We start from the raw sequence: 43,150 nt of genomic DNA on the forward strand, positions 1-43,150 counted from the left end.
TTAAACATACTTATTTCGCCTGCTTTATTAAATTTTAAAAGCGAATACCAAAGGCCGAATGCTGCCGCTGAAAGGAATATAGAATAAATAAACAGTCCCCAGCCAAGTGGTGTAAATGTCATCGCATTTTCACTCAATTGCGGAACTCCAATTATCAAAAGGGCCGATGCACCGATCGTTAGCTGCCAGCCCGTTATGGCGAAGGGGTGAATGCCTACCGCCAGTTCTTTAGCCAGGATTGTAGCTACAGCACCTGTAAGTGCAGACAAAATCATGTATCCCTCACCGGTTAATTGAAAGCTCAACTGGAATTCCTGCCCCCAGTTTGCGACAACCACCCCAGCAAAGCCTGCAATCAGACCAATTGTTTTTTTCCAATTCATTCGATCATTACTATAGAAGAAATGGGCCAGCAGCACGGTGAAAAATGTGCCACTTGATACAAGGATCGCACCTTGCATACCTGACACCTTTCCAAGACCATTATAAAAAAAGTAATATTGCAAGGCTGTTTGCAGCAAACCAAGCAAGGTTAGGAACATCAGCTGTCTGCGTGTAACAACTAACCATTTACGATTCGTAATAAACAGACCAACCAACAGAATCAGCCCTGCCAGTAGAAAACGCATGCCTGCAAATACAATTTTAGCAATGTCATCATCCGGCGCCATCTGTAATTCTTCATAACTTACTTTTAATACCGGAAAAGCACTGCCCCATAATATGGAACAAAATATAGCAATAAAAACTACAACCCATTTCTTTTGAAAAATACTATTCACGCAATGTCATCTCCTAAGCTGTGTAAAGCAAAAGTATTTCTACATTAGAATACACCTAGTAATAAGGTGTATTCTATTCATTAATTTCTATATATTCATTTCCCAGGATTAGAAATACGCTCGACGTCCATGTAAAAGCCCGATCTCTCAAACCTTCCCCTGTTAAGGCATTAAAGTTTTCCGCCATTCCATTATTCGTAGCCATTTCACAATACTTATGCGCAAGCTCTTGAGCAAATTTCTTTTCGCCCGAGGATTTAAGACCATCAATAATTAACATAGTCGACGGTGCCCATATAGGACCCCTCCAGTACCCATCATCTAAATAATACGGACTGCTAACACTTTCCGTTGCAAGTCCATGTTTCGTCAGGAATCTATCTTTATCTTTAAGTCCTGCAATAAGCGCTGAACGAATGTGATCTGGCAACCGTTTTCCGAGAATGATTGGCATAAATAATAATAAACTATCCCCAGAAGTGACCTCTTCCCCCAAGTGTTTAGCTATAAAGCGATCTCCTACCCAAAAATAACTTATCATGTCATCTAGTAATTTATCAGCTAATTGCTCCCATTTTCTTTTCTCTTCTTCTAATTCTAACAAGGAAGCAAGTTCAGATAGTGTTTCCATTTGTAGGATTAAAAAGGCGCATAGGTCTGGACTCTCTACTGGGATTCCTTCATGAAAAACAGTACTATTATCCCAGCCACTGTCATTTCCATGATGGTATTCAGGAATGCTATTATTATCACTATCCCGATGCTTGATATACCATGTTGTCCATCTAGAAAGAGGAAGGTATATTTCTTTTAATTTGTCCGTTGAAAACTTATCGGTATGTTTTAACATCCAGGACAATGCCCAGCCATGAATTGGAGGTTTACTACAATTCCAATAGGCAAACTCATTATTCATAAAGTCTGGAATAAGCCCGCTTGGGTCTTGAACATCAAAGAAAATCATAAATTGATCCCATGCAAGTTCCGGATTTTCCTGGACTAAAGCCATTGCATTAAAACAATGATCCCAGCTCCAAATATTGGTCATCCAATTCTTCGACATGTACATGGCCTGTCTTGTTAGGTAACCTTCTTTTTTCACAACACAGGACCACGTTATATATGACGCAAGCTGTTTCCCGGACTCGTATACACTGGGAACTGTCAAGGTATTTGCAAGCCAATATTCGTACTCCTTTTTCACCTTTTCTATAGCCGCATCAAAAGTAACATCATATTCTCTTGGAGTATAGCTAGTCATAAACTCCTCTATTACACCGTCCATTCGACATGTTTTATCATCCGGTATAAAATCTGCAACTACCTGAGAGCAGCCATTTACTTCCCAGGGTGCATCTAATACTAATTCTCCTGTTAACGGCGTTAACATAAATCTTATTTTCTTAGAGAAAACATTCACTTGCCAACTTTTCTCTTTATGAAAAAAAGCATTGTCATATGCTTCAGTTACAAGCGACATTCTTAAACCGGCATTCTCCCCATAAACGCGTACATAATCAGATTCAGGATAAGCAAAACTAACATAGCCTTCTTCTGCCTGAAAACGGAGACAGGTAGCATCCGCAATTGTTTTGAATGGTACCGTCTTTCCATTTTGAATGACATCTAATTTAAATAAAGCCCCATTGCCTTCATCCCCACCCCTAATATTACGTAGGTATATTCCTTCGGTAATATTTTGATCACCTGTTAAATACGAAATACTAAGGTATGAACCAAAACGGCTAAATGGAATATGTTTAAGATCAAAGTTCATTTACATCTTCTCCTGCTATTTATTGTATAAGATAGAATACTAACTCGTCTCAGAAATCTAATTTCTATTTAACAGAACCAGATATCCCTTCGATAAAATAACGTTGCATTAAAATAAAAACAATTACTACCGGTAGCAATGATATCGTCGCACCTGCTGCCATACCAGTCCAGTCAGTCTGGTATTTTCCAACAAATGAAAGCATTCCAACCGCCAACGTCCTTAATTCCGGATTATTCAACGTCAATACGAGTGGGATTAAAAAAGAACTCCACGTCCATATAAATTGCATGATTACTGCAGTAGCAATAACAGGTTTGGCAGATGGAAGTATAATCTTATAGAAAGTTCTTAGAAATCCACTTCCATCTATAGATGCTGATTCCTCTATTTCTTTTGGTATTCGTGAGAAGAATGCAGCAAACAAGAGAATAAAAAGCACATGTGCTCCACTTGACTCAGCTAAGATAACACCGTAAAGCGTATTGGATAACCCCAAGTATTTCATTAGTTCATATAGAGGAATTATCGTATATCCAGTTGGTATAAACATAAGAGCACCTATACAAACGATAACAGCTTTTCTTCCAGGAAAGTCCACACGCCCAAGAGCATATCCAGTTAAACAACTCAATGTAACGACTATTAAGACAGTACCTAGCGTGATGAGAACTGAGTTAATAAAGTAGGTGGAAAAGTTCGCCACATCCCATGCCCTAGCATAGTTCTCCCAGTTTAACTTTTCTGGAATCGGATTAACCCCAGAAGTCAAAAAGGATGAATTCGTTTTTAGTGAAGAGGATATCATCCAGATAAATGGATAGATCCACATTAAACCGAAAACAATTAAAAACAAATGAATAAAAATTCTTCCTGTTTTTGTATTCATCCTTACTTCACCCCCATGTTCAGGTTGTTTTTGTTTTTATTTTTATTTACCTTCAACACTACCCAACCTAGCAATAGACTTATGATGAATACAGTCACTCCCAATACAACTCCGACAGTAGAAGCATAACCGACTTGGGAAGGACCTTCAGCTGCAAATGCGAACCTGTAAATATACAGCTCCAGTGTTTCTGTTGAATAATACGGACCACCATTTGTCAGTGTTTTCACCAAATCAAACACCCTCATGCTGCTTACAGTCGTTAATAAAAGGATAGTAGCTCCTATTGGCGCAAGTAATGGCAAGGTGACATATCGCAATGTTTGCCAATAACCTGCTCCATCTATTTTAGCTGCTTCATACAATTCTTTCGGAATCATTTGTAACCCGGTCAGCCAATAGATCATGATAATACCTATTTCTTTCCATGACCCCACAATAATTAAAACCAACATGGCGGTTACAGGATTTATCAGCCATGGAACTGCCTGATCTATCAATCCAATCCCTTGCAACACTTGGTTTACAAGACCTTGGTTTCCAAAAATATTCTTCATAATAATACCTACAATTGCGGTAGTGGTTACCACTGGAAGGAAGTAAACTGTTCGGTAAAAGCTTCTTCCTTTGAGCCTCGGATCATTAAGTATTAATGCCAGAATTAAAGCAAACGTTATTGATATAGTAGTAAATCCAGCAGTGTAAATAAATGTATTTTTAAAGGCATTCCAGAATTTCTCTTCTGTAAAAACTTTTAAATAATTATTAAATCCAACAAAGTTACTTAGAGGGCCTATACCTGACCAGTCATAAAAGGAATACACATAACTCATTATAATGGGATACAGTGACAGTCCAAAGAACACAACTACTTGTGGCAAAATAAATAGATATGCCCACATATAACGTTGTCTGGTTTGTTTATTCACTTTCTGTTTTGTTGTAGTCTTCAAAATCATCTCTCCCTCTAGCGAACAATACATCTATGTATTTAATAGGGCTAACTACTTTTTTACACATCATCTTTAAAGTAGTTAGCCAAACTAAGACTCAATACCTTATTATTTTATTACCTATCTAACTCTTCGTAATCTTCACTTGTATATGGTTCGTACGGTGTCCAATTAGGAAACTGGAAATCTTCCCTACTCACATTTTCATTATTTTCAATCGCTTCGCTGAATACCTCATTATAATCATCACTGAATTTTTGAAGGGTACCTTCTAAATCATCAATCTGGCCAGTTAAATATCCCATTAAAATAGCTCCAATATCCGTGTCTGGTGCGTTCTTTTGTAATTCTAAACGAACATCTTGTGTGTCCGGATTTAATACGACCGGGTTTGGTACAGGTATTGACATATCTAAAAATATATCTGAAATATCATTGACTTCTTCAAAAGGAAGTTCTACATCTATTTCCGCTGCATCTTTAGCAATTAGAGGTTCCCCATCTTTTAGTATCTCAGCATACATATTTTCTTGTAAAAACTCCAGGAAGATTTTCACTTCGTCAAAATGTTCTGTGTTTTGTGATACATAAAGGCCATCATTGCTTACTAGACGAAATTCACCATACTGTTGCCCGTCTGGATTTTTGGTAGGCAGTTTAACTACTCCCCAGTCGTTAAAACCATCTTCATGCAACAACTGACCTGTCCAGTTTCCATCAAGTAAGAATGTAGCCTGACCCGCAATAAATAATTCTCTTGCAACTGTTGAATCAGTTTCTAATGAAGATGGGGATAAGCTGTTATTTTCTAAAAGATCCTTCATATACTTCATTGTTTCTATATAACCTTCTGTAGCATATTTATAATCTCCGTTTTCATAATCATATCCACTCTCCGGAGATAATTCGGTGGACATTAATTGAGTAACAGCCCTTACTAACCAGCCTGATTGCCCTCCAAAAATCAACCCATAGGAGGATCCATTAGACAGTTCATAAATCTCTGTACTAATCTCTTTCATATCAGCCCAAGTTTCTGGAACTCTTTCAATCCCTAAGTCTGCTAAAACATTTTTATTGTAGAACATATAATACGTACCACCTTTATATACCGGAAATAAATATACATCTCCATTTACAGAGGCATTACCTTCATCAAAAACCCCTTCTGTATATTCAGCTCGAACTTCTTTAGGAAATACATCATTCAATTCTCGTACTAAATTTAATTCTACTAATTCATTAATTGTAAAAGAATCTGTACTGAAAATATCTGGTAGATTGTCATCAGAGATAGCCGCTTGATATTCAGCTTCACTGGACTCCACATTCACGTTATTTAAATCTACTTTGATTCTGGGATTTTCTTTTTCAAATTCGTCTATTAATATAGGTAAATAGGTCCTTCCAGCTGCAACGTTATTCCAGTATCTGATTGTAATTTCGTCAGAATCGCCACTACCACTAGACTTTGAATCCCCACTTTGACAACCAGTAAGTATTATTCCAATTAGTATAGAAAAACCAAGTAATAACCACAATTTCTTTTTCATTAATAATTCCTCCTCATATGGGTTTTTGTAATTTTTAATTCATATTCCTCAAATTGATCCTGTTCAATAACACGATTAACTGAACTATTGTCCGGTAATTTTGACTTTTACGATGCACGTTACTGATGAAATATTTTGCCTATAATGCCACTGGCATAAAGTCTAGCTACAAGAAATGATGAGTTGAAAATATGTGTAAGAATTCTTTCTAGACTCTTCGGAGTAGACCTTATTCTTTTACAGAACCACCTAGAATTCCGGATATAAAATGTCTTTGGAAGAATAGGAAGAAAACTAACACTGGAACAACGGATAATGTTGTACCTAGCATTAATTGTCCATAGTCTATTCTGGCCAAACCAACCAAACTGGATAATGCTACTGGTAATGTAAACATTTCTTTCGAGTTTAATGTGATTAGTGGCCACAGCAAACTATTCCATTGAGACATAAAAAGAAATATAGATACAGCTGCCACCGCCGGTTTCATCGTTGGAAATACAATCGAAAAGAAAATTCTAAACTCCCCCGCGCCATCAATCCGGGCAGATTCAATAATGGATAGTGGTATGGATAACATATTTTGCCTCATTAAATAGATTGCAAAGGGAGAAGCAAGTGTTGGTAAGATAATAGCTTGATATGTATTTAACCAATCCATCCACACAATAATTTCAAACAGAGGTATAAGCATCACCTGAAAAGGAATCATTAAGGAGCATAATATAATGAAAAAGACAGCACCCTTTCCTTTGAAATCAAACTTTGCAAAAGCATACCCAGCCATAGAACAAATAACTACACTGATAACTGTATAGGTCACGGAGATGAATAAAGAATTCCACATAACTTTCAAAAAGTTGAGTGATTCATTTAAGTTCTTGGCGTTTTCCAGTAAATTGTTTCCAGGCAAAAAGTTAGGTGGGACACTAAATATTTTTCCGGAGGTTAGGGTTGACCCAATAGCCATCCAATAAAACGGCAAGATCGATAAGATTACCCCTATTGATAAGAGTATATAAATAATCGTTTTATTTAAATAAACATTTTTATTCTCCATATTAAGAGTCACCTACTACCTTCATCTGGATCCAGGAAATAATAGCTATTATTACTACTAATACATACGCCAATGCTGAAGCATATCCAAAATCAAAATATTTAAATCCCGTTTCATAGAGATATAGTGTAATAGTCATTGTTGCATTATTTGGACCGCCCCCAGTCAAAATATATGCTTCATCAAATAATTGTAATGTACCAATTGTCGACATTACGACAGTAAAAATGAATACGGGCTTCAATTGTGGAATGGTAATTGAAAAAAATTGCCTTGCTTTTCCTGCCCCATCAATTCCAGCAGCTTCATAGAGGTCCTTCGGTATCGTCTGTAAGCCAGCTAAAAAAATAACCATATTGTAGCCAGTCCATCTCCAAGTCATAACGACAATTACCGAGACCTTTGCCCAAAAGGGATCATTCAACCAATCTATTGGATCAAGCCCAACTAAAGATAATAGATAGTTTACTATTCCATAGTTTCCATCCAGAATCACCATAAAAATAAGAGATGCAGCGACAAGTGCTGTAATGGCAGGAAGAAAAAAGGCAACTCTAAAAAATCCATTAAATCGTATGAACGATGAATTTAGTCCTACTGCAATAAGTATAGCTATACTAAGCATAATTGGCACTTGAACAATAAGGATCTGAAATGTATTTCCCAATGACTTGTAAAATATCGGGTCCCTGAATAGACGGGCATAATTATCAAATCCTACAAAGTATTTTTCTGCGCCACTCATGCTCTGAAAGCTTAATATAAAAGAAGAAATTACTGGATATAAAGTGAAAACTATTAGTAGAACGATAGATGGAGCCAAGAAGAAATATGGCGCCGTTCTTGGGTTTATTAATTTCCGATTACTTAATTGCCCGGTAATTTTTTTCTTCATGCTGTATCACCTCTTTGGGAGTAAAGAGAAACAGGAAGAAGGTGTGTTCTCTTTTCCCCTTCCCTGTTTAGAATCCATTTCTCTTAGCTCTTCATTTCTTCCTAAAACAGGTATTATTTTAATTCATTATTCAATTGTCCTTGAGCGTCGGACAAGGCTTTATCTGCGGTCTTACCTTCATTTAAAATGGCCGACTGTGTATTAGCTATTACTTTTGATACCTGGGCAAAATCCTTCGTTAAATTAATTTCTGGAACATCTTCAACTATATCAGCAAAATTTTTAAAGATTGGCTGATCATTAAAATAGAAACTATTTTGTGTAAGAACTTCTGTATCGTACGTACTCTTTAATGAAGGGAACAAGCCGTAGTTTTCAAAACCAAAAAGTTGAGTTTCCTCATCAGTAGTAAAAAATTCAGTAAATGCATACGCGGCATCTTTATTTTCTGTATAAGCAGATATTGCTATGGAGGATCCTCCTACGTTAGCATAACGGCTGCTTCCTTCTTTAAATTCTGGTAAATAGAACATATCCCATTTACCTTCAAGTTCTGGGGCCTGATCCATAATCGTCCCTGTATACCAAACACCATATGGAACAGTAGCTACATCCCCATTAACTGTTGCAGTCACAATACCGTCCCAGCCACTATTATTAAGGATGATGTCGCTCTCATGGAACTTATTGATCATTTCCATCGATCGGATGGCCTCTTCAGAAGTAATAGCCAGATTATCTTCCTGATCAAAATAAGATAAACCCTGTTGCTGCATCATCATTTGAAATACTCCATCATAGTTTGAAATATCAACAGGAAGCATTTTTGCTCCAGTTTTTTCTTTGATCTTTATTCCTGCTTCCAGATAGTCATCCCATATTTTTATATCATCTACGTTAACTCCTGCTTCTTCAAACAAATCGACACGATAGAATACTCCAGCAGGTCCTATATCCCAAGGTGCGGCTATAATATGATCATCATGTGTGACATTTTGCATTTTAGCATCGTTAAATAAATCACTATGCTCGTCATAACCCATTTCTGATAAATCTAAAAAACCATCTGGAAATTGGCTGACATAGCCCGGTATTCTTTCATCTTCCATAAGAATGACATCAGGCATCCCCGATCCTTTTGATACAAGTCCAACGGTTAACTTTTCATATAGGTCATCGCTTCCAAAATCCTCAACTGTAACCTCCACATCAGGGTACTTCTCATTAAAGAATTCTACAGATGCTTTAAATGTATCTGCAGCAACATCCCAGCCCCATACTGTAATTTCACCTGAAACGTCACCTGATTCACTAATTTCGTCATTCCCAGTTGCTTTGTTTGAGCAACCCGCCAGAATAATTCCTAAAATCAACATCAATAATATAAGTCGCTTCATTCTCTTCCCTCCCTTGGAAAATCTTTTTATTGAAAATTTTAATAGCTTGTAGTGTATCAACTAGTCACTTCTGATCTTTTTGTTTTTTTCAAATACGCTCTCCACGTAATTGCCCATTTCTCCGGGTCTTCAAAGCGATCATGTTCAACTACGGGGTGGATCGAGCTATTATATGGTGCGTTTTTAACTTTTTCAGGATCTGTATAAGCTTCGTTGACAATATGGGTTAAGGATGCAATATATTCATCCAAGTCTGCTTTCGAGTACGATTCTGTAGGTTCGAGTGTAAACGGCTGTGGTACCACAAATGGATGATGACTGGTCCAATACTGATGAGCAAAATCTGCCATTCTCCGAGATATGTCATCTGTTGTTATTCCAGTATCCTCCGTTAACTGTTCCCAGCTGTAACGTACTTGTTCAAGCCGCTTCCCTTTAATATAAGGTGCGCTTGCGCCCTTAATTTTTAATATTTGATGGTATAAATAGTTATTGTTAAGAACAGCCGTTTCTGCTACATCTTTTAATCCGTCTGCTCCAAGTGCACGAATCCAGGCATATGCCCTAAGAATATTTTGTGGTACACCATGATAAGAACGGACTTTTCCAATACTGTGGTCCAGATCGTCATTTAATTTATAGCGGTTCCCATCTTTTTCAACGATTGGCCCCGGTAGAAATGACTTCAATCTTTCCGTTACCCCTAAAGCTCCTGCAGCCGGTCCACCAGACGCATGTGGAGTAGAGAAAGTCTTATGAAGATTAAAGAAACACATATCAAATCCTGCCTCTTTAGCTCTTGTAATACCTAATAGTCCGTTGGCATTTGCTTGGTCATAATAACAAATACCTCCAGCCTCTCGGACAATTTTCGTAAATTCTTTAATTCTTGAATTATAGATCCCGGTATCCTCTGGGTTTGCTACCACAAATCCAGCTGTTTTATCAGAGACAACCTCTTTTAATTTCTCAATATCCGGAAAGCCATCTGCATCCGGATACAACGTAATCACTTTATACCCTTTTACAGCTGCAGTTGCCGCCTGGGCTGGATGTGAGAAGATAGTAGTGATAATTTCGTCACGTTGATCTGCTTCTCCGTTCGCTTCATGGTAGGCTCTCACAATAGAAGCCATTGCAAAAAGCGCTTGCGTACCTGAGCCCGGCTGGAATGAAAAGTTATCCATTCCAGAAATCTCACGCATATATAAATCAAGGTTGTGGGTTACTTCAAGCATACCCTGCACCGTTTCTTCGTCCTGTTTTGGATGAAGTGCTGTCATTTTATGTGAAGATGCGAATACTTCATTAATTTTTGGCGAGTATTTCATAGTACATGTACCTTGCCCTACCTCCACATTGAATGCTGCACCCAAGGTTTCTTGAGACAGACGCAGATAATGCCGTAGCACACGATTCTGTGTAATCTCAGGAAGTTCCGGTTTACTCTTACGTTTCAAAGCATTCGGAATCACCGATACACCGTCACCAATTGATTCAACTACCTCTTGTTCAGCAGTGGGAGGGATTATTCCGCGCTCCCCTTCTTGATGAAGTTCAAAGATAATTGGTTCATCCCATTTTGCCTGATGGAAATTTCGTACTTTATGATCTCTGTTAATTGCTTTCACTCTGCTCCCTCTTTTCTATAGGTTATTTAAAAGATCTAACAGCTTGAACCAGCTGATCAATATCTTCCTTCAAATGAATTTCAGTTACACAATAAAGTGCGCATTGGCCTAATTCCGGGAATTCCTCAGACAGGTCAATTCCACCGAAGATACCTTTTTCCCGCAATTTTTTATTAATTTCTTTTACAGTTAAAGCCGTTTCGTTAAAATCAACAACGAACTCTTTAAAGTTAACACCCTTGAAATGCGATGCAGTTATACCTTCAATCTTATCTAATTCATGAACGGCATACTGAGAACGCTGCATGATCGTTTGTCCAAGTTCTTTCATTCCCTCAGGACCCATTAATGCTAGATATACACCAGCAGTAATCGCCCACATGGATGTTTGTGTACCGACTGATTCTTTTCCTTTTTCCCGTTGTGCCATGGAAGTACGTCCATAAAGAACGTCACCAAATCCATACTCCCCTTCTTTGATCGTAGGCGCTACACCAAACAATCTGGAAGGAAACTCTTCGACATATTTAACTTCATCTCTTGTAGCTATGAACCCTGACAGCCCACCACCATAATTCATATGAATTCCAAGTGGCTGCAGTTCTCCACATACAATATCCGCACCATATCGGCTTGGTGGCTCCATTACTCCTAATGAGCTTGGATCCACGCCTACAATAGTAATGGCATTATGTTCTTTCGCGAGATCACCAATCTCTTTACATGCAGTCTCTATGAAGCCCAGGTAACTCGGGTTTTCAAAATAAACTGCTGCAGTTTTTTCTGATAGTTTTTTCTTTAAATCATCTAAGTCCATCTCTCCAGACTCTGGATTATAATCAACTAATGTAATTTTAATATGTGGCGAACAATAGTTCTTGATAATTTTCAATCTGTCTGGTGAAATAGTTTTAGGTATCAACACCTCGTAGCGATCAGTCATACGAGAAGCCATTCGAATAGATGTAGCTGCAGCCTGTGCCCAGTCAAATGTAGGTACATTGACAACATCCATGTCAACCAGCTCAGCTACTAAACTCTGATACTCAAAAAGCACTTGAAATCTGCCATGGTCCTCATACTCATCACCAGCATACGCGGTAAGGAATTCCGCTCTTGAGTTAACTTCATCACACACAGCAGGTACATAATGTTCCCAGCAGCCTCCACCTAAGAAGCTAATAACATCTTTTGTGCTGACATTTTTGCTTAATGTCTTTTCCAGGTTTCTGCTTAGTTCATACTCGGACAAAGCATCTGGTATATTCAGTTTTTTGTTATACTTTAAATCGTCAGGAATTCCTGCAAATAACTCTTCCACACTATTTGCACCAATAATTCGTAACATTTCATCCCTTACTTCAGGTACAGTATTTGGAATGTATGGATGTGCAATCGTTGATTTTACGTCTGCCATTTCACTCTCTCCTTTATGTATTTGATTCATTAAAACCTTTAAGCCAATCCTCCACCATCAACAACTAAAGTCGTTCCGGAAACCCAGGCAGATAAATCGCTGGCTAAATATAATACACCTTTTGCGATATCGTCCGGTGTCCCGATCCTACGTAGTGGGCGGTCAATTCCAGAGGATACCAAGAATTCCTTCTCATCTAATTTTAATTGCTCTGCTTCTCCTCTTAAGAGCGGCGTATCAGTGTCCCCTGGGCAGATACAATTCACACGGATATTATCTCCTCCATGATCAATTGCCATTGCTTTGGTAACATTGACAACACCAGCTTTAGCTGCACAATAAGAAACAGCATTATCTCCTCCCTTTAAGCCCCATCCTGATCCTGTATTGATTATGCTGCCTCCACCATTCTTAGCCATGAGAGGGATCGCATATTTTGAAAGCAAGAAAACACTTTTTAATGAGACATTCATTACTAAATCCCAATCGGCTTCACTATGATCTACCGTGTTCTTTCTACGAATAACTCCAGCATTATTAAACAAAATATCAACCTTATGGTAATCGCTTTCAATTTTCTCGATAACCGTTTGGCAATTTTCACTTGAAGTTACATCACAAGTGAAAAAAGTTGCTTTCCCACCGTTTTCACCTATTATCTTTGCCTGTTTCATGCCTTCTTCTGAGTTAATGTCCAGCATAATAACCTGACATCCCGATTCAGCTAATAGTTTGGAAGATGCCAGTCCAATTCCAGACGCAGCACCTGTGATAACCGCAACCTTGTCTTTTACACCAATTAATTCTTCATAGTTCATTTGTGTCATCCTTTCCGTTTATGCTAAAAATAACTTAGTTAATTTAATTAATTAATAAGATTTTAACTTATATTATCACGATGTAAAAATCGTGTCAATATTATTTTTATTTATTTTCTAATAATTTTAAACTTTTATTTTCCGCTATAAAAAGAATACATAAGCAAGTGGTTTACCCTGAATTCCCCTTGTATAACCACTAAATTAACACTATTTTCCACTTATGTAATTTGACTAATTATTTCTTTGTTCAACCATTTCCTTAAGTACAGCTGTTACATTTTTTTAAAATAGCAATTGATTACTGTAATTATTTATTGTAGACTATTGATATTAATTAAATTAATTAACTTACTTTATTTTAGTAGATACATTAACTACTTGTAAACAGCAGGGGGTACCTATGACAATTCCTAACTTAACACAATCATTTAAATCCACTTTCCAAACAAACGAAACACCGGCTACCTTTTTCGCTCCCGGACGCATCAACTTAATTGGTGAACATACTGACTATAATGGCGGTCACGTTTTCCCTGCTGCCATTTCATTTGGCACCTATGCACTCGGGTTAAAGCGAAATGATCAGAAAATACGATTTTACTCATTGAATTTTCCAGAGGTCGGAATAATTGAATGTGATCTTACGGATCTTTCCTATCAAGCAAAGCATGATTGGGCGAACTACCCGAAAGGCATGATTCAAATGCTCATGGAGGATGGCCATTCGATAACTAAAGGGATGGATATTTTATTTTATGGAAACATTCCAAATGGTGCTGGTCTCTCCTCCTCTGCCTCCATAGAAATGGCCACTGGAGTGCTAATGGAAAATATGTTCAACTTGAATATTGACCGAATTTCCATGGTGAAATTGGGTCAGCAGGTCGAAAATAAGTACCTCGGGGTTAACAGTGGAATTATGGATCAATTTGCGATTGGCATGGGAAAGAAAGATCATGCCATTCTATTAAACTGTCAGACATTGGAATATGACTATGCTCCAATCCAGCTCGCCGATCACGTTATTATCATTATAAATACGAATAAACAGCGGACATTGGCGGGATCTAGGTATAATGAAAGACGTGCCCAGTGTGAGCAGGCACTTGCTGATTTACAGACTGAACTGTCTATTACCAGTCTAGGAGAGTTATCCAATGATGAATTTGAAAGCCATAAGCATTTGATAAAAGATGAAATAAATCAAAAACGTGCGAAACATGCCGTTTATGAAAATACACGTACATTAAAAGCCATGGAAAAATTACGCCAAGGTAACCTGAAGGCATTTGGTGAGCTAATGAACGAATCCCATCTTTCACTAAAGCAGGATTATGAGGTTACTGGCATGGAACTGGACACGGTTGTAAAAGCTGCCTGGGATCAAAAAGGTGTGTTGGGGGCCCGCATGACTGGCGCTGGTTTTGGCGGATGTGCTATTGCTATTGTTGAAAAAGACAAAGTGGATGCTTTTAAGGAAAACGTAAATCGCATCTATCACGAAACAGTCGGGTATGATGCAACGTTTTATACTGCAGCAATTGGTGGCGGTGCACAAAAAATGATGGAAGAGGTGCTGTAGATGAGTGTTTTAGTTCTGGGTGGCGCGGGTTATATCGGATCCCACGCTGTTTATCAGTTAATCGATCAAGGAGAACAGGTCGTCGTTGTAGATAGTTTGGAGACAGGTCACATAGGTGCTGTGCATCCGAATTCCACATTTTATGAGGGCGATATTCGAGATCTTGATTTTTTGCGTAAGGTTTTTAAAAAAGAATCTATTGATGCCGTTATTCATTTTGCCGCAAATTCGCTGGTAGGCGAATCCATGGAAAATCCATTGAAGTATTTTGATAACAACGTGTATGGCACACAGGTACTGTTGAAGGCAATGGTTGAGCATGACGTGAAGCATATTGTATTTTCCTCCACTGCAGCAACATATGGCGAACCAGAAGCAGTCCCGATCACGGAGGAAATGCCAACCATTCCAACGAATGCATATGGCGAAACCAAACTGACGATGGAAAAACTAATGAAGTGGACAGAGCAGGCGCATAATATTAACTATGCCTCCTTGCGTTATTTCAATGTCGCTGGTGCAAGAGAATCCGGTGAAACTGGTGAGGATCACCGACCAGAAACACATCTTGTACCGATCATTTTACAGACCGCGCTTGGCCAGCGCCCGCATATTACTATTTTCGGAGAAGATTATGACACGGAGGATGGTACGTGCATTCGCGATTATGTTCATGTGGAAGACCTTATTTCTGCACATCTTCTTGCATTGGATTATTTAAAAGCTGGTGGGAAAAGCGATGTTTTCAACCTTGGAAGCAATCAGGGTTTTTCCGTAAAAGAAATGATCGATACAGCTCGCACGGTAACTGGAAAAGAAATTCCGGCAGTCGGTGGACCGCGTCGTGCTGGTGATCCAAGCGTTTTGATTGCCAGCTCGAAAAAGGCAAAACATGTCTTAGGCTGGCAGCCATCACGAACGTCAATTACTAAAATCATGCAGGATGCCTGGGATTGGCATGTATCACATCCACATGGATATTCAGAAGGAGTTGAACATAGATGATCTATCACTACCTGACTGGACTTATCCAAAAAGCTGTCGAAGTAGAACTTATAGAACCTTCAGATACTATTTATGTACGCAATCAGGTAATGAATCTGTTGAACTTGGAATCTTTTCCGGAGAACGTTGAAGCACTGGAGGATGACTCCATTCCCAATCTGCTTGAAAAAATTATTGGTTACGCTGTAGACCATTGCGTGATAGAGGATAATTTTGACGACAAGGAAATTCTTACCGCCAACATCATGAACTGTTTCGTTGCACGTCCTTCTGTTGTAAATGGTCTATTTAATGAAAAATACAAGCAATCACCAGAAGCGGCCACAAGCTATTTTTATATTCTAAGTAAAAACAGCAACTATATCCAGATGAACCGAATAGAAAAAAACATTCATTTTAAGGCCGACACAGCTTATGGTGAACTCGACATAACAATTAATCTCTCTAAACCAGAGAAAGACCCAGAGCAAATCAAACGGGAAAAAGAATTAAAAAAAGACGTGGAATATCCAGCGTGTGTTCTTTGTCCAGAAAATGAAGGCTATGCCGGTCGTATCGGCTATCCGGCTCGCGCCAATCACCGCATCGTCCAAGTTCCACTAGTAGGTGAAAATTGGTACCTGCAATATTCGCCCTATGTTTATTATAATGAACACAGCATCGTACTGGCGGAAGAACATCGTGATATGAAAATTAACAAAGCGGCTTTCGAAAGACTAGTAACATTTACAGAGAAATTCCCGCACTACTTTATCGGATCAAACGCAGATCTGCCGATTGTTGGCGGCTCCATATTAAGCCACGACCATTACCAGGCAGGACATTATGAATTTGCCATGACGAACGCGGCGGATACCTTTACCTTTTCACTGGGAAAATATAACGCTGTTTCTGCATCTGTATTGAAATGGCCTTTATCTGTAATTCGCCTGAAAAGTAATCTTAAAAAGGAGCTGCTTCAGGCCGGGGATCATATTTTACAAGCATGGAAAATGTATTCAGATCCTTTAGCTGATGTAAAAGCCTTCACGGGGGACACGCCACATAATACAGTTACACCAATTGCAAGATTGCGCGACGGACTATACGAGCTTGATCTTGTCCTTCGCAATAATCGGACATCTGAAGAACATCCGCTCGGTATCTTTCATCCCCATGCTGATGTCCATCATATTAAGAAGGAAAATATTGGTTTAATTGAAGTGATGGGATTGGCAGTTTTACCAGCCAGATTGAAAGAAGAATTACACGAAATTAAGCAGTTTTTACTTGAAAGTCCGTGTGACGTTGCAGCGTACCATCAGGATTGGGCTAGTGAATTAAAACAGAACTATGGTACACTTTCTGATGAGAAACTGGTGGATGAAATTTTAAAAAAGGAATTAGGCAATAAATTTGCAAGAGTCCTGGAAGATGCCAGTGTTTTTAAAGATAAGGCAGCATTTCAGCGATTTATCGAGACTTTAAATGAGTAGGTGGCTAGTGCATTGAACATAGAAAAACAGACAATCTTAGAAAAATGGATCGAATATACACTAACTAATGATAATGGAATGTCTATCAGCGTACTGAATTTTGGTGGTATTATCACTAAAATTATGGTTCCAGATCGAAAAGGAAACCTGGAAAATGTGGTGCTGGGTTATAAAAATCACACTGACTATGAGCGTAACCCTCATTTCTTCGGAGCACTTGTTGGTCGCGTTGCTGGCAGGATTCAAGGTGCTTCCTTTGAACTCAATGGCCAAACGTATTCATTGGAAGCAAATGATGGTGAAAATCATCTGCACGGGGGAACGAGTGGATTTCATCAGGTTATCTGGCAGGTCGAATCCTTTCAATTGAAGAATGCTTTAGGATTAAAGCTGTCTCATCAAAGTGCTGATCGAGATGGAGGCTATCCAGGTAATCTTGATGTCGAGGTTATCTATACATGGAACAACAGTAATGAACTGAGCATTGATTATCGGGCAAATTCGGACCAGGACACTCCCCTGGCTTTAACCAATCATTCTTATTTTAATTTAAGTGGCGATCTAAAGGCTACGGTCCAAAATCATCAGGTAACCATAGATAGCGATTATTTTGTCGAACTGGATGAGCAGTTGATCCCAACTGGAGAAAAGCTGCCAGTTTCAGGTTCCACCTTCGACTTCCGAAGCGGACAAAAACTTCGTGCAGGATTCCAGGATACCGCAGCACAACATAATATTGCTGATCATGGCTATGATCATTACTTTATTTTCAATAATAAAGCAGGAGTAAATGCCGTGGCAATAGATGAGGAATCCGGCAGAACGTTAACCATTAAAACCGATCAGCCTGGTATGGTACTATATACTGCAAACAGTCTGAGTAATAACCTTGAGTTAAGAGAAGCAGCCTCAAGAAATCATTTAGGTGTTTGTTTCGAAACCCAAGCGCCCCCCGCTTCCTTACATCACACAGGCTTCCCTGACGTGATCCTCCCAGCAGGAACGGAATATAATAAACGCACTGTATTTTCATTTGGTGTCGATAAAAAGTAACTGTGTTTGTCGATATTTCCCGGGAAATGATGAAGATACATAAGAAAAAGCTGAATCGTAGAAGTTGATTTCCACTTCTGGCGGATTAGCTTTTTTGTTCTTTTGAGGATGGTGAAGGAGCTCGACCAATTTGGCTTATTTATTTACCGATTCATTACTATAAAATTTCAACACACAAAAAGAGCGTATCTCTACAACGAAATACGCTCTTTTAACTATTGGATCTATCGCTTAATCTTCATTTCAGTCACCAATGGTAAATGATCAAAATCTTCTGTATAAATAACTCGTTGGTTTGAGTGCTCTATAGATGGTGAAGAAAGAATATAATCAATTCTCTTTATAGGATTAATCACCGGGAATGTATTGGCATCTTCAATATCTGCGAAACTATCTACAAAGTTTCCTTGTTCCAACAACAATTGAAATTCCTCACTGTCAGGTTCTGCATTCAGGTCACCTAATAATATTCTCGGTCCTTCAAAAGAAGAAGTTACATCAATAATCTCATCTACTTGTGCTAGTCTACTAGGTACATCCAAGCCTAAATGTGTATTATATACATTCACGTGGATACCTCTAACATTCACCGTCGCTCGAAGGAGACCGCGTTGCTCCTTACCAAAGCTGCTTAAAAATGTGTTTTCTGAATCAATGATTGGATACTTACTTAAAATCCCTGTACCATACTGTCTGTTTTGCTCTTGACCTTCTGCAGGATCCAAATCCAAATTGGCACCATAGACATAATGATAACCCAGTAATTCAGCTAGTTCTTTTGCTTGATCTTGAAAATCACTTCGATCTCCATAAAATCTGTCAACCTCTTGAATGCCTATAATTTCTGCATCAGCATCTTTCATTACATCTGCAATTCGTTCTAGGCTTAACTCACCATCCAGCCCTACGCCATGGTAAATATTATAGGACATTACATTAATATCCACTTCTTCGCCATACCCATTAGTTGCAAATACATTAGTAGACATCGAAAAAATCATCAAAATACTTACAGTTACTCCAATAATCTCTCCTCTATTAATAATTTTATTTAAATACTAAATTTTCCCCTCCCACTCTTTGTTATTTATATATAAGTAAATTCATGGATGTACTATATTAAAGAAGAAGCTTATAAAGCGTCTATTTCTACCTTTATATATGTTCTATCATCAAATGAGATGTTATTCTTAGCGACTCCTTTTGTTCCCATATTCTCTTCAATACAAAGGGGATCAATCTCTAGCAGCCTTTTCAGTTCTCTTTCAGTTTCTTCCAGACTTCCATAAATCTTCGGATATCCATCAGAACCTAGTGAAATATACTCTGTATTTGGTGGAATATCTATTGTTTTAATTAACTCCAATGGAATAGTGAAACCATTGACAACTGCGTAACTTAAAGAACTGGCAGGTGTAGCATTCTGGAAGTTATATTGTTTTTGAATTAGCGGTTTAATTAACTCAAATCCAATATCATCGACCATTAGTTCTTCTGGCTTTTTTCCCACTTGCAGTTCACCTTTCATAATGATACTTCTTACTTCTTCAAAAACTTCATCTACCCGCTTTATATTTTGATGAAGTGTATCATTATAAAAACATTGACAATCACCAATCATCCACACTCTTTGGTGGTACTTACTGTAAATAATCATAGAGGCACTTGGGCGTATATATGGCTTTTCTTGAATCTCATCTTCTATTTCCAACCTTTTATACAACTGTTGGTAATTGGAATTGATCGCTTGAACGATTGCTTCAATATCTTCTTTTCCACCTAAATGTAAAAAAGTCTGTTTAATAGTTGACGCTGCTAATTGTCCGGGAGTTTTTCCTGAAAATTCTCTATCAGAAACATTTGTTGCTCCATCAATAACTACCGCAAAATGATCATTACAGAAATACGTATCCTCACAATACCTTATATTTCCTGTTTTCGATTGAATGAACTTTTCTACTATCCTCATAACAGTTCTCCTTATTAATGAAAATACACTTTCCCGTTCGCTTGTTCTGCTATTTGAATTGCTGTCTTTATTTGGTCAGGTGTTATTCTCTCCTTTGAAAGAGGGGGTAGCTCATTATAAGCAAAAAATGCTACATCATTTGTTTCGATACTGTTTTTCAGTTCTCCACTTATAATCTCGCATTTAAAATAAATTGTATAAATATATTGCATGGTTACGGAAGGACGTGTTTTGGTCTGATCAAAAAAGGAAAGCAGCTTTGTAGTTTTAGTTCGTAATCCCGTTTCTTCTATAATTTCCTTTTCAATATTTTCACTAGGGGATAAACCTACGTCACACCATCCTCCAGGTAAACACCATAATCCATCAGCAGCTTCTTTCACCATTAATATTTTACTGTTTTTTATTACAACTCCCCTAACTGCAACTTTGGGGGTGGTATAGCCTGTCTCTATTGGCAATAACTCTGTAACTTCTTCCGCATTTATTCCCGAAATATGGGATAACATTTGTATTGCAGTTTCATTTATCTGATGGTACCTTTCTCTGTCAAACACGTCTGATCCATATGCCAGTCCAGTTTGGGCAATACTTCTTAAATCCCTGGCCCAGAGTTTAATTTGTTCCGCAGTCTCCATCTATCATCACCCTTAATATGCTGTATTTTCAATTTCAAGCGCATTGTTTTTTATGTTCATCCAACTGGTTCTACTATCAACCGTAATTTCGCTTCCGTTAAAATTACCTTTGTATTGTATTAGTTTATTTAAATACTTGGACATAGGGAGTTCAGACATAAATTTCGGATTATCCATTGATGATCTCTGAGCTGGAAACCACCCCGCTTTACTTAGAAAATCCAGTTGAGTTTCTTCCAGTTCCATAAAGTGAAAGAGGTTTTCAACACCTTCGTTTTTATTTAAGACTAAGACCATTTCCAACTATCTGAACACTGTCCCTATTATTTGAGATAAACGGCTCCACTTCAAATTCAAAGCTATTTCCAATTAGATCCTGAATAGTTTGGAGATGTTGAGAGGTTGTAATTAATACACCGACCTCCATATTTGAAAACCTTGTAATTGCCATGTGATTATCAAGTGGCGGAATCAGCTCATATTCGTTAACAAGCATATTCCACATTTCCTCAAATGTATAAGTTTCCCCAATCGAGGTCCCGCCTCTATAGGAGTTCCAATATAAAGGGATATTTTGATCAAAATGAAACAACCAAAAGCGGTCTGCCTCATTTTTTCCATTTGATTTCCCTTGTATTTTTTCATATTCTTTTAGTGATTCTTCAGTTGAAAACGGATAGATAGTAGATTCCTCAGGTAAATGGTTGTTTAAAATTGAACGGTTCAAAAATATAAGCGGAATTTCAATACCTATAGGCAAGGCATATAGAGTATCATTGTATTGAAACGCACTAATGATTGAATGATGATACTTACTAGTTATCCCCTTTAAAAATTCGTCAATTGAAAGCGCATTATGGTTAGTTATGATTTCATCATACCATAATTAGAATTCATTTCTACAACATCTGGTCCTTCACGATTCTCAGCGGATAAATTCAGTTCCTCAAGAAGTGAATCCACATCACTGAATTTTCTTACGTTCACTTTAATATTGGATTCCGTTTGAAATTGTTCTAAAGTTGAAGCTAATCCAGGAGTAGTTATCCATACACTTATTGTAGATTTATAGTCATCCTCTTTGCTTAAAACAAAATCCTGATTCAACAAATTTAAGATGTAAACTATCGAAATAATAACTACACATATTGATAAAATGAATAATAGTTTAAGCTTCATGTAATAACTACTCCTAGTGTTTATTTTATCTAATTATTTACTCCCAATTTTCTTTAATACGTTCTGAATAATAGATTCAATTTCCTTTTCATATGGAGATTCTACCATTATTCTTAAGAGCGGTTCTGTTCCAGAAAAGCGAATCAAACACCATGTTCCATCTTCCCATTCCCATTTAACACCATCAAATGTCTTATAATCTGATAACTTTTCTTGACGTACCTCTTCAGATTTTGCATTTGTTATGATTTCTTCAATATGGCTTTCATTTCCTGATTCATACGTATAATTATACTCTTTATAATACCTTTTCCCGAATTTACTTGTTATTTCATCACGGATAGTTTTTAGGGACTTTTTCGTATGTGCCAGCATTTCAAGTAGAATTCCAGCAGATAATATCGCATCTTTTTCTAACAGATGTCCTTTTATTGTTATACCACCAGAACTCTCTCCTCCTAGGATTGCATCTGTTTCAAGCATACCTTCTGCAATATGCTTAAATCCAACAGGCTTTTCGTAACATTGATAACCATAGCTTTGTGCAATAACATCTAATAAATGTGTGGTAGAAATATTCCGTACTACATTCCCTTTTACTTTCTTATATTCCAGTAAATAATAATATAGTATTGTAAGAATTTCGTTGGCATCTACATAATTACCTTCTTCATCGATTACAGCAATTCTGTCACCATCACCATCAGTAGCAATTCCTATGTCGTATTCATCTTCCTTCATCATAGCCATTAATCGCCATAATGTACTTTCCGTAGGGGCCGGAACTCTGCCTCCAAATAAGGGATCTGCTTTATCATGAATAATTTTGACATTTGAACGTGTATCTACTAATAAGGTTAACAAGGTGTTTACACCAGTTCCAAACATGGGATCATACAATACATAGCTCCATATCTAATTGTGATTCAATAAATGTTATAAATGCATTAGTGTAATTTTTTCTATTAACTAACCCACTAGATACAGCTTTATTATATGAAAGCTTTGATACTTCCTCTATACGGAGACTATTAATAACTTTTTCCAGGTTAGATGTAATAGATTCTGTTGCTGGAAAACCTCCTTCACACACATACTTTATTCCATTGTATATATGAGGATTGTGACTAGCTGTAAATGTAAGCCCTGCTGCAGCCTTTTCCTTCTTTGTAACAAAGTTTACTAATGGAGTTGGCACAGAAGGAGTTAATAAATTAACTTTTATCTGGTTCCCCGCAAAGACCTCCGATGATGCTTTAGCAAACTCTTCCGCCATAAAACGGTTGTCGTATCCTATAACCACACCAAGCTCTTGATTCCCTTCTTCGATGATTTGTTTGGAAACACCTTGCGAAAACTTTCGTACATTATCAAAAGTAAAATTTTCACCTATAATATCCCGCCACCCACCAGTTCCGAAATGTATCATAATACTCCTCCACTCTCTTATATATTAATATCTTTCTTGCCTGATAATAGGCTTATAATAATTAACGACATAATTGTTGCCAGAGATAAAATGGAAGCTAATGCAGCAGCTGTTCCAAAGTTAGCTGTGAATACTTCACCATAAATGGACACCGTAATTGTGGCTGTCGCTCCATAATAGAGTACAATGGTTGAACTTAATTCATTAATTGTAGTTACCCAACTTAGTATTGCTCCTGAAATTACGCCAGGTATCATTAATATAGCAGTCGTTTTGAAGAATGTTTTCATTGGTGGAACTCCCAGACTAATAGAAGCTTCTTCAACGCTCTTATCAATTTGGTGCAGTATTGCTGTGCTTGAACGCATGGTATAAGGTAATTTTCTTATACAATAGGCAATAACGAGGATAATCCATGTACCTGTTAATTCAATAGGTGGTTTATTAAAGGCAATAATTAAACTTATACCTAAAACTGTCCCTGGTATTACATATGGAATCATTACTAATGCTAATGCATCTAATAGAGATGTAAGTTTAGATGGCCTTCTAACTACCACATAGGATAATAATAATCCTGCAATAACCATGAAGACGATTGCTATACTAGCGTAAGTAAACGTATTTTGAATTGCCTGTGGAACTTTATACAAAACTTCTCTATAACTATCCAAGCTAAAACCGCCTGCAAATACCGGCCCATTAGTTTTAAGGAAAGAAGTTGTAATTACGGTAGCTTGTGGAATGATCGATAATGTTACTACCCCCATCACCATTAATGTTGCAGCAATTCTTTTCCCAGTACTTAGCTTTATAACCTTAGGTGGACGCAAAGCACTCATCGTATATGTTTTCTTTGATACTACATAACGTTGCACAAATAAAACCATTGTCGTTACGGTTAATAAGATCATGCTCAAAGTACTGGCCATCGCAGGATTGGAACCCATTTCACTCATCTTATCTGGCAACGCAAGTATTGATTCGATTAATAAATTTAACTTTCCTTCAATCCCTTCACCTTCAACAATGATTTGCCCATTTTCAATATAGATCCCACCATCTGGAACTACTTTATTTTCCAGTAAATTTTGGCATTTTTGATATAAGGTGAATTGTTCTGCAAGTACTTACGCTCCTTCCCATCATAGCGTAGCTCAAACAGAAAGAGCCATCTATAGAAGAAGCGAATTCAGCTTGAAATTTTCATGCTGAATCACACTCATCCATTTAATGGCATCAACAAGAGATAATCCTTTAGACGAAATCTTTAATTTCATTCGCAAATTTACTTGTAATATCTTGCGGTCTCGTGATTGCTCCACCAACAACAGCGGAGTAAACACTAAGTTCAAATACGCGCTTCAGCATTTCCGGTGTAGCGATATTACCTTCTGCGATAACCGGTTTTTCCACAGCCTGAAGTACTTCTTTCAAAAAAGCAAAATCCTTCTCATACATCTTTTTACCCTTTGTATCATTTGTATAACCATGTAATGTCGTGCCGATATAGTCAAAACCGAGTTTCTCCGCATTGACTGCTTCTTCCACTGTCGCAATATCAGCCATCAACTCTACGCCAGGGGCTTTTTGGCGCACATAGTCAACGAGCTCTTCCAGTGATTTTCCCGGTCTTTCACTGAAGGTTGCATCCATCGCGATCACTTCACAGCCGCTCTCGATCAATTCGTCAATCTCTTTTTTTGTCGCTGTAATGTATACCTCGGAAGCCGGATAATCCCTTTTTACAATTCCGATAACGGGAAGGTCGACTTCCTTTTTGATTTCAATAATATCTTCTTTTGAATTTGCTCTGATCCCTTTTGCTCCACCCTGATAAGCGGCCAAGGCCATCTTGCTCATGATGTAGGAGGAATGAAGTGGTTCATTCTCGAGAGCCTGACAGGATACAATCAAATGTTTTGGTAAATGCACAGTTTTCAACTCCTAATCTTCTAACACTTCTTCAATTTCATTTTTAATGACTGAAACCTGTGGGCCATATACTACCTGCACCCCGTCCCCTTTAAGGATAACACCTTTGCTTCCAGTTTCTTTTAACGCATCCCGGTTCACCTTTTCTCCATCTTTCACGGTAACACGCAGACGTGTTGCACAGTTATCCACGTCAACTAGGTTATCTTCTCCACCAAGCGCTTCAATAATAGCATATGGGCGATCTGCTTTCTCCATGTTGACCGTTTTTGCGCCAGCATCATCATCCGCATTAGCATCGACAACTTTTTCATCTTCACGACCAGGAGTTTTGTAGTTAAACTTCTTGATCAGGAAAGAGAACGTGAAGAAATACAGGAAGAACCAGATAATACCGATTGGAATGACATAGATCCAGTTCGTCAGCGCCTGACCTTGCAGGACACCGAACAGGATAAAATCGATGAAACCACCGGAGAATGTCTGTCCGATTGTGATTTGGAAAATATGTGTCAGCATAAATGCCAGACCGTCAAACACCGCATGCACAACATACAGTACTGGAGCCACGAAAAGGAATGAGAACTCCAATGGCTCTGTAATACCTGTCAAGAAAGAAGTTAGTGCAGCAGAAAGCATTAATCCGCCGACAACCTTCTTGTTTTTCGGTTTTGCCATACGATAAATCGCATAAGCGGCACCGAGCAGACCGAACATCATTGTAATAAAGCGTCCGGACATAAAACGGGATGTCCCTTCAAAGAACTTCTCTGTATTTGGATCACCAAGTTGGGCAAAGAAAATATTCTGTGTACCCTGAACTAATTGACCGCCAATCTCCATTGCCCCACCAAGTCCGGTTTGCCAGAACGGTAAATAGAAAATATGATGCAAGCCAAATGGTCCAAGCATACGAAGAATAAAGCCATAGAAAAAAGTTCCGATATAACCGGTTGCATTAACGATATCACCGATGTTGAAAATAAAGCTTTGGAAAATCGGCCATATGTAGTACATCGCAACCCCTAACAGTATTGCTGAAAACGATGTAATAATTGGTACGAAACGGGATCCACCAAAGAATCCCAAAAACTGAGGCAATTCGATTTTATTGAAGCGATTATGCAAGAGTCCTGCCATAATACCGACAACGATACCACCGAATACACCTGATTCAAGTGTCTGAATACCAAGGGCAAAACCTTGACCAACTGCTGATAAGTTCTCGGCAACCAAATTACCAGTAATGATCAATACCGCATTAATCGTTGCATTCATAACGAGATAGCCTATTAAAGCAGCCAACCCGGCAGTCCCTTTATCGGATTTTGCCAAACCAATGGCAACCCCGACAGCAAAGATAACTGGCAAGTTCGCGAATACAATATTACCGGCTGAACTCATAACTGTGAAAATGGCCTGAAGCCAAACAAAATCCAATACTGGATATGCGGCAACTGTATTTGGATTGGAAAGCGCCCCACCAATTCCTAATAAAAGACCAGCTGCAGGCAAAATTGCAATCGGTAACATAAACGACTTCCCAAATTGCTGCGCTTTACTGAAAAACTTTTTCATGATGTGCCTCCTATATGAAATGGATTATTTAACCAACGTGTTATTGATGAAGATAGTTATACATAAGAATCGTAGCCAGTTTTTTTGCTTACAAAGCTGATAGTCTCTTATGCTTCCCCGTTCAGAAAGGACTTTGCAGAATGAACTTCGAAAATAGAATACAATAATACAATTCCATATTAACGAGCAATGATTGAAAAATTATTCGCTATTAGTGGCAAATAAGGATACAGTCATTAGCAAAACGATTACTGATCTATCTAATGTGATTGAAGCATCCCCAGCAAGTATTACTAGGTTCTGCAAAAAAATTGATTTTGATTCATTCCAGCAGATGAAATATTCCATTGAACAAAACAAAATGTTGTCGAAACAGTCGAAACAGCCAAAACGGACAAAACATTTGATATTATTTATAATTATTATGATTCCATTATCAAATCGACGCAGCAATTCATCAGTGAGGACCAGACAAGCAAGATTGTCGGTTTATTGTTAAGCGCGGATAACGTGTTGTTTTGTGGGGTCGGAAATTCCGGACTGATTGCCAACGAGTTCAACAGCCGTATCCAGCGTATGGGGATCTCATCACAATCCATGACCAACGCACACGGCATGCTCATGAAAAGTGCCTTATTGAATGAAAATGACCTATTAATTTGTTTCTCCAATTCAGGAAGACAAAATCTGTCGTCGATTCGGCAAAATTGGCAAAAGAAAACAAAGCCAAGACCATTGCTGTTACCAACTATGAAGATACGATACTGACGAAGCTTGCAGACGAAGTTATTTTAATCTCAAGCTATAAATATATTGATGATGAGAAGTTTATCAATACACAGATTCCCGGGCTGTTTTTGCTGGATATATTGACGTATAAGTTGTTGAATCATGAGAAATTAATGGAGCATCGGAAGAAGACGTTACGAGCGATTAGTAAATATGGATAACAAAGGCGCAAGCGCCCGTTTATCACCGTATGCGCTGCGCCCGCGCATCGCGGGTGGGTCGACGTTGCCGCGCAAAGCGGCGTAGTTAGTCGATCTTCCTTTAGAGTATGAGATATTAGTTAAAGGATGTTCGACAAGATCGCCACGTCCTGTGGCATCGTCGAACTGACCTACATCCTGTAGGCCCGAGTGTAACGAATTGATGTTGACTTATCGCAATAAGAGGCCTGAAGGGCACTAGGTGATGGGCGCTGGAGCTGGACATGGCTGTTTATATGTAAAAATTAATTGCAGCCAAAAATCTATACTTTCTTACCTATAAAAAAGGAAGATCAACGTTGTGCTACTCTCGCCGGTCTTCCTTTCTTTTTATTTAATTGTAATAATGTTTTCTGCACCTTTTTTGACTGCACCCTGGGCTTCCAATGTTACCGTTTCACCCTCATTTAAGTTGGTAAAAATAATCGGGGTCACGTTCGAAGTTGCATTACTTCCAATATAATCCAAATCAACCTTCATCAATGGTTGGCCCGCTTTCACTTGGTCATTTACTTTAACTAGTGGCTCAAAACCATTTCCTTTTAACTCAACCGTGTCGATTCCAATATGGATTAAAATTTCACGACCTGAATTGGACTCCAGTCCGATTGCATGCTTAGTCGGGAAGATATTGACAATCTTACCGTCAATCGGTGAAAGCACCGTCCCTTCCTTTGGCACAATCGCAAAGCCATCTCCCATCATCTTTTCTGAAAATACTTCATCAGGAACTTCTGTTATCGGAATCAGTTCACCGGTCATTGGAGCAATAAATTTTTCAGATTCTTTCTCTTTCTTGCCAAATAGGTTTTTGAACATGCTGCTTCCCTCCGATTTCCAATAATTTCAGTATAATATACCCTAATTTCAGCATAGTCATACTAAAGAATGTTTAAGTTAACTAGTAGTGTTAATGAAGGTAGAGGTCAAAGTGGATGGTGGTGATGAAGACCAAAATGCGATGCTAAATACATGAAAACATTTATTGATCGAAATCGCCACAAAGTAATTATCACCAATTTCCAAGCAAAAAACCTCGGCCCTAAACCGAGGTTTTAAATTTATCCATTCATCTTATCGGGCAACGCTAGTATTGATTCGATTAATAAGTTTAACTTCCCTTCAATCCGGTGTAGTAAATAAAACGTCACCACGATTGGAAAGCCAACTTCTGTTGCGAATTTCACCCAGGTTTCCATTGAGTTTGCCTCCCTTTTGTTTATACATGATATTTGGCTGATTTGATACTCTGCTCGCGGATGCTCTCTCCCAAGTTGACGCTGCTGTCTCCTGAGTCGGTGATGTGCTCTCCCGAGTTGAGGCTGCCCTCTCCCGTGTCGGTGCTGTTCCCTCCCGAGTTGACGCTGCTGTCTCCCGTCTCGGTGCTACTCTCTCCCGGGTCGGTGCTGTGCTCACCATTTTTAAAGACAGTATTATATTTAAGTAAATTTTCGGTAAATTTGGTAAATTAACTTGACACCGCTTTCTTGTTTGTATACATTGAATATAAGTTAATAACATTGTGCGGAGAAAAGGAGATCCACATTAGCGGCTTCATAGGTTTTGAAGCGTTTTTGTGGATCTATTTTTTTCCATGAATCTAGTAATTATCATGAATCAATAGAGGGGGTGGCTAACACTTATTATACGTTGACTACTAACTAAGGAGTGTTATCACAAGTTGAGTAAAAATGATTCTAACGTCGCTGCAAAATCAAAAAAGACAGGTATCCAAACAGAAAGAAAATTATTTGGGATTGGGATCTTGTATTTACTGCCAGCGCTTTTGCTACTAGGTGTATTTTTATTTTACCCGATGTTTCGTACACTTTATTTCAGCTTTTTTGAAGTTGGCGGGGGTGGTGTCATTCAAGGATTTGTCGGGTGGGAGCACTACGCAGATCTATTCCAATCCTCAGAATTCAGAAAAAGCATGATGGCTACTCTATTATTTGTACTATATACCGTACCCGCTGAAATTGTAATAGCTTTATTTCTAGCTGTTATAGCTAGTGAAAAATTGAAGGGGATTGGATTTTTCCGTACAATTTTCGCGTCAACATTAGGTGTTTCAGTTGCCGCTGGTGCCACCATATTTTTATTTTTATTCCATCCTTCACTAGGTGTTCTAAACAATATGCTTGGGGCTTTCGGAATAAATGGCGTTGACTGGTTAACCAATTCAAAATGGGCCTTAGTCTCTGTCGCCATAACTACAATTTGGATGCATATAGGTATTAATTTCATTATTTTACTAGGTGGTATTCAAAATGTATCAAGAGAGTTGTATGAAAGCGCAGAAATTGATGGGGCAGGTTATTGGGCACGGTTATTCAAGATTACTATTCCCATGCTCTCCCCGGTATTATTTTTTGTAACTATAATTGCTGTTATCGGCTCCTTTCAGACCTTTGGACAGATTGATATTTTAACAGGTGGAGGTCCTGCTGGCGCCACAAATATAATTGTATATTCCATCTACCAGGAAGCATTCTCTTATGGAAACTTTGGATATGCAAGTGCACAGGCGATTATTTTATTTATAATCATTTTATTTGTAACCATTATTCAATTTAGGGTAGGCGAAAAGAAGGTGCATTATCAATGATAAGAAAACTACTCATGTATACATTGCTGATCTTCTCGGCACTCGTTCTCTTCTTTCCGCTTTTATATGCTGTTTCAGCAAGCTTAATGCAGCCACAAGAAATCTATGCAGGTAAACTGTTACCATCCTCGATAAGCTTTGACGCTTACAAAGATGTATTTAGCAGAATCCCTTTGCTGCATTACTTAACAGTCAGCTTTATCATGTCCTTTATTGTAATGGTAGGACAATTAATTGTTTGCAGCTTATCTGCATATGCATTCGTCTTTATTCCCTTTAAAGGAAGAGACCTTATTTTCTTCTTGTTTTTAGCAACTATGTTAATTCCTTGGGAAGCTACTGTTATTCCAAACTTTATGACGATCCTGAATTTGGGTTGGCTTAATACGTATCAAGGGCTAACCTTTCCATTTTTCGCTCTTCCATTTGGTATTTTTTTATTAAGACAGCATTTTTTAACGATACCGAAAGAGCTTTGGGAGTCAGCACAAATGGATGGTTGTTCCAGATTCCGTTTTTACTTAAGATTTGCATTACCTTTATCCAAGTCTTCTTTAAGTGCTTTAGCCATATATGGATTTCTAACTACATGGAACAAGTATTTGTGGCCACTATTAGTAACAAACACCGACGCCGTTCGTCCTGTGCAAATTGGACTTAAAATGTTAATTGCAAACGAAAGTTCATCTGCCTGGAACGTTGTAATGGCCGCGGTGGTCGCCATACTTATTCCGACATTATTCCTGTTATTTATAGGAATTAAATACATTAGAGAGGGTCTGACTGCTGGAGCATTAAAAGGATAAAAATTTGAAAGGGGATATTTAAATGAAAAAATTAGTTAGCGGTTTGTTAATTTTATTGTTGGCTCTCGTTGTAGTTGCTTGTAGTAATGATGGAGAAGCAGAGACTGATGAGAATGGCGGTACAGATGGCGAAAAGAAAGAAATAACATTCTGGCACGCGATGAGTGGCAGTAATGGGGAAGCAATTGAGGACATGGTTAATCAATTTAACGAGCAGTCGGATACAGTGTCTGTCGAAGCAATTTATCAGGGAAGCTATGATGACTCCTTAACCAAATTGCGTGCAGTAGGTGGCTCATCAGAAGCGCCCGCCATTGTACAAGTATTTGAAATCGGTACAAAGTACATGAGTGAAAGTGGATTTATTACACCAATGCAAGATTTTATTGACAATGACGATTTTGATCCATCTATCTTAGAACCTAATATTCTATCTTACTATGAATTAGATGGGCAGTTATACTCAATGCCTTTTAACACATCAAATGCTGTCATGTTCTATAACAAGGATATGTTTGAAGAGGCTGGACTGGATCTGGAAAACCCTCCAAGCAGTTTTAGTGAAATGAAGGATGCATCTGAACAAATCGCAAGCAGCACAGATGCTTATGGTTTTACAATGGCAACAATTGGTTGGTTCTTTGAACAGTTAATGGCGAACCAGGGTGCCGACTATTTAGACAATGATAATGGCCGTGGTGGCGATGCTACTGAAGCATTGGTAAACTCTCAGGAAGGCCTTAATATTTTTAACTGGTTAAATGAAATGAATGAAGCAGATACGTTTACAAACTACGGCAGCAACTGGGAAGATCCACGTGGTCCTTTCTTTGCTGGGCAAGTAGCAATGTACCTTGATTCTACTGCTAATACTGCAGAAGTTATTAAAAATTCCTCATTCGAAGTTGGAACTGCATTCCTTCCAGCAGCTGACGGGATTGAACCACAGGGTGTAGTTGTTGGTGGAGCATCATTATGGATTACCAATCAGGTTCCTGAAGAGGATCAAGAAGCTGCATGGGAATTCATCAAATTTACTACAAATGCAGATGTTCAAGCAAAATGGGCTGCTGCAACTGGGTACTTCCCGATTACTCCAGCAGCATATGATGAACAAACATTGCTGGATGTCTATGAAGAATATCCACAATTTACAACTGCTGTTGATCAGTTGGAAAATACTACGCAAAGCTCTGCTACTTCAGGTGCATTAACCGAAGTACTGCCTGAAGCCAGGAAGATCATTGAAACTGCACTCGGCGAGATGTATGAAGGCAGAGATCCACAAGAAGCACTGGATGATGCAGCAGACAAGATTACTAATGCTTTAGATTAAGAGGAGTGTACGTAGATTGGTCTTAAATTTTGCACACAGGGGCTCTTTAACAGAAGCCCCTGAAAATACATTACCCGCAATAAAGAAAGCTGTTGAGCATAACGCAAAAGCTATTGAATTAGATGTACAGCTGACTAAGGATAATCAGCTTGTAGTCATTCATGATCATACGTTCTCCAGATTTAATAAAGAGGCCGGTGGTTTAATTAAGGATTATACGCTTTCCGAGATTAAGAAAATCGATGTTGGTTCTTCCTTTTCACAAAATTATAAGGGAGTCACATTAGCAACGCTGGAAGAAATTCTGGAAGTAGTTCCAAAGGAAACTCTTTTAAATATAGAAATTAAAAATATTCCTGTCATTTATCAGGGTATTGAGGAAATTTTAGTGGAATCTTTGGACCAGCATAATCGTCTGGATAATATTATTATTTCTTCATTTGATCATGTTGCACTGGAAAAATTTCAAAATATAGTCCCTGCTATCCCTCTTGGTCTGCTATTCTATTACAGAATTTTAAAGCCATGGGAATACGCTAAAAATTGCGGATTAGATATCAGCAGTGTACATCCTCATGTATCTTATACGGATAAGGAATTTATAGAGGAGTTTCATAAGCTCGGTTGCAAGGTTTACCCCTATACAGTAAATAAAGAAAATGATTACAATCACCTAATCGAATTAGGTGTTGATGGCGTGTTTTCTAACAATCCACGAATCTTTAAAAAATAATACGTACTTGAGTAAAGCCTTACTTTCTGTAAGGCTTTATTTCATAGTTACACCGCTTAATAATATGATAAAATTGAATTCAATAACCAACAGTGGGTGATTAGTATTGAATAAAAAACAGTTATATAGTTGCTTATTATTTATCCTGCTAATGGGATGTGCTGATCAGACACCCAACAGCATGGAGAATGCTGTTCCTGCTGTCTCCAGCGAATATGACGACAGCTCCTTACTTTCTCCCAATCGGATACTGAATATAGCCCACCGTGGAGCTTCAGGGCACTCCCCTGAACATACTCTGACAGCTTATAAAACTGGCGAAGAGATGATTGGTGACTATATAGAAATAGATTTACAGATGACAAAGGATGGCCAGTTAATTGCCATGCATGATATGGAGGTTTCACGGACAACCGATAGTGAGGGAAAAGTTCAGGATTTTACGCTGGATGAAATTAAAGAGCTTGATGCTGGCTCATGGTTTAACGAGGAAAATCCCGAGTTAGCCCAACCTGTATTCAGCAATGTGACTGTCCCCTCTCTTGATGAAATAATTGAGACTTTTGGCAGTAATTCAAACTATTATATTGAAACTAAAAACCCTGATGTGTACCCGGATATGATGAAAGAATTGATTAAAACGCTGAATAAATACGATTTAGTTGGTGAAGATGCGCGTGAAGGAAAAGTAATCATACAATCTTTTAGTGAAGAAAGTTTAATCGAAGCAAATCAGTTAGACCCCTCTATCCCATTAATACAACTAATAAGCTATCAAAAAACTGCGGCGATATCGAATAAGGAAATTAATAGGATCAAAGAATACGCAATTGGCATTGGGGCAAATTATCACCATTTAACGAAAGAGTATGTTTCCAAAGTCCGCAGTGCGGGGTTATTACTTCATCCCTATACAGTTAATGAACCCGAAGATATGAAACGACTAATCGATTGGGGAGTAACTGGAATGTTCACAGACTACCCTGACAGATTGAGTAACGTGCTTAGGGAAATAGAAGATAAGGAAATATAACTTTCTAATTTCCAAGCTAAAAACCTCGGCCCTAAACCGAGGTTTTCAATTTATCCATTCATCTTATCAGGTAACGCAAGTATTGATTCGATTAATAAGTTTAACTTCCCTTCGATCCGGTGCAGTAAATAAAACGTCACCACGATTGGAAAGCCAACTTCTGTTACGAATTTCACCCAGGTTTCCATTGAGTTTGCCTCCCTTTTGTTTGTACATGATATTTGGCTGATTTGATACTCTGCTCGTGGATGCTCTCTCCTGAGTTGACGCTGCTGTCTCCCGTCTCGGTGCTACTCTCTCCCATTTCCCCATTGCCGTGGCGTCCCATCCCATTCGACACAAGCATCACCGCAACTGTCAATCTAACAAAACAGACCAGAGGCAAGGCCGCTGGTCGTGTTGTTTATTACCTATTCATTATCCCAGTTCAACGTCTTCCACAGTTCGCTCTACTAGGCGGGCGCTCTTCTTAGAAATTAGATCGCCTCCTCCTGATGTGAAAGCGTTTTGTGCTATGAATTCATCCATTGCTGCGTTAACAGCTGCCGAGTCGACTGGTTCAATAGGGTTATCGATGACGTAGGTTACAATTTTTCCATCGTAATTTTCGAATTTAAGCTCAAGCTTTTTCATCACCTGACCTCCCTTCTATTATTTAGTGTAATACGTTAGCCCTGTCTAATATCGTAGCTGTCTCTACGGTGAATATTATATAGAGATAGCTTTTGCAGGCTTACAACAGCGTTTGCTATTGCGTATAACTGATCCGCGTTTGCAGATGTTTTAACGTTGTTAAAGCTTTTCGATTTATAAGCAGGTAAACCTGTTTTTGAATCGACCCCATCGTTAAAAACTAACTGCAATGTTGATTTCATGATATCTGCTACTGCCATGTGTCTCACCTCCCTTTCATAACTACTATCGAAATTATGCAGCAAAAGGGGGCATATAAAGTAAAATTATTTTTATATTTCTTTAAAAAATTATTCTTTTTACTTTTCACTACACATTTAACTAAATTATCTGTAAAATGAAAGTACTAGATAATGAGGAGTTCGACCTATGCCTGAGCAAAAGGGTAATCCAAAAAAGCTACGTTCATTAAAAACGTGGCTCTTATATACTGGAATAGCATTCCTGTTTCTTATCGGGATTGGCGTTGGATACGCTGTCTATTTATACGATAAAACAGAAAATACAATAACTGAGTCTCATGAAGAAGTTGGACGGGATAATGAAATATCCGAACTGCGCGATGGTGATGTGGATCCTGTAGAAGATAATGTTTCTGTACTGTTTTTGGGAGTTGATGCCAACGGGGAACAGGGTGGGGATCGCCGCTCGGACGCCCTCTTATTAGCCACATTTAATAAAGAGGAAAGCTCTGTTAAGCTCCTAACTATTCCGCGTGACTCTTACGTATATATACCAGAAGTTGACTACTATACAAAAATTAATCATGCATTTTCTTATGGTGAGCATCGTGCTTCAATTGAAGCTGTGGAGAGCTTTTTGAAAGTTCCCGTTGATTACTATGTGACAATGAATTTTGAAGGTTTTGTTGAAGTTGTAGATTCATTAGGTGGAATTTCATTTGATGTTCCGTATGAAATGAAAGAATCAAATTCCCAGAATAAAAAAAATACTATTCACTTATATCCTGGTTATCAACAAGTCAATGGTGAAGAAGCTTTAGCACTAGCACGGACGAGAAAGTATGACAGTGATATTGCTCGTGGAAAGCGTCAGCAGGAAATTTTAAAAGAAGTAACAAACAAAGCAACTTCAGCCTCATCCGTATTTAAATTAGAAGATTTAATCGTCGCAGTTGGTTCCAACATGAATACCAACCTCTCTTTTGCAGAGATGAGAAGCTTTCTGTCTTATGGATTAGATGAAAAGTTTTCGATTGAAAAAATTAATCTGGATGGAGATGGTGATTATATGGAAGATGGCATTTGGTATTATCATGTTGAAGAAAATAGCAGAGAAAAAACTCAACGGAAATTACGGAATCATTTGGACCTGGAGGCTCTCAGTGACATAGACCATCTAGTGGAGGACCGAGATTCAACTGAGGACTAAAAATTTGTTTTATCGAACTTTTTTTATAGACAAATTCAAGATTAAAATTAATAAACTACTCCCTCATTATATCGCTGCTCATTTATGCTATTATTATAAAGAGCTTATAAATAGAGGTGAAAACCATTGAAGCGAGTAATTACATACGGAACATTTGATTTGCTCCACTCAGGCCACATCCATATTTTACGGCGCGCAAAGGAGCTTGGAGACTTTCTGATTGTAGGTGTATCTACAGATGAATTTAATGAAATTAAGCATAAAAATGCATATCACTCTTTTGAGGAACGTAAATTTATTTTAGAAGCAATTCGTTATGTGGATATGGTTATTCCAGAACATTCCTGGGAACAAAAAATTGAAGATATAAATAAACATACTATAGATACCTTTGTTATGGGGGATGACTGGAAGGATAAATTTGATTACCTTAAAGAATACTGTCATGTCATCTACTTGCCTAGAACCACTGGGATTTCTACATCAAAAATAAAAGAGGATCTAGTCAGAATTAAAAAAAATTCGACCAATTAGTGAATCTTTCACGCAAATTAAACGTCTATTTATCTAGTGATAATGATTTATTACACATTTGTAATAAAAATTTGATTTACGTAAACAAAGATTCATAGTAGAATAAAGATTAGTTTGTACTAATTTATAAAAGTTTCGGCCCTCATGGTTACCATGTGGAGACAGACTAAAGGAGAAACATTCATGAATAATAATAATAATACCACACATACTCGTATGGTTAAAAGAAAACGAAAAAGAAAGCTTCGTAAGAGAGCTTTATTTATTCTTATCCCAGTACTAATTGCTTTCCTGGGAATCTTATCCTATGGAACGTATCTATATACAAAGGCGGATTCAGTTTTATCCAATTCCTATGAAGATGATGGTAGAGATAAATCAGATCTGAGAGAAGAGAAAGTGGATCCTAGTTCTGATAATGTTTCCGTACTTATTCTTGGTGTAGATGAGAACGATCACAGGGAAAATTCGGGAAACTCGAGAACCGATACGATAATGCTTGCCACCCTGAATATAAAAGATAAAAGTGTTAAGCTGGTGAGTATACCACGGGATACTTACGTGTACATCCCTGAGGTTGGTTACGAAACTAAAATAAACCATGCCCATGCATATGGTGGTCCTCATGCTACAATAGAAACGGTTGAGAGCCTACTCGATATTCCAGTAGATTACTATGTACGAGTAAACTTTCATGCTTTTGTAGATGTTGTAGATTCACTTAATGGTATTACTGTTGAAGTACCTTATGAATTCCGCGAGTCTAATTCTATGGACAAACGTGATGCTATCCATCTATTAGCTGGTGAACAGGTGTTGGATGGTGAAGAAGCACTGGCGCTTGCTCGTACCCGTAAACTTGATAATGACATTCAACGTGGTAAACGTCAGCAAGATATTATCAAAGCAATCGTAAATAAAGCCGTCTCGGTCAATTCAATTTTAAAGTATGATAACATCATTGATGCTATAGGTGAGAATTTGGCAACGAATATGAGCTTCGGTGAAATGAAAAGCTTTATTTCCTATGGAACTAGCGGAAGCGGTATAGACATTGAATCTCTAACACTAGAAGGCTATGATTATCAGCCTGCCGGGACGTACTACTGGCAACTGGATGAAGTAGCACTTACTGAAACTAAGACTCTTTTAAAAGACCATCTAGAGGTTAAAGGTGATTTAATTAATTCAACTGTTGATAACGACAACGTTAACCAAAATGCGGCTGAAGCTCAAAACGAATCAGCACATCCCTATTAAACTAAAAAGCTGCTAATCAACTTTGCGATTAGCAGCTTTTTATATAATTATTTAATCCTGTCTACCTACCCTTTTTATTCCTACTAATCTACGAAGGCCATCTAGCAGCGGTTGACGATTATGAATGGTTACGCCGGCTATTTCTGCTATTAACTGGATCCCTAATATAATTATCACCATGACTACTAAAGACGTTAACAACGTCGCACTATTAAAGATAATTGCCATTAATCCGAAGAACGTACTAAATGCATAGATAATTAACACAGAAGCGCGATGTGAGTACCCCATTTGCATTAACTGGTAATGTATATGCTTTTTATCAGCTGTAGCTATTCCCTGTTTGTTCATTGACCTGCGGATAATAGCAAGGATCGTATCAAAGACTGGAATCGCTATTACGATAATAGGCACAATAAAACTAAAGAATGCCACATTTTTAAATAACCCCAGCATAGCTACTATTGCAATGGAATAACCTAGAAAAAGCGCTCCGGTATCGCCCATAAATATTTTTGCTGGATAGAAATTGTGATACAAAAATCCAAGACAACTACCTATAAGAATTACACTTAAATACACAACTACGATTCTATAATCCATAACAGCCATCACTAGAATACTAGCCAGACCAATGGCAGACACTCCTGCTGCTAAGCCATCCAACCCATCTATCAGATTAATCGCATTAGATGCTGCAAGAATCCAAATTATTGTAAGGACGATACCTAAATTATCTATATATACTGTTCCCATGAACGGAATTGTCAGTTTTTCAATAACTAATCCAGAAGAAACTACTACTATCGCTGCTGCAGTTTGACCAATTAATTTATATAATGCTCTGATTTCAAACAGATCGTCTAGGAAACCTGTAATCAGCATAATACAAGCCCCTATGATAATTGCATTTAATTGATCGTGCACTGGTTGCAGATAAATAAAACCAGCTGCAACACCAATAAATATCGCTAAACCACCCATACTTGGCTTTGTTCCATTGTGCATTTTTCTATTATTATCTGGTTTATCAACCACTTTTATTTTTAATGCTAGTTTTATAATAATTGGAGTCACAAGTAACGATGCTGTACAAGAAATCAGAAATGCTATGACTAGTTCACTTATGTTCCACATACTATCCACCTGCTTTTATCGTTTATTGATCGATATTCTAATTCATTTTACCATATTTGGAGGAAAAGTATAGAGGTCTATAGTATTACTATTTACTAATTCAGTTATTGATAAACCTCGCAAAAAGCAAGTGTAATTCTTTTGAAAAAGAAGTTAGTATGAATAAAACTACTTATAATCTATTTCAAATGGTCTTAAGTTTGAATTTAAATTGAAAAGGGAAGTACTACTAAATATATTGTACATCACAGTGTAAGGAGAGATTATAATGCTAGTTGGTTTCATGAGAAATTACAGAAAACCACTTAAGTTAGCAAGACTTGTAGCAAAAATGAGTAAATGTAATAACGTTGATTTGGTGTATTTTACTGCTGCAGATATAGATATCAATCGAAAAAAAATAAATGGAAAAATACTAGTTAATGATAAGTGGATTACTAAAGAGGTCGGTATACCAGCTTTTATCGATATTTCAGCATTATGTTTTAAATATAAAGAAGAAGTACAATTTCTAAGGGAAAATAGCATATTATCAACAGAAAGATTACCGTCTAAATATAAAGTAGATAAAAAAATTAAACGTGATGGTGAGTTTTCTCATCTTATAATTCCTTCAGGTACATTTACAAACTTTAATGACTTTCACGAATTTCTGGAACATCATGTTCAGATTGTTTTGAAGCCGAAAAATGGACAGAAAGGTGAAGGAATTTATATGCTATCCAAAAATGAAAGTGACTACACATTAAGTTACAAAAATGATGAAACACAAATATCCAAAGAAGTGTTAGAGAATTTCTTTGAAGAAGAAATTAACAAGGAGAAGTACATTTTCCAAAAATTTATTAATTCTAGAAGTAAAACTGGCGACCCATTCGATTGCCGTATTCGATTAGAAAAGAATGGAAATGGGAAATGGGGGGTGGCTATAAACCTTGTCAGAATTGGCACGGGGCAAAAGGTTGTATCAAATGTTAGCCAAGGTGGAAGCGTAAATAAGTTAAATTCTTTCTTAAGAAATAACTTTGAAGATAAACAGGATGTAATTAAAACTAGGATAGTAGATTTAGCTAAAACATTTCCATATAAGTTGGAAAGATTATTTAATCGCCGGTTCACTTCTTTAGGACTGGATATCGGCATTGATCGGGATGGTAACCTTTATTTATTTGAGATAAATACTGCACCTGGTGATGAATTTGCATTGGGTGAAATAGCTTTGTTAAAATCAGAATACTATGACTATATGCTTAATAAGGCATATAAAAGAGCTAATTAGAAAAAATACTAGAAACAGCTAGAGAAACAATTTGGTCTTGGTCTCTAAAAATAATTAAACCTTGTTTTTGCAAGCTTCCATATATAAACAGCTTAGGTCCTGGGGGGAACCTAAGCTGTTTTAAAGTTAGTCAATATTATTTTTTATACTCTGGTACATCTAAGTACACATTTGTTATTCCTAGATCTTGATAAAGGTTATACATAGTGTTTATTTGTTTTGATGCCCAACCAATATCTGTGGCGTATTGATGAGCGGCTTGACCACTAATATCCATTGCTGCAGGATTCCAACGCATTTTATATAAGGTATTTTGTCCTGATTTCACATAATTGTTACCTATGAATCTAGCGCCACCGATAATTGCATCCTCTAGTGTAAACCAACCTAATTCATAAGCACGAAATGCTCCACCTTGATACGCATTGCCATCTACTGCACCAATACCAAACATATTATGTGTGGTCTTTATGGCTGTCAAACTATTTTTGTTACTTGATGTAACTAAAACTAGTTTTCCATCCTTATCTTTTCCTACTTCAATTCCTTCAGCCAATGGTGATGTACCATTACCAGTTTCTAATAGTGCGTGGGATAATAGGTATACATCACTTACACCATGAATCCTACTAGCATCAATAAATGCTTGTCCCTTACCCTCAAGTACTCCTTTACCTTTAAGAAAGGTATTTAAAATCGTGACTGAAGTATCACTAGTTCTCGAAAGATCCAAAAACTGGAACCTTGTTTTTTCATCGTCGATGAAGTTACTTGGATTTAAATAATATAAGACATCATCCTGACTTGCGTCAACCCATTGACCGTGCGTGAATTCGATTTGATACCAACCATTAACTTCGCTTAATATGTTGACTTTTGTACCGTTTGCTAGAGTTCCTACTATTTTTTTCGATCCTCCAGGACCAGACCTAACATTTAAAAGACTTGCAGTAACCTCATTATTTTTGATGTATATTGAAGAAACATATGCATATTTTTTATCCGTTTGAGGTGGTGGGTCTTTTATCTGCATTTGGATATTTAAGGCCTCTTTCAGAGATAGATCATATTTCGTGTATTTTGTAGCTTTCACAGCTACAGCAAGTACTGCTAATGTTACCTCATCTGCTATTCCACTGACCGGTAAATCATAGTCTGCTTGGAATTGTCTCAAGCGGGTATCCGTCCAATTACCAAAATAATCAGTAAGAGAGATACCGTCATAACCTAATGCATTAAGATCTTTTTTAAGTTCAATAGCATCTGGATGACTTTTCCCTAATTGAAGTGGACTTGCTAATACTTCGTTAATTTTAGCGAAAGTCGGATCGTCAGCTATACCATTGACCCTTAGTCCATAATATACCTGAAACTCAGTAACTTTCCTTGCAGTAAGATCTCCATATAAGTTAGTAACCTTAATATTACCAAAACCAAGTCTATTGAGATTTTCCTTTAGATGAATAGTGCCCTCATGTCGCTCCCCTTCTTGGAAGGGACTAGATAAAATTTCTTCTATCTTTTGAAAAGTCCGTTCATCGGCAATCCCATTAACCTTTAATCCATAATAATCTTGGAAGTTCCTTACTTGTTGTTCAGTAAACGATCCATAAAGAGTACTTATAGATATATAACCAAAACCTAGCTTATTAAGATTTTCTTTTAGTTTAATAGTATCATTATGTCGTTCCCCTTCTTGGAAGGGACTTTCTACCAAGCTAGTTATCTTCTTTAAAGTATCATAATCGGCTCTTCCTGTTACATTTAAACCATAATAGTTTTGAAGCTCTCTTACCCGTTGAGCTGTAAAGTTGTCATAAACGTCACTAATGCTTATTTCACCAAAACCTATTCCATTCAGCTGATTTTTTAGCTCGATAATACTGGTGTGTTTAGAACCCTGTTGAAATATGTCCTCCAAAACTTTGTCAATTGTTTTAATAGTCATTTCTTCAGCAATCCCACTAACAGGTAAGTTATGGTCTCGTTGGAATTGTTTTACTTTCAGTTCTGTAAAGTTTCCATATAACTCTGTAACCGATATATTACCATAGCCAATCCAGTTCAATTTATACTTTAGGTCTGCTGTTTCTTCATTTTTTCTATTTATTTGAAACGGACTATCTAATATCTGGTCAATTTTATTAAAAGTAGCTGTATCAACTTTCCCCGTTACATTCAAACCATAATATGCCTGGAAGTCCTTTACTTTCTTCTCAGTGTAGCTTCCATATAATGTAGTAACACTGATATAGCCAAAACCTAAACGATTCAGATTTTCCTTTAAATCTATTATCCCTGGATGACGCTCTCCTTGTTGAAAGCCTGAAGT

General features: G+C 37.7%; 43 protein-coding genes and 2 pseudogenes (1 of these 45 only partly in view). 16 read left to right on the forward strand and 29 right to left on the reverse strand.

All coding sequences use genetic code 11. From position 1 onward, the window contains the following. From QGM71_RS08015 to QGM71_RS08065, 11 genes are all read right to left on the reverse strand, one after another. Nucleotides 1-782: the 5' portion of a DMT family transporter gene (locus tag QGM71_RS08015; protein ID WP_327606998.1), read on the reverse strand. Its footprint begins 154 nt before the window's first position; only the first 782 of its 936 coding nucleotides appear in the window; its start codon is at nt 780-782; the stop codon falls past the left edge of the window. 73 nt (nt 783-855) lie between these two features. After that, nucleotides 856-2,559 carry an amylo-alpha-1,6-glucosidase gene (locus QGM71_RS08020; protein ID WP_327606999.1) on the reverse strand — a complete coding sequence of 568 codons (1,704 nt, stop codon included), beginning with the start codon at nt 2,557-2,559 and terminating at the stop codon, nt 856-858. Between the two features lie 64 nt (nt 2,560-2,623). Continuing rightward, a complete protein-coding gene (locus QGM71_RS08025; protein WP_327607000.1) occupies nt 2,624-3,448 on the reverse strand; it encodes a carbohydrate ABC transporter permease in 825 nt (274 codons plus the stop codon). Between the two features lie 2 nt (nt 3,449-3,450). Next, entirely contained in the window at nt 3,451-4,401 is a 951-nt protein-coding gene (locus tag QGM71_RS08030; protein WP_327607001.1) for a carbohydrate ABC transporter permease, read from the reverse strand. Between the two features lie 116 nt (nt 4,402-4,517). Beyond that, nucleotides 4,518-5,954 (reverse strand): ABC transporter substrate-binding protein, encoded by a 1,437-nt coding sequence (locus QGM71_RS08035; protein WP_327607002.1) that lies wholly within the window; start codon nt 5,952-5,954, stop codon nt 4,518-4,520. 229 nt (nt 5,955-6,183) lie between these two features. Then, nucleotides 6,184-7,014, reverse strand: coding sequence for a carbohydrate ABC transporter permease (locus QGM71_RS08040; RefSeq protein ID WP_327607003.1), 831 nt, complete (start codon nt 7,012-7,014; stop codon nt 6,184-6,186). Nucleotide 7,015: 1 nt separating this feature from the next. Continuing rightward, nucleotides 7,016-7,909, reverse strand: a complete 894-nt coding sequence (locus QGM71_RS08045; RefSeq protein WP_327607004.1) for a carbohydrate ABC transporter permease — start codon at nt 7,907-7,909, stop codon at nt 7,016-7,018. A 113-nt stretch (nt 7,910-8,022) separates the two neighbouring features. Beyond that, a complete protein-coding gene (locus QGM71_RS08050; RefSeq protein ID WP_327607005.1) occupies nt 8,023-9,306 on the reverse strand; it encodes an ABC transporter substrate-binding protein in 1,284 nt (427 codons plus the stop codon). Between the two features lie 56 nt (nt 9,307-9,362). Further along, a complete protein-coding gene (gene gcvPB / locus QGM71_RS08055) occupies nt 9,363-10,937 on the reverse strand; it encodes an aminomethyl-transferring glycine dehydrogenase subunit GcvPB (RefSeq protein ID WP_327607006.1) in 1,575 nt (524 codons plus the stop codon). A 22-nt stretch (nt 10,938-10,959) separates the two neighbouring features. Continuing rightward, on the reverse strand, nt 10,960-12,354 hold the full coding sequence (gene gcvPA / locus QGM71_RS08060) for an aminomethyl-transferring glycine dehydrogenase subunit GcvPA (RefSeq protein WP_327607007.1): 1,395 nt from the start codon (nt 12,352-12,354) through the stop codon (nt 10,960-10,962). 38 nt (nt 12,355-12,392) lie between these two features. Further along, nucleotides 12,393-13,172 (reverse strand): SDR family NAD(P)-dependent oxidoreductase, encoded by a 780-nt coding sequence (locus QGM71_RS08065; RefSeq protein WP_327607008.1) that lies wholly within the window; start codon nt 13,170-13,172, stop codon nt 12,393-12,395. Between the two features lie 403 nt (nt 13,173-13,575). Between QGM71_RS08065 and QGM71_RS08070 the strand changes: the two genes are divergently transcribed. The 4 genes from QGM71_RS08070 to QGM71_RS08085 are packed head-to-tail and all read left to right on the forward strand — an operon-like array spanning nt 13,576 to nt 18,290. Beyond that, entirely contained in the window at nt 13,576-14,757 is a 1,182-nt protein-coding gene (locus QGM71_RS08070) for a galactokinase (RefSeq protein ID WP_327607009.1), read from the forward strand. Beyond that, nucleotides 14,758-15,762: a UDP-glucose 4-epimerase GalE gene (gene galE, locus QGM71_RS08075; RefSeq protein WP_327607010.1), complete on the forward strand. Its 1,005-nt coding sequence runs from the start codon at nt 14,758-14,760 to the stop codon at nt 15,760-15,762. Then, nucleotides 15,759-17,237 carry a UDP-glucose--hexose-1-phosphate uridylyltransferase gene (gene galT / locus QGM71_RS08080; RefSeq protein WP_327607011.1) on the forward strand — a complete coding sequence of 493 codons (1,479 nt, stop codon included), beginning with the start codon at nt 15,759-15,761 and terminating at the stop codon, nt 17,235-17,237. The genes galE and galT overlap by 4 nt, the downstream gene beginning before the upstream one ends. Nucleotides 17,238-17,249: 12 nt before the next feature. Next, on the forward strand, nt 17,250-18,290 hold the full coding sequence (locus QGM71_RS08085; protein ID WP_327607012.1) for an aldose epimerase family protein: 1,041 nt from the start codon (nt 17,250-17,252) through the stop codon (nt 18,288-18,290). A gap of 224 nt (nt 18,291-18,514) precedes the next feature. Here the strand turns inward: QGM71_RS08085 and QGM71_RS08090 are convergent, their stop codons facing one another. From QGM71_RS08090 to QGM71_RS08140, 11 genes are all read right to left on the reverse strand, one after another. Next, nucleotides 18,515-19,279 carry an endonuclease/exonuclease/phosphatase family protein gene (locus QGM71_RS08090; RefSeq protein WP_327607013.1) on the reverse strand — a complete coding sequence of 255 codons (765 nt, stop codon included), beginning with the start codon at nt 19,277-19,279 and terminating at the stop codon, nt 18,515-18,517. 143 nt (nt 19,280-19,422) lie between these two features. Beyond that, nucleotides 19,423-20,259, reverse strand: coding sequence for a hypothetical protein (locus QGM71_RS08095; protein ID WP_327607014.1), 837 nt, complete (start codon nt 20,257-20,259; stop codon nt 19,423-19,425). 14 nt (nt 20,260-20,273) lie between these two features. Next, on the reverse strand, nt 20,274-20,897 hold the full coding sequence (locus QGM71_RS08100; protein ID WP_327607015.1) for an NUDIX hydrolase: 624 nt from the start codon (nt 20,895-20,897) through the stop codon (nt 20,274-20,276). Between the two features lie 12 nt (nt 20,898-20,909). Continuing rightward, the gene (locus QGM71_RS08105; protein ID WP_327607016.1) at nt 20,910-21,194 is read right to left on the reverse strand and encodes a hypothetical protein; all 285 of its coding nucleotides are present in this window, start codon (nt 21,192-21,194) and stop codon (nt 20,910-20,912) included. Then, nucleotides 21,175-21,657, reverse strand: coding sequence for a hypothetical protein (locus tag QGM71_RS08110; RefSeq protein WP_327607017.1), 483 nt, complete (start codon nt 21,655-21,657; stop codon nt 21,175-21,177). Before QGM71_RS08110 ends, QGM71_RS08105 begins: the two co-directional genes overlap by 20 nt. A gap of 104 nt (nt 21,658-21,761) precedes the next feature. Further along, nucleotides 21,762-22,076 carry a hypothetical protein gene (locus QGM71_RS08115; protein WP_327607018.1) on the reverse strand — a complete coding sequence of 105 codons (315 nt, stop codon included), beginning with the start codon at nt 22,074-22,076 and terminating at the stop codon, nt 21,762-21,764. 33 nt (nt 22,077-22,109) lie between these two features. Beyond that, nucleotides 22,110-22,976, reverse strand: a complete 867-nt coding sequence (locus QGM71_RS08120; RefSeq protein ID WP_327607019.1) for a phosphohexomutase domain-containing protein — start codon at nt 22,974-22,976, stop codon at nt 22,110-22,112. After that, nucleotides 22,969-23,505, reverse strand: coding sequence for a phosphohexomutase domain-containing protein (locus QGM71_RS08125; protein WP_327607020.1), 537 nt, complete (start codon nt 23,503-23,505; stop codon nt 22,969-22,971). The genes QGM71_RS08120 and QGM71_RS08125 overlap by 8 nt, the downstream gene beginning before the upstream one ends. 17 nt (nt 23,506-23,522) lie before the next feature. Further along, nucleotides 23,523-24,455: an ABC transporter permease gene (locus tag QGM71_RS08130; RefSeq protein ID WP_327607021.1), complete on the reverse strand. Its 933-nt coding sequence runs from the start codon at nt 24,453-24,455 to the stop codon at nt 23,523-23,525. A 307-nt stretch (nt 24,456-24,762) separates the two neighbouring features. Next, the gene (locus QGM71_RS08135; RefSeq protein WP_327607022.1) at nt 24,763-25,440 is read right to left on the reverse strand and encodes an N-acetylmannosamine-6-phosphate 2-epimerase; all 678 of its coding nucleotides are present in this window, start codon (nt 25,438-25,440) and stop codon (nt 24,763-24,765) included. Nucleotides 25,441-25,452: 12 nt separating this feature from the next. Then, on the reverse strand, nt 25,453-27,018 hold the full coding sequence (locus tag QGM71_RS08140) for a maltose/glucose-specific PTS transporter subunit IIC (protein WP_327607023.1): 1,566 nt from the start codon (nt 27,016-27,018) through the stop codon (nt 25,453-25,455). 214 nt (nt 27,019-27,232) lie between these two features. On the opposite strand from QGM71_RS08140, the gene QGM71_RS21810 reads away from it, so the two are divergent. Beyond that, the gene (locus tag QGM71_RS21810; RefSeq protein ID WP_407703004.1) at nt 27,233-27,517 is read left to right on the forward strand and encodes a hypothetical protein; all 285 of its coding nucleotides are present in this window, start codon (nt 27,233-27,235) and stop codon (nt 27,515-27,517) included. Nucleotides 27,518-27,528: 11 nt separating this feature from the next. Then, nucleotides 27,529-27,968 (forward strand): annotated as a pseudogene (locus tag QGM71_RS08145) (SIS domain-containing protein). Nucleotides 27,969-28,337: 369 nt separating this feature from the next. Here the strand turns inward: QGM71_RS08145 and QGM71_RS08150 are convergent. Together QGM71_RS08150 and QGM71_RS08155 are read right to left on the reverse strand one after the other, a co-directional pair. Next, nucleotides 28,338-28,793: pseudogene (locus tag QGM71_RS08150) on the reverse strand (PTS sugar transporter subunit IIA); the annotation flags it as partial. Between the two features lie 275 nt (nt 28,794-29,068). Further along, nucleotides 29,069-29,206 carry a YvrJ family protein gene (locus tag QGM71_RS08155; protein WP_327607024.1) on the reverse strand — a complete coding sequence of 46 codons (138 nt, stop codon included), beginning with the start codon at nt 29,204-29,206 and terminating at the stop codon, nt 29,069-29,071. A gap of 104 nt (nt 29,207-29,310) precedes the next feature. On the opposite strand from QGM71_RS08155, the gene QGM71_RS08160 reads away from it, so the two are divergent. The 6 genes from QGM71_RS08160 to QGM71_RS08185 all read left to right on the forward strand — a co-directional run bounded on the left by QGM71_RS08160 (nt 29,311) and on the right by QGM71_RS08185 (nt 34,523). Beyond that, complete coding sequence (locus tag QGM71_RS08160; RefSeq protein ID WP_327607025.1) at nt 29,311-29,454, forward strand: hypothetical protein; 144 nt, start codon at nt 29,311-29,313, stop codon at nt 29,452-29,454. 234 nt (nt 29,455-29,688) lie between these two features. Then, nucleotides 29,689-30,615, forward strand: coding sequence for a carbohydrate ABC transporter permease (locus tag QGM71_RS08165; RefSeq protein ID WP_327607026.1), 927 nt, complete (start codon nt 29,689-29,691; stop codon nt 30,613-30,615). Beyond that, nucleotides 30,612-31,421: a carbohydrate ABC transporter permease gene (locus QGM71_RS08170; RefSeq protein ID WP_327607027.1), complete on the forward strand. Its 810-nt coding sequence runs from the start codon at nt 30,612-30,614 to the stop codon at nt 31,419-31,421. The genes QGM71_RS08165 and QGM71_RS08170 overlap by 4 nt, the downstream gene beginning before the upstream one ends. 22 nt (nt 31,422-31,443) lie before the next feature. After that, nucleotides 31,444-32,757 carry an ABC transporter substrate-binding protein gene (locus QGM71_RS08175; protein ID WP_327607028.1) on the forward strand — a complete coding sequence of 438 codons (1,314 nt, stop codon included), beginning with the start codon at nt 31,444-31,446 and terminating at the stop codon, nt 32,755-32,757. Between the two features lie 16 nt (nt 32,758-32,773). Continuing rightward, on the forward strand, nt 32,774-33,490 hold the full coding sequence (locus tag QGM71_RS08180; RefSeq protein ID WP_327607029.1) for a glycerophosphodiester phosphodiesterase: 717 nt from the start codon (nt 32,774-32,776) through the stop codon (nt 33,488-33,490). 151 nt (nt 33,491-33,641) lie between these two features. Continuing rightward, a complete protein-coding gene (locus QGM71_RS08185; RefSeq protein WP_407703005.1) occupies nt 33,642-34,523 on the forward strand; it encodes a glycerophosphodiester phosphodiesterase in 882 nt (293 codons plus the stop codon). A 50-nt stretch (nt 34,524-34,573) separates the two neighbouring features. Here the strand turns inward: QGM71_RS08185 and QGM71_RS08190 are convergent, their stop codons facing one another. The 3 genes from QGM71_RS08190 to QGM71_RS08200 all read right to left on the reverse strand — a co-directional run bounded on the left by QGM71_RS08190 (nt 34,574) and on the right by QGM71_RS08200 (nt 35,416). Further along, a complete protein-coding gene (locus QGM71_RS08190) occupies nt 34,574-34,711 on the reverse strand; it encodes a YvrJ family protein (protein ID WP_327607031.1) in 138 nt (45 codons plus the stop codon). A gap of 229 nt (nt 34,712-34,940) precedes the next feature. Continuing rightward, a complete protein-coding gene (locus QGM71_RS08195; protein WP_327607032.1) occupies nt 34,941-35,156 on the reverse strand; it encodes a DUF2922 domain-containing protein in 216 nt (71 codons plus the stop codon). Nucleotides 35,157-35,191: 35 nt separating this feature from the next. Beyond that, nucleotides 35,192-35,416 carry a DUF1659 domain-containing protein gene (locus tag QGM71_RS08200; protein ID WP_327607033.1) on the reverse strand — a complete coding sequence of 75 codons (225 nt, stop codon included), beginning with the start codon at nt 35,414-35,416 and terminating at the stop codon, nt 35,192-35,194. A 169-nt stretch (nt 35,417-35,585) separates the two neighbouring features. Between QGM71_RS08200 and QGM71_RS08205 the strand changes: the two genes are divergently transcribed. The 3 genes from QGM71_RS08205 to QGM71_RS08215 all read left to right on the forward strand — a co-directional run bounded on the left by QGM71_RS08205 (nt 35,586) and on the right by QGM71_RS08215 (nt 38,402). Continuing rightward, nucleotides 35,586-36,608, forward strand: coding sequence for an LCP family protein (locus tag QGM71_RS08205; protein WP_327607034.1), 1,023 nt, complete (start codon nt 35,586-35,588; stop codon nt 36,606-36,608). 126 nt (nt 36,609-36,734) lie between these two features. Beyond that, nucleotides 36,735-37,142 (forward strand): glycerol-3-phosphate cytidylyltransferase, encoded by a 408-nt coding sequence (gene tagD / locus QGM71_RS08210; protein ID WP_327607035.1) that lies wholly within the window; start codon nt 36,735-36,737, stop codon nt 37,140-37,142. A gap of 183 nt (nt 37,143-37,325) precedes the next feature. Continuing rightward, complete coding sequence (locus QGM71_RS08215) at nt 37,326-38,402, forward strand: LCP family protein (RefSeq protein WP_327607036.1); 1,077 nt, start codon at nt 37,326-37,328, stop codon at nt 38,400-38,402. Nucleotides 38,403-38,453: 51 nt separating this feature from the next. On the opposite strand, the gene QGM71_RS08220 is transcribed toward QGM71_RS08215, so the two are convergent. Further along, entirely contained in the window at nt 38,454-39,539 is a 1,086-nt protein-coding gene (locus tag QGM71_RS08220) for a glycosyltransferase family 4 protein (protein ID WP_327607037.1), read from the reverse strand. A 268-nt stretch (nt 39,540-39,807) separates the two neighbouring features. Here QGM71_RS08220 and QGM71_RS08225 point away from each other — a divergent pair, with 268 nt between their 5' ends. Continuing rightward, nucleotides 39,808-40,818: a YheC/YheD family protein gene (locus QGM71_RS08225; protein ID WP_327607038.1), complete on the forward strand. Its 1,011-nt coding sequence runs from the start codon at nt 39,808-39,810 to the stop codon at nt 40,816-40,818. Between the two features lie 136 nt (nt 40,819-40,954). On the opposite strand, the gene QGM71_RS08230 is transcribed toward QGM71_RS08225, so the two are convergent. Then, the coding region (locus QGM71_RS08230; protein ID WP_327607039.1) for a peptidoglycan-binding protein at nt 40,955-43,150 on the reverse strand (2,196 nt) is incomplete at its 5' end.

The organism is Virgibacillus tibetensis (assembly GCF_036026595.1).
GTDB classification, from domain to species: Bacteria; Bacillota; Bacilli; order Bacillales; family Amphibacillaceae; genus Virgibacillus_P; species Virgibacillus_P tibetensis.

What these genes read in the sequence shown, in the direction of transcription:
- QGM71_RS08020 (WP_327606999.1), bottom strand. Translation starts at nt 2,559, where the DNA reads ATGAACTTTGATCTTAAACATATTCCATTTAGCCGTTTTGGTTCATAC.
- QGM71_RS08040 (WP_327607003.1), bottom strand. Translation starts at nt 7,014, where the DNA reads ATGGAGAATAAAAATGTTTATTTAAATAAAACGATTATTTATATACTC.
- QGM71_RS08185 (WP_407703005.1), top strand. Translation starts at nt 33,642, where the DNA reads ATGGGATGTGCTGATCAGACACCCAACAGCATGGAGAATGCTGTTCCT.
- galT (WP_327607011.1), top strand. Translation starts at nt 15,759, where the DNA reads ATGATCTATCACTACCTGACTGGACTTATCCAAAAAGCTGTCGAAGTA.
- QGM71_RS08190 (WP_327607031.1), bottom strand. Translation starts at nt 34,711, where the DNA reads ATGGAAACCTGGGTGAAATTCGTAACAGAAGTTGGCTTTCCAATCGTG.
- QGM71_RS08170 (WP_327607027.1), top strand. Translation starts at nt 30,612, where the DNA reads ATGATAAGAAAACTACTCATGTATACATTGCTGATCTTCTCGGCACTC.
- QGM71_RS08090 (WP_327607013.1), bottom strand. Translation starts at nt 19,279, where the DNA reads ATGTCTACTAATGTATTTGCAACTAATGGGTATGGCGAAGAAGTGGAT.
- QGM71_RS08200 (WP_327607033.1), bottom strand. Translation starts at nt 35,416, where the DNA reads ATGGCAGTAGCAGATATCATGAAATCAACATTGCAGTTAGTTTTTAAC.
- QGM71_RS08115 (WP_327607018.1), bottom strand. Translation starts at nt 22,076, where the DNA reads ATGAAGCTTAAACTATTATTCATTTTATCAATATGTGTAGTTATTATT.
- QGM71_RS08220 (WP_327607037.1), bottom strand. Translation starts at nt 39,539, where the DNA reads ATGTGGAACATAAGTGAACTAGTCATAGCATTTCTGATTTCTTGTACA.
- QGM71_RS08065 (WP_327607008.1), bottom strand. Translation starts at nt 13,172, where the DNA reads ATGAACTATGAAGAATTAATTGGTGTAAAAGACAAGGTTGCGGTTATC.
- galE (WP_327607010.1), top strand. Translation starts at nt 14,758, where the DNA reads ATGAGTGTTTTAGTTCTGGGTGGCGCGGGTTATATCGGATCCCACGCT.
- QGM71_RS08140 (WP_327607023.1), bottom strand. Translation starts at nt 27,018, where the DNA reads ATGAAAAAGTTTTTCAGTAAAGCGCAGCAATTTGGGAAGTCGTTTATG.
- QGM71_RS08100 (WP_327607015.1), bottom strand. Translation starts at nt 20,897, where the DNA reads ATGGAGACTGCGGAACAAATTAAACTCTGGGCCAGGGATTTAAGAAGT.
- QGM71_RS08070 (WP_327607009.1), top strand. Translation starts at nt 13,576, where the DNA reads ATGACAATTCCTAACTTAACACAATCATTTAAATCCACTTTCCAAACA.
- QGM71_RS08130 (WP_327607021.1), bottom strand. Translation starts at nt 24,455, where the DNA reads ATGGGTTCCAATCCTGCGATGGCCAGTACTTTGAGCATGATCTTATTA.
- QGM71_RS08225 (WP_327607038.1), top strand. Translation starts at nt 39,808, where the DNA reads ATGCTAGTTGGTTTCATGAGAAATTACAGAAAACCACTTAAGTTAGCA.
- QGM71_RS08035 (WP_327607002.1), bottom strand. Translation starts at nt 5,954, where the DNA reads ATGAAAAAGAAATTGTGGTTATTACTTGGTTTTTCTATACTAATTGGA.
- QGM71_RS08125 (WP_327607020.1), bottom strand. Translation starts at nt 23,505, where the DNA reads ATGATACATTTCGGAACTGGTGGGTGGCGGGATATTATAGGTGAAAAT.
- QGM71_RS08045 (WP_327607004.1), bottom strand. Translation starts at nt 7,909, where the DNA reads ATGAAGAAAAAAATTACCGGGCAATTAAGTAATCGGAAATTAATAAAC.
- QGM71_RS08025 (WP_327607000.1), bottom strand. Translation starts at nt 3,448, where the DNA reads ATGAATACAAAAACAGGAAGAATTTTTATTCATTTGTTTTTAATTGTT.
- QGM71_RS08050 (WP_327607005.1), bottom strand. Translation starts at nt 9,306, where the DNA reads ATGAAGCGACTTATATTATTGATGTTGATTTTAGGAATTATTCTGGCG.
- QGM71_RS08205 (WP_327607034.1), top strand. Translation starts at nt 35,586, where the DNA reads ATGCCTGAGCAAAAGGGTAATCCAAAAAAGCTACGTTCATTAAAAACG.
- QGM71_RS08155 (WP_327607024.1), bottom strand. Translation starts at nt 29,206, where the DNA reads ATGGAAACCTGGGTGAAATTCGCAACAGAAGTTGGCTTTCCAATCGTG.
- gcvPA (WP_327607007.1), bottom strand. Translation starts at nt 12,354, where the DNA reads ATGGCAGACGTAAAATCAACGATTGCACATCCATACATTCCAAATACT.
- QGM71_RS08215 (WP_327607036.1), top strand. Translation starts at nt 37,326, where the DNA reads ATGAATAATAATAATAATACCACACATACTCGTATGGTTAAAAGAAAA.
- QGM71_RS08095 (WP_327607014.1), bottom strand. Translation starts at nt 20,259, where the DNA reads ATGAGGATAGTAGAAAAGTTCATTCAATCGAAAACAGGAAATATAAGG.
- QGM71_RS08105 (WP_327607016.1), bottom strand. Translation starts at nt 21,194, where the DNA reads ATGGTCTTAGTCTTAAATAAAAACGAAGGTGTTGAAAACCTCTTTCAC.
- QGM71_RS08175 (WP_327607028.1), top strand. Translation starts at nt 31,444, where the DNA reads ATGAAAAAATTAGTTAGCGGTTTGTTAATTTTATTGTTGGCTCTCGTT.
- QGM71_RS08195 (WP_327607032.1), bottom strand. Translation starts at nt 35,156, where the DNA reads ATGAAAAAGCTTGAGCTTAAATTCGAAAATTACGATGGAAAAATTGTA.